Here is a 43,497-nt window from a genome sequence, read left to right on the forward strand (position 1 = left end):
CCCGATCGGCGCGGCGGTGGGCGGCGCCGTTGGCGCCGTCGTAGGCGGGCTGGCCGGCAAGGCCGCGGCCGAGGCCGTCAACCCGACCGCAGAGGAAGCATTCTGGAAAGAGAACTATGCCAGGGAGCCTTACTACGAGTCCGGCCGCAGCTTCGACGACTACGGCCCGGCCTACCGCCTGGGCCTGTCGGGCCGCAGCCGCTACGATGACCCGTGGACCAGCGTCGAGCCGAAGCTGGCCTCCGAGTGGGAGACCACGCGCGGCAGCTCCAGCCTGGGCTGGGACCGCGCCAGCCACGCCTCCAGGGCGGCCTGGCAGCGCGCCGACCAGCAGTACCGCGGCGCGGGCAGCTCCGCCTCCGGCATGGGCGCCGCCGGCATGGTGGGCGCGGCCCAGTCGGCCGGCGACGACAGCGGCAGCAATGCCGACGTGCTCGACGTGCTCAAGGACCTGGCCGAGTGCAGCAAGGACGGCGAGTACGGGTTCCGCGAGTGTGCCGAGCAGGCCAAGCGGCAAGACCTCAAGACCACGTTCCTGCAACGCGCCGACGACTGCCGCTCGGCCGCGCAGGAGCTGAACCAGCTGGTGCGCCAGCACGGCGGCAGCGTGGATGAGGGCGGCAGCGCGATGGGCGCCATGCACCGCGGCTGGGTTTCCATCAAGTCCAAGCTGACCACGTACGACGACAAGGCCGTGCTGGAAGAGTGCGAGCGCGGCGAAGACAACGCCAAGGCCCGCTACAAGAAGGCACTGGAAAAGAACCTGCCGGCGGCCGTCCGCACGGTGGTCGAGCGCCAGTACCAGGGCGTGCAGCGCAACCACGACCAGATCAAGATGCTGCGCGACCAGGCACGGCTAAGCACCTGAAAATCGCTGCGCGATTTTCAGGTGCTTGATCAGTGTGGCCAGGACCGGCAAGGCCGGATCCTCGCCACATGGGAAACCGGGCCGCGCGATGCGGCCCGGTTCTCGTTGAAAGGGCCCAATGAGCGAAAAGACGGCACTGCAGAAATACCGCGACAAGCGCAACTTCGACGCCACGCCGGAGCCGGCCGAGGGCGGCGAAGCGAACGACGCTGCACGCAGCTTCGTGATCCAGAAGCACTGGGCCACCCGGCTGCACTACGACTTTCGCCTCGAACTCGATGGCACGATGAAAAGCTGGGCGGTGCCCAAGGGCCCCAGCTACGACCCGGCGGACAAGCGCATGGCGATGCCGACCGAGGACCACCCAATCGCGTACAACAAGTTCGAAGGCACCATCCCCGCCGGCAACTACGGCGCCGGCAAGGTGATCATCTGGGACAAGGGCACCTGGATCCCGCTGGAAGATCCGCACGAGGGCATGCGCGAGGGCAAGCTCAAATTCGAGCTGCGCGGCCACAAGATGCAGGGCCACTGGACGCTGGTGCGCATGAAGGGCCGTGGCAAGGGCCGCGAGGACCCCTGGCTGCTGATCAAGGAACGAGACGCGCTGGCCCGCCCGGCTACCGAGTTCAGCCTGGTGGACGAACTGCCGGACAGCGTGCAGTCGCTGGACGACCGTCCTCGGTCAACGTCAAACTCGGAATCAAGATCGAAGCAGGCAGCCGCTCCCACCCCCATGGACGGCCCGCCCGCCGGCGCCCGCGCCGCCGCCCTGCCTGCCACGCTGCAGCCGCAGCTGGCCGTGCTGGTGGACGAGCCGCCTCGGGACGTGCAGGACTGGGTGTTCGAGATCAAGTTCGACGGCTACCGGATGCTGGCCCGGGTCGAAGGCGGCGCGATCGCGCTGGTCACGCGCAACGGCAACGAGTGGACGGGCAAGCTGTCTGGCCTGGTCAAGGCGCTGCAGTCCATGGACCTGCCGGACGGCTGGTACGACGGCGAGATCATCATGCCAGGCGCCGACGTGCCGGCCGACTTCCAGGCGCTGCAGGGCGCGTTCGACAGCGCGCGCACCGAGCAGATCGTCTACTACCTGTTCGACGTGCCCTTCTGCGCCGGCCAGGACTTGCGCGACGTGCCTCTGGTCCGCCGCCGCGAGGTGCTGCAACGCATCGTCCAGCGCCAGCCACACCCCAACGTGCGCTTCAGCGAGGTGTTCGACGCGCCGCCGGCGCAGATGCTGCAGTCGGCCTGCCAGCTCGGGCTGGAAGGCGTGATCGCCAAGCGCGCGGATTCGGTCTACATGGGCCGCCGCTCCAGCGACTGGCTCAAGCTCAAGTGCAAGCAACGCCAGGAGTTCGTGATCGGCGGCTGGACCGACCCCAAGGGCAGCCGCACCGGCATCGGTTCCCTGCTGCTGGGCGTGCATGAAGACGACGGCAAGCTGCGCTACGCCGGCAACGTGGGCACCGGCTTCAACGAGCAGTCGCTGCGCGAGCTGCGCAGCCAGTTCGACGCGCTGGCCGCCGAACGCTCGCCGTTCCAGGCCGGTACCGGGCTGCCGCGCGGGGCCCACTGGATCGCCCCGCAGCTGGTGTGCGAAGTCTCGTTCGGCGAGTGGACGCGCGACGGCAAGATCCGCCACTCGGTGTTCCATGGCTTGCGCAGCGACAAGCCGCCGCAGGCGGTCGGCGTCGAGCCGGTGCTGCCGGCGCCCGAGGCCGGCAAGCCCGCGGCCAAGCCCTCCAAGGCGAAGGACAGCGTGACGGGGGCGGTCGCCCTGCCGGCCAGCCTGCACGTGAGCAACCCGGAGCGGGTGATCGATGCGCAAAGCGGCACGACCAAGATCGCGCTGGTGCGCTACTACGCGCTGGTCGGCGCGCTGATGATGGACCACCTGCACGGGCGTCCCATCTCGATGGTGCGCGCACCCGACGGCGTCGAGGGCCAGCTGTTTTTCCAGAAACACCTGGACCGCTACAAGATGGCCGGCATTGCGCAGCTCGACCCGAAGATCTTCCCCGGCCACCCGGCGATGCTGGAGGTGGTCTCGGCGCAGGGGTTGCTGGCCGCCGCGCAGATGAACGTGATCGAGTTCCACACCTGGAACGGCGTCAAGGGCGCCATCGACAAACCCGACCGGATGACTTTCGACATCGACCCGGGTGAAGGCGTAGGCTGGCCGCAGATCCAGGAGGCGGCGAACCTCGTGCGCGCCATGCTCACCGAGCTGGAGTTGCCTTGCTTTCTCAAGACCAGCGGCGGCAAGGGGCTGCACCTGGTCGTGCCCTTGCGCAAGCTGCTGGACTGGGACACGGTCAAGGATTTTTCGCAGGCAGTCGTGCAGCACATGGCGCACACCCTGCCCGGCCGCTTCGTCGCCAAGAGCGGCCCGACCAACCGCGTGGGCCGCATCTTCATCGACTACCTGCGCAATGGCTACGGCGCGACGACGGTCTGCGCCTGGTCGGCCCGGGCCCGTCCGGGGCTGGGGATCTCGGTGCCGGTGCGCTGGGACGAACTGGCGTCGCTGAAGTCCGGCGCGCACTGGACGGTGGGCAGCGTGCACACACGGCTGGACCAGGGCAACGAGCCGTGGGCGGACTATGAAAAGAGCCGCACCGCGCTCGGCACCGCGATGAAGAAGCTGGGCTTCGAGCGGGCTTGAGCCCCGACTGCAGGAAAGACCCTGCGGCACGGACTTCTTCGCGCTTTCCCCTTGGCCAGGGAGGCGGAGCCGGAACGAGCGTTATTCCACCGTGGCGCTTTCGCGCAGTGTCTTGATTCGGGCTTGCAGGGTTTGCCTGGCAAGAGCCTGGATCAACTGGGGCTTGACCTGGGCCATCGCAGGAGCGGTGAAGGGGCGCTGCTCTTCGAGCCGCAGTACCTGCCATCCGGCGCTGGTTTCCACGGGCGCGGCGGCGAGCTGCCCTTTCTCCAGCCCCTGCAGCGCCTTGACCACCGCCAAAGACAGCCTGCCCAAAGGCATCCAGCCGGTCAGCCCCCCCGACTCCCGGGTATTTGCATCGCTGGAAAACTGTGTGACCACCTGCGCGAAGGGGGCGCCGCCCCTGAGCTGCGCATGAACTTCTTTCGCCTGCTTTTCGTCCGCTACCAGCACATGGCGCAGGCGAATTTCCTGCGTGCCCAAGGCCTGAACCTGGCGTTGGTATTCAGCCTGGATGGCGGCATCCGAGTGCTGAACGCCTTGCAGCACCTGCTGCTGCCAGGCTTGCGCGAGGGCATTTTGACGCGCCAGATCAAGCCTGGCCCGAACCTGCGGCTGCTGGTCCAGACCAGCCTTCACCGCCGCCTGCGCCATCAGGGTCTGATTGATCAGCGTCTCACGCAGCACCGATTGAAGTTGCGGCGTGTTGACTGCACCGCGGGCGATCTGTTCCTGGAGGAGAAGCTGGCCAGGCTCGGGCGGCTGTGCCTCGCCATTGACGCTGACCGCGAACGCGGCGGGCGACTGAGCCAGGCCAGGGCTTGCAGTTGTCAGCCCGGCCAGGAGAGCGGCGGACAAAGCGAGCATGGAACGCGAAAAGCAAGCGGGCAAGGGTATCTGCATAAAAAGTTACCAAGGGTTCAGGCTGAAAAACAAAACGGGCTGCCCTGGTTTAGTAGCCCTTCGGCAGGGTCTTGGTTCCGCCAGCCACTTCGACGGCCAGCTGGCTCGGCGCCAGTCCTGTGACCTGACTCACGCGTATCGAACCGGCCTGGGTTGTCAGCTTGCTGATTCCGACGGGTCCGGCGACCGACAGGGTGCCGAGGCTGATGCTGCCAGACCTGGCAAGCACATCCAACAAGCCATTGCTCACATACAAGCCACTGCCCGAAATCGCGTTTCCACCTGTCCAGGAATTTGCGGCATCCAGCTTGATCCCGGTGCCGGCCCAAAGCGTTCCGAACGCCAGGCCACCTGCAGTGGACATCGCGCTGATCATGCCCCCTGACCCGGTCGTCAGGTTGCCCAGCGCGGCATGGCTGCCGCTGGTGATGGTGATGTCACCGCTGGCCTGGCCAGCGCTTAGAAAGGTGCCGCCGCCCGACTCCAGCAAGGCATCGCCCATCGTCACGGTGAAGCTCCGAATGGTCAGCGCCTCGCTGCTGCGGGCGCTGAAGGAGGTCCTGGCGGTGGCGGCGTTGATGGTGACTGCACCGGCCAGCGACTCCACATCGACGCTTGACGTGACGCTGGTCAGCGAGCCGGCAGTCAGCCCGGTGCCTGCAGCCAGGGTCAAACCGGTTTGCGCCCTGAGGATGTTGGCCGTCATCGCCCCATTTGCATCGGCTGCAATGCTGCCGGCCGTGGAGGTCAGAGTGCCAAAAAGCGCGCCGCCTTGGCTTCGCAGGTTCATGGCCCCGCTGGTCGTGCCGGTGCCGGCAACGATCAGGTCGGTGCCAGCCACCAGGCTGGCCGTGGCCGCGCCGAAGGCCTTGACGGTCAGCGCATCGCCGCTGGCGGCGTTGAACGCTGTCTTGGCGATGACGCTGTTCATCAAGAGCGGGCCGCTGCCAGTGGTCACATCCACGCGGGACGTGACGCTGGTCAACGAACCGGCTGTCAACCCGGCGCCTGCCGACAGTTCCAGCCCGGTTTGCGCTCTGAGGGTGTTGGCCGTCATCGAGCCTGCGGCATCGGCTGTGATGCTGCCGGCCGATGACATCAGGGTGGCAAAGACGGCGTAGCCATCGCTGCGCAAGTCCATGGCGCCGCTGGTCGTGCCCGTGCCGGCAACGGTCAGCCCGGTACCCGCCTCCAGCCTGGCCGTGGCGGCGTTGAAGGCCTTGATGGTCAGCGCATCGCCGCTGGTGGCGTTGAACGCTGTCCTGGCGATGACGCTGTTCATCAAGAGCGGGCCGCTGTCCGTGGACACATCCACGCGTGACGTGACGCTGGTCAGCGAGGCGGCGGTCAAGCCGGTGCCTGCCGACAGGTCCAGCCCGGTCTGCGCCCTGAGGGTATTGGCCGTCATCGAGCCTGCGGCATCGGCTGTGATGCTGCCGGTCGTTGAGGTCAGGCTGCCCAATAGCGCGTCTCCAGCGCTTTGCAGGTCCATGGCGCCGGTGGTGGCGGCAGTGCCGGCAACGATCAGGTCGGTGCCCGCCTTCAAGTTCGCCGTGGCGGCATTGAGGGAGCCAACGGACATCGCACCTTGCAGCGCCCGCGCGTCGAACACGGTCTTGGCGATGACCGCACCGGCGCTGAGTGATCCACCTGTGGAAGCCAGATCAATCCGCCCTGCGGTCGATGCCAGCTTGCCGAAATCGGCATTCCCGCCGGCCCGTGCAACCATGTCGCCGGGCAGGGATGCGGAAGAGACAGCCATGTCGCCGCCCGACGTCACCGCCACGTTGCCACGTGCGGTGCTCACCGTGCCCGCGCTCAGGTCGCCGCGAGCGGCAGTCAGGGCAACATCTTCGATCGCGGACACCCTTTGGGCTTCCAGGTTGCCCGCGTCGGTGGCGGCATGCACGGAAGACATGGCGCTGGTCAGCATCGACGCTTGCAGGCCGGTCCCGGCCGTGATCGTCACCGCCCCCCTGGCCGATCCCGCCAGCAGGGACGCTGCTTGGCCGGCGCTCACCGAAAGCAGTCCTGTGCTGCTGCTGGCGTTGGTCAGACCGATGTTACGCACCGCGCTCAGTGCCACGTCGCCCTGCGCGCCGGTGAAGGCTACCGACAGATCGGCGCCGCTGGCCATCGCGACCTTCCCGGCCGATGCCAGCACGCTGGTTGCCTTGATGTCGCCCGCCGCCCGGACATCCATGTTGTTGGCGGCTCTCCAGGTCACGCCCTGCACGCTGCCGCCCAGCGCGGCCAGGTTCAGGTCGCGCCCCGCTGAAGCCGAGGTCAGCTCGATCGAGCCATCTGCAGTGGCTGCAACGTCCCGGTTGGACAGCACGCTGCCCAGGGCGATGTCACCATCGGCGCTCAGGCTGATGCCACCTGTGCCGGCTGTCACGTTGCTGCCGGTGATGTCACCGCCGGCGCCGATCACGACCTGGCCGCCGGCGTTGTACATCACCCCGGTGATGTCACCACCGGCCTCGGCAAAGATGCTTGCACGCGCCCTCACCGCCGCCGTGTTGTGCATGTTGCCTGTCGCGGTGGCGAAAAAGTCGAGTCCGGAATTGACCGCATTCAGGCTGAGATCGAATCCGGCCGCTCCCTGCAGGTACACGGAATACCCCAGGGCGGAAGTGGCATTGACACCGCCGGAACCGACCTTGACCACCATCGGATTTCCGGATTCCCCGACCGATCCACCCAGCGCGGTGAGCGTGAGTGTGCTGGCCTCGATCGAACGAACGGCACGGTCGCCGGCTCCAGGGTAGTTGGTCACCGCACGGGCGTCATGAATGGCACCGGTGGCCGACAGCGTGGCGCTGCCCGGGGTGTAGATGTCGGCGGCGCGCATGTCGCCGATTTCATGGATCCAGATGCCGTCGTTCGCACGCGCCACCAGCGTGCCGGTGGCGTTGTTGGCCAGGGTGATCTGCAGCGGCGTGGCGGCCGAGCCGATGCTGCCCTGGGCCGCTTCCAGCACCGCCTTGCGGGCCTGGATGGCAGACACGCCGGCATTGGCAACGCTCAGGATGGAGTCCGTCACCTTGATGCGAACCTCACCGGGCGCCTTGATCAACTCCAGATTGGCGGTGCCGCCGCTGGTGTAGGTAGCGGTCGTGTCGGCACCGAGATAGACGAAGCCGCTGGACTCCACGTTCAGGCGGTTCGACAGCACGTTGAAGGTGTCTTTTTTGACCACCGTGAGCGTCCAGTCGTCCCGGTTCAGGACCATGTCGTCGCTCTCGGCCGACATGATCGCCAGGCGCTCATCGGCCGTCAATTCGGGTGCCAGCCCCCGGGCGATGCGGTCTTCGCGCCTGAGCGATATCACCACCTGCCCGTCGTCGTGGCCGACCTGTCCGCCGGAGCGCAACACCACGCGATTGCCCACCACGTTGGGCTCTTCGATGCGGGTCTGCGTGTCGGTGCTGCTCTTGCTGAACACGGCGCTCGGCAAGGGGCTGTAGAGCTCGGCGTCGGTCCATGCGGCCAGCGCGCCAACCTCCGACTTGCCGTTGGCCGCGTTGGCCACGTTGATGGCCGTGATGATGCCGTCGTTGTCGGTCTGGTAGCCGGTGTCGCCGAACTGCGCGTGCAGCGCCTTGACTTCGGCCGTGCGCGCCGCCTCGATGTCCGTGATCTGCGTTTCGCTCAGGCCGCCCGTCAGGTACTGCTGGCGTTCCTCATCACCGAACCGGAAGACGAAAGTCGCCGGATCGATCGCATCGGCCTCGTAGCTGCTCACGTTGCCGTTGCCATCGGTCACCACGTTGCGCACGTCGCGCAGGCTCCAGTAGCGGCGGAACTGCGAGCGGGTCGTGGTCAGCGTCAGCTGCCGGCTGTTTTCGGCCGAGCTGCCCTGCAGCGCGGCCTGGTCCCACAGCGCCAGCAACTGGGCTTCGGTGCGCTCGTCGCGCGACTCGTTGCGGTTGTTGTCGATCAGGTCGCCGGCCGTCTCGAGGTACACATCGCCACCGCTCACGAGCTGGTTGACCCACAGGTTGCCGGTTCCCTGCTTGATCGCAATGGCGTTGCGCGCCTGCGCCGTGAGGCCGCCGTTGGGCGCATCCAGGGTCTGGATGTTCAGCGTCGACTTGACACTGCCGTCCGCATTGAATTCACCGATGCCGCCGCGCGGCGCCGACAGGAAGATGCGGTTGCCGCTGACATGGACCTTGCCGGGATCGAGGCCGACGATGCTGCCGTCGCCATCGAGCCAGACATCGCCCTGGGTCGACACCTGGTTGATGCGCAGCGCGCCGCTCATGCCCTTGAAGCTGATCGGACCCGTCTCGGACACGGCGGTGAACGACCCTGCCCCGGTGATCACGTTGACCGGTGCGGCCTCTGCGCCGATCCCGGTCTTCGCGCGAAAGTTCAGGTCCACGCCCTCCACCACCGCGCCGTTGTTGAGCTGGGTGATGGAGCCCTGGGTCGAGGTCAGTGCCACCGTGCCGCTGTCGTTGGTGATGTTGCCACCCAGACGGATGTCACCCACGCTGCTGACGTTGAGCACGCCGTGGTCGTAGCCGATCAGCTCGACCTTGATCGGATGGTCGGCCTTGACGCGCTGCGTGAAAACGTCCTTCATGCCGACCTCGGTTCGGCGGTCCACGTAGTAAGTCTTCTTGATGCACAGGAAACCGCAGGTGCGCCAGGAGCGGTAATAGGTTTGTTTTTCCGCGTCGGTGATGAACCGGTCGGACTGGATGGAGAACGAGCCGCCGCCGACAGGCGTGACGGTGCTCACATAGACATCTTCGACCAGCGCATTGGCGGTCTTGACGTAGGTGTCCACGCTGGTCCAGTTGGTCGAGCCGCCGGGGATGAAGCCAAGCCACGACGATGTCTTCAGGTAGTAGCGTTTTTCCGTCGAGTAGTCGTAGCCCGCCGACCAGGAATAGGTGCTGTTGGCCGCCGGGTTGTAGGTGAAGCGCGCCTTGACGCCATCGATCTGGCCGCCCGGCGAGGAAGCGGTGCTGGAGAGCACCGCAGAGCCGACACCCCGCCCGGCCGTCACGGTGGCGCGGAACACGCCGTCCTCGTCGCGCTGGTAGGTCGTGACCTCGTAGGCGCCATTGCTGTTGGCCACCGGCTTGCTCATGTCGGTGATGCGGATCACGCCGGCCTCCCCGCCGGTGTCCAGACCCAGAAGATCCAGGCCGTAGCCGGTCTGGTTGTCGATGTTGATGCGCGCATAGCCGTCGAGCGCGCGCACCACGCCACCACCGGTGTTGATGACCGAGCCCACCAGCTCGACCAGGCCGCCTTGCACGTTCGTGGCCGCGACCTGCAGCCGGTTGGTCTGTGCGTCGAAATAGACGATGGGTTGCAGCCGCCGCGTCGCCATCGCCTGCAGCATGGTGGTGCGCTGGCTGGCCGAGATCGTGCCGTTGGCGAACTGCTTGTTGACGTCGGCCTCGCTGTCGGTCGGCAGCGCACCGGTCAACTGGACCAGGGACGATTTGCCTTGCGACAGGTAGAGCCCGCCCTTGTTCTTCCATTCGTTGGCCCAGACGGTGATCTTGCTGCCCACCGTGCTGTCGCTGAGCACCACGTTGTAGTCGGCCTGGCCCGACTGCACGGTGCCGTTGATGTTCAGGTAGCGGGCACCGATGAAGATGCCACCGCTCGCATAGACCCCGCCTGCACCATTGACCACGCAGTTGGCGTTGTAGCTGGTGGTGGTGGTGCCCGGGCGCGCCGAGCCGCACGCTGTCACGCCCAGGTTGTCCAGAATCCTTTGCTGGTCGTCGTTGTAGTGCACCGCATACAGCGACTCGGGCGAGCCCCCGACCGACTGGCTGATGGTGGGCGAGGACAGCACGAAGTTCTTGCCCGCCGACACCTGGATTTCCTTGCCGTCCAGGCGCGGGGTGTAGCCCGGGTTCTCGGCAAAGACCGAGATGCTGCCGGCGGTGTTGATCAGGGCTATCGTTCCCAACTTGTTGTAGAGCCAGCCGTTGACGCGCATCTCGGGCGCGCGCATCTGGTCTTCGCGCAGATCAGCCCAGGTGCCGTCGGCCGCGGTGGCGATCACGGCGACATCGGGGTTCCACGCCGCGCCCGGCATGTAGGTGTTCTTGATCGTCAGCTTGGGCAGCTCCTGCGACGCGCCACCGCCGCGCGTGTCGATGCTGTCCACGCCCAGGCCCGTGGTCTTGGCCGTGGTGTTGAGCGCGCCAATGTCGGCCGCGCTCATCAGGTAGGTGCCGTTGTACTTGGCAAAGCCGCCGTTGGCGTCCACCACCATGTCGTGCACCCGCAGGTTCAGCGGACTCTGGTTGTCGATGTAGATCTCGGAGTCGGCGCGCGCCATGAGCGAGGCCGAGCCGGTCACGTTGTCGCCGAACAGCTCGATGTTGCCGCTGCCCGCGCGCAGGTCCAGGATGTTCAGGAAGTTGGCGGCCACGCCGCTGGAGGCCACGATGACCTTGCTGCCGTCTTCCATGGTCATCTCTTCGGCCAGCCCTTCATGCAGCAGCGTGGCGAAATAGAAGCTCAGTTCGGCCTCGACGAAGGCCCTGACCTCGGGCACGTCGCCGTAACGCGCCATCTGCGCGTACAGCCGGTCGATGTAGGCGCCCGCCGACGCCGACAGGTCTTCGTTGGTGATGGTGTAGCGAACGTCGCCTTCGCTCTCCAGAACCTGGCCCCGCAGGCCGATCACCAGCCGCTGCTTGTTGCCGAAGCCGGCCTCGAACGCGCCGTTGAGCACGGCGGTGTTGCCCAGGTTCTTGGTCGAGCTGCCGTAGTCGCTGCTGATGCCCATCAGCTCGCCCAGCTCGCGCGTCCAGTCGCTGACCTTGCCCTTGCCTTCGACCACCAAGGTGCCTTCGACGCCACCCAGCTTGATGGTGCCGCCGGAGCGGACCGCGTCGGCATGAACCGTCAGCGCATTGTTCAGGTTGAGCGTGGCCTCCGCATCGGGGTTGATCGACACCGGTATCGCCGAGTGGTTGAACAGGTCGACGCGAGCCGTGACGAAATGCTTGTTGCGGTTGAAATTGCGGTCCTGCCCGGCCAGCAGGCTGAGGTCTTGGGTGCTGCGCAGTTCGCTGCCGGCGCCCAGCGTGACCCGGTTATTGACGTTGGCCGTCGCGTAGGCATTGCCCTGGGCCGCCGCCGCCAGGCCATAGGTCTTGGACACCGAGTTGGCCTCGATGTCGATGGATGACAGCGCGTTGACCGAGGCCTCGCCGTACACGTTGACCCTGGTGTTCTGCCCGATAGCGGCATCGGCATCCGCGTTGCTGCTGATGCGCGTGTTGACCATGGCAATCGGCACCGCGCCGCCGACGTCCATCTGGGCCCGCGACGAGCCGCGCACTTCGTTGTACGCGCGCAGCTCCAGCAGATCTTCCAGCAGGATGCTGGCGTTGCTGCCGATGCTGGCCGTGGCATTGCCGTTGAGTTCGGTGTGCACGTCGGCGCCGGCGCCGCTGAACACACCGCCGCCGCCACCCACGGCGCTCTGGCCCATGAGGTTGGTGCGGGCCAGGTCGTTGGTGGCCAGCACGCGCAGGCTGCCGCTGTCCAGCGTCGAGCCGTCGAGCAACCGGGCCGTCGCGGAGCCATCGAGCGTGGCCCGCGTGACGGCGCCGGAAGCGCCCACGGCCGCCGCGTTCACGGCGCTGGTCGTGCTGTCGTAGCGCACCTGGCGGCTGGCTTCGACCGTGGTCATGCCACCGACCAGCAGCGCGCTGCCGGCCGTGACGCCCAGGTCGGCGACGACGGACTGGCCGTGGTTGACCGTGGCCTGGGCGCCCGCGCCCGCGACCACACCGCCCGAGCCGGCCACGGCGTCGCTGTCGATGAACCCGCTGCCGCTGGCCTTGACTTGCAGGCTGCCGCCCACCACGCCCCGGATGCCCGCCGCATCGACCTCGACCGAGGTGTCGCTGACCGCACTGGAGAAGGCCATGCCCAGGCCCACGAAGCCGGCGCCGATGCCCACGGCGCTGGATTCAATGCGCATCGAATCGGTGGCCGTGACGCCGGCGTCCCCGGTGCTGACGAGCAGCGTGCCCGGCGCCAGATCCACTCTCGACAGGCCGGTGTTGGTCGCGGTGGCCGCGGCGCCGGTGGCGCCGAGCAGCAGCGCGCCCGCGCCGGCCGAGGCCTGGCTGGTGACAGACGCGTCGCCCGACCCCAGCACCGACGAGACGTTCACCGTGCCGCCCTTGAGCGTCAACGCGCCAAGGCCGGTGACCGACACGTCGGAATCGACATGCGCTTCGCTGATCGAAATGCCCACCGCAGCGCCGCCGGCCACGGCCACGCCGACGGCATCGGCCTGGGCATGCGGATTGGAACGGGCCGAGATGGCCAATGCGCCCTGCCCCGCGTCGAGCGCGGCGCCGCCGGCCAGCGTGACACGCACCGTGCCGCTGTCGCTGGCTGTCGCGCCGGCGCCGCTGCCGGCAAACACCCCGGCCACGCCAGCCACGGCCAGCGCCGACACGCCGCCTTCGCGCGCCGCCGTGATGGCCACGCCGTCGCCGATGACGCTGCCACTCACCTGGGTGGCGACACTGCCGCCCTGCTCGGCCGTGGCCACGACCACGCCCACGCTCGCCACGCCGACCGAGGCGCCGAAGGCTTCGCTCAGCATGGACGCCTGGTCGAGCGCGGTCACGCGCACGGCGCCACCCGCGTTCACCTGGCCCGACAGCGTGGCCGAGTTGGCGGTCCGGTTGCTCGCGATCGAGACCGCCGCGCCCACGCCAACGAAGCCGCCCGCACCGGCGATGGCGCGGCTCGTGATGGCTGGCGAGCCTTGCACCGGGGTGCGGGTGCCCGAGGCGATGGCGATGCCGTCCTGGCTGGTGAGCTGGCTGGCGCTCACGCTGGCGCTGTTGGCACCGCCCAGAATTGTGACGGCGACACCGGCGCTCACGCCGGCGGCACCGCCGCCCGCGACGGCGCCCGCGTTGTTTTCGACCGAGGTGCGGTCCAGGCTGCTGACCGTCACCGCACCGGCCTGGACGCTGGTCGCGCTCAGGTCGGCCGAGGTGGAATGCAGGCCGGCGGCACCACCGAAGGCGCCTGCGGTGTCGTAGCCCGCGCTGGCGTTGAGCCCATCGGCCTCGCCCTGGCGCAGCGAAGAACCGGTGCCCTGCACCTTGTTCGACTCGGTACCGGCGGATACACGGCCCATCGTGCTGCCGCTGCCGCTGTTCAGTTCGGCCGTGGCGTTGCTGTCGGGCGCGCTGCCGAACAGCAGCACACCGACCGCGCCGCTGATGCCGGCGGTCCCGCCGCCGCCCGCGGTGGCCGTGATCATGTCGACCTCGGCTTCGCGCAGGGCCGTCACGGCCAGGTTGCCGCCCACGGTGAGGGCCGATCCGGTGGCACGGGCCGCCACCTGGCTGCGCCCGATCACCACGTTGGCGGCCGAGCCCACGCCGACCACGCCGGCGGCACCGGCGCCGCCGGCGTTGTGGTTGATGTCCACCGTCTCCAGCGCCGCCACCGACAGCGACTCCACGCCCGCGGCCTTGGTGAACAGCGCCCGGCTCGATGGCGAGCCGGCGGCCGGCGCACCGCCGCTGACCCCGGTGTAGACGATGGCGGTCAGCTGACCGTCGCCCAGCGTCGACAGGTCGGCCGAGTAACTGCCGTCGGCGTTGAGCGTCGCGGTGACTTCGCGGGTGCCGTCGAAGACCTTGACCACCGCGCCTTCGCCCAGCGACGCAGGCTCCTGCACCACTTCAAAGCTTCCATCTTCCAGCTGCGTGCTGATCTCCCGCGTGAGCACCAAGCGCGCTGTGCCTTGTTCGTCGGCCGTGATGACGCCGTCGCTCGAGTCCAGCTGCAGCGTCACGCCCGCACCGCCAGCGAAAGCCACGGTTCCGGTGGCCCGGGTGCGCCGCTCGAGGCTGGAGTCGCCGCTCAAGGCGGCTTCGGTGTTGCCTTCGAGCACGGTCACCGCCGCGCCGACGGCCGCGCCGGCAATGCCGCCGCCGCCAACGGTGACGGCCACCGCCAGCTCTTCGGTGACGTTGGTGGCATGGATCTTCACGTCGCCATCGGCCTGCAACTGGCTGTCGTGCACCAGCGCGCGGACATTCGAGCCCGAGACGTTGACGGTGAAACTCAGGCCCGCGCCGGTCACACCACCACCGCCGATGGCACCCGCGATCTGGTTGCTGCGGTTGGCGCCTTCGGCCAGCACGCTCAGGTCCCGCGCGGCGATGCTGGAGCCGCTCACACGCGCCAGCGTGTCACCGCCCAGCAGCACCACGTTGCCGCTGCCGGCCACGCCGGTCGTGACACCGCCGCCGGCACCGGCGGAGATCTGCGCCACGGTCGCGGTCGACACCGCCCGCACGCCGGCGTCGTTCACGGCCCGGACGGTGGCGCCACCCAGTACCTCGGCATGGCTGCTGCGCGTCACGGTCTCGGTGCCGACCGCACCGGCCACGCCGGTGGCCTCGCCGCCGGCCACCGTGGCGACGGTGCTGGCGATCAGCGCATGGTCGACGGCCAGCACCATGACGTCCTGGGCTTGCGACCCGCCCGCCAGCGTGTTGATGCTGGCGCCGTCCACAAAGGCGCGGGTGCTGCCCTCGATGCTGTCCACGTTCACTGCAGCGCCGACACCCACCGTGCCGCCGCTGGTCACCGTCGTGAGTGCCGCGATCTGCTCGATGGAGGTCGCCTGAACGGCAACGCCGCGCCGCATGGCGGTGGCAAACACGGGGCGCGACAAGGCCGCGTCGGTGACGGCCGTGATGTTCATCAGGTCCGGTGCGGACGCGAGCGCCGCCGTGTTGGCGCGCACACCGTCCGCGTTGGCCAGGCCACTGGCGGCAGTGTCGGCCCCGCCGATGCCGGCCGTGGTGTGGCTGGTGATCATGTTGACCAGCACGCCGCCGGCCACGCCGACGCCCGCCGCACCCAATGCGCCGGCCCCGGCCAGGGCCTTGATGCGGGCCTGGCTGTCGGCCGTGACCGCCACGCTGTCCCAGGCTTCCACCTGGGCGCCGCCGTCGATCAGGGCCGAGGTGGTGGCGCCGAGCATGCTGACGGCAACCGAGCCTTGCACGCCCACCGTGCCGGAGGCGCTCATGCCCACGGCGACGGTGTCGATCTCGACGGCGGTCAGCGCAGCGACTTGCACGTCGCCCGTGCGCACATGGCCGGCACCGGTGCCCGAGAGCGCGGCGCTGACCTCGGTGGCCACGCGGTTGACCGCCAGGGCCGCGCCCACCGCCGCCGTGCCGCCGCCGGCAAAGTTGCCGGCCAGCGAATCGATGTCGGCGGCGTCCTGCGCCTGAATCTTCAGCGACCCGGTGTTCGCGCCCTCCAGGCTGCTGCCCGTCCAGGCCGCGCGGACCGTGTCTTCCAGAATGTTGGTGGTGTTGGAGCCGGTCAGCGCGAAGGTGCCAGCGCCGCCCGCCGCGACGCCCATAGCCTGGATGGTCGAATCCGAGCGTGCCAGCACCTTCACCGCGCCCGTGACCTGCAAGTCGCTGTCGCGGACCTCGGCCAGCACGAGCTTGCTGGCCGCCTCGTCGGCCGCCGTGCGGCCCAGGAAGTTGAGCGCGAGGGCCGCGCCGACCGCAGCGGTGCCGCCGCCGGACACGGTGCCGGCGAGCGACCGGATGGTCGAGGTGTCGCCGGCCAGCACATCGAAGGCGCTGGAGGCCAGGTGCTGGGTCACGTCCGTCACACGCGCACGCACGGTGGACGTCAGGCTGTTGGTGGTGTTCGATCCGTTGACCGCCACCGTGCCGGCACCGCTGCCGGCAGCGGCGGTGGACTCGATGGTGCCGGCCATGCCGGCCTCGACCGTCACCGCTCCGCTGGTGCCCAGACTGGAGCTGGCCAGCTGCGCCGACACGGTGCTGGCGATGTCGTTCACGGCGACCGCGCCGCCGATCGCGTTCGTGCCCGCGCCGTTGACCACGCCGGCCAGCGAAGAGATGCTGGCGGTCTGGTTGGCCAGCACGTCCAGCGTGCCGCCCGCGGCCGTCTGCACGAGGTTCGACACCTGCGCCGAAACGACGCCTGCGATCAGGTTGCGGGTCACGCTGCCGTTGATGGCGTTGCTGCCCGAGCCGCCGCCCGCCACCGCCACGCTGTCGATGTCACCGCCCAGCGCCGCATTCACCCGGACCGAGACCGGGGCGGCGAGCCTGGAATTGGTCAGGCCGGCATGGACACCGAACTCGTCCGAGCCGTCGCCCATCAGGTTGACGGCCACCGCCCCGCCAATGGCGCCCGCGGCGCTGCCCGATACCGCACCGGCCAGCGCGTCGATGTCGCCGGACTGGGCCGCATGCACCGTCAGCGAAGTCGCCGTGCCTTGCAAGGTCACGCCATCGACCAGGGCCGTGGTACTGCCGTTGAGCCAGTTGACGCTGGACGACCCGGCCATGGCGTAGTTCGCGCCGGCGGCCGCCAGCGTGGCCGACAGCGTCTCGATGCTGCCTTGCGCATCGGCCCGCACCGACACGGCGTCCGAGGCCGTGATGGTGGAGGACAGGATCTGCGCCGAGCGGCTAGCTTCGATGGTGTTGAAGCCGAACGCCAGCGCGGCCGAGTAACCTTTCGACGCGGTCAGGCCGCCCGCCAGCGAGCGGATGCGCGCGCTGCCCGCGCCGCCGTCTTCGCCGGCCTGCACGTCCACGTTGCCAGCGGTCACCGTGGCACCGCTGATGCGCGCATCGGTCACGTCGCCGATCTCGTTCCAGCTGAACGCCCCGGCAAAGGCCAGGTTGCCGTCGCCGGCCACGCCCGAGGCCGCTGCGGACAGGGTGTCGCTGGTGTTGTTCGCCCGCACCCCGACATCGCCGGTACCCACGTTCACCACGGTGTCATGGACCGTGGCTTCGTTGCCCGCAGCCCGCGTGCTCACTGTGCCGTTCGCGTCGCTGTAGGCCCGGCTGCCGGTCTGGTTGTAGGCCAGGGCCGCGCCGGCGGCCGATCCGCTGCCGCTGCCGACCGCAAAACTCAGGTTGCCGGCCAGGCTGAAGATGTGGCCGGTGGTGCCGGATTCGACCGCCAGGCTGGCCGCGTCGACGCTGCCACCGCTGACCCGGGCCTGCGTCTGCTGGCCGATCAGGTTGACCGATGCCGAGCCCATGCCCGAGAACTTGCCTTTGGTGGCGCCCAGTCCGGCCGAGATGGCGATGATGTCGGCATTGCTCATCGCCTCCACACGCACAGCGCCGGCCGCCGTCACCGTGCCCTCGAGTTCGGCGCGGTAACTGGTCTGGATGGTGTTCTGCACATAGGACAGGCCGACGCTGTTGGCATTGTTGCCCAGCGTGACGCCAAGCGCGCCGGCGACGCCGACGATGCTCTGGCCGCCCACGGACGACTTGAAGTCGTCGGTGTAGCCGTTGCTGCTGCTCTGCATCTCGTAGTCGGTCACGTACGAGGTGCGGACGTCGCCCATCATGGCGTCGAGGCTGGCGTCCGACGGCGCGCCGCCGGCCTGCAGAGCGAGGTCGCCCGACAGGCTGACCCGCGCGCCGCCGGTGATGCCGGCAGACACCTGGTTGCGGATCGCGTTGAACACGAAGGCTCCCATGAGCTGGCCTTTGGAATCCGAGGCGGTCTGGATGCCCGCCACGGCGCCGACCCCCACCACCTTTTGCGAGCTCAGCGCAGCCACGCTCAGGTCGTGCACGTCACTGATCGAGCCGCCGGTGACCTGGGCCGAGGTGCCGCCCTGCAGATCGACCAGCGATATCGTCGCGCCGATGCCGGCCGAGCCCTTGCCCTTGCTGAACGAGAAAGCGCCGCCGCCTGCGCCGACGCGGCTGCGGTCGTAGGCCACCACGCGCGCGTCCAGGTCGCTCGGCACCTGCTCCAGGCCGGACAGGGTCGAGCCCTCGATGCTGGCCGCGGTGTCGTCGCGGACCTGGGTGATCGACGCCGAGCCGACGATGGACAGGTCGCTGGTGCTGCCCGCGGACAGGTTGACCGAAATGCCGGTGGCCACGGCGGTGCGCTCGCCGCTCTTGAGCGCCTCCACCGTGAGGCTTCCCGCCCGGTCGGCCAGCCCGGTGACGGTGCTGCCCACGATGCGTGCCGTGGTGTCGTCGTCGGAATCCTGGATCGCCACCGCGCCGGCAATGGCCGAGCTGAAGGTGGTCGAAGAATTGTTGGCCATGGCCAGCGCGCCGCCGCCGGCCACGCTGACCTGCGTCAGGTCGGACAAGGCCCGAACGCCCACGCCGGTGCTGCCGCCACTCTGGCCGAGCACGACGGCGCGGTCGATCAGCGCCGTGGTGTCGACGTCGCTGAAGTTGGTGACGACGGCACCGGCACCGGCGATGGAGAAGGCCGGCGGCTTGCTCTCGCCTTCGCCTGCCGCTCCACCCCCGCGCTCACCTTCACCGGCTGCGCCCTGGGCAGTGAGCGAGTCCCCCACGCCGCTCAGGGCGGCCGTGCCGGAGCCGTCCAGGCCGGACTGCGCGCCACCGCCGCCACCACCACTGCCGGCCTTGTCGCCCATGCCCGAGGTGCTGCTGCCCCCGGCCATGGCGCCGGCCACGCCCACGGCCACGATCAGGCCGTCGCTGCGCGCGCCCACGTCGAGCCGCCCGGTCCGGATGGAACCGGCGGCGCCCTCGGCGGTGTCCACACCGCCACCGTCGCTGTCGTTGTCGCCGATGGAGGCCCGGGTGGTGCCGGTGATCTGGTTCATGGCCACAGCGATGCCCACGCCGGAGTTTTCGCTCTTGGTCACGGCGCCCGTGACGGCGAGCACGCCCAGCGACAGGTCGGCATTCACATGAACGGACTGGGCGTCCACATGGGCCTCGCGGCTGATCGACGCCAGCGTGGTGTCGTGGAGCTTGTTGTACGACACCATGCCGTTGGCGGCCACGCCTTCGCCGTCGCCCGAGGTCGGCGACAGGGTCAGCAGCCAGTCGGTGGTGTGCGCGGCCACATCGAGCTGGCGCGTCTTGATCACGGCCCGGTCGGCAATTGCGGCAATGGCCGTGTTGTCCCGGGAGACCAGGGAGAAGGTGCCGCCCACGGCGCCGCCATCGGCCCCCGCGGTCGAGCCGTCGCCACCGGCCATGTGCAGTGTCTGCACCAGGTTGCTCGCGCGCACCACGGTCGACGCGTCGAGGCTGCGCGTGAGGTTGATGGCGCCGCCGGCTTCCACGCCGATGTCGTGGACGCTGTAGCTCCAGGGGGCGGCATCGGCCACTGTGGTCTGGATCCGCGCGCCGGTGTCGACCCAGGCGCGGGTGTCGGTCTTCAGGTACGACAGGCTGACCGCGCCCGCCAGCGCCAGCGAGGCGTCCGAGGCGGCACTCGCCCCCACGCGCGTGTTGAAGCCGTCGACCAGCGGATCGGTTCCACCCATCAGGTTTTCGTAGGCCTTGAAGGCGTTGCTCCAGTCCAGGCCCAGCCCGGCCGAATAGAACTCGGGGATGTCGCTGGCAGCGTTGACCGCCACATGGCCGGCCGTGATCTGCGCGTTGGCACCCACCCGCGCCTGCGTGGTGAAGGCCTGGTCCGCGTAGTTGAAGGCGACGCTGAGCGCCACGCCCTGGGCCTGCGATTCGGCCGCCGCCTCGGTCACGCTCTGCAACTGGCCGACCAGGGTCTGGGCGTCGACGACGGCATCGCGCCCGGCCGTGATGTGGGCACCGTCGCCCACGGTGGCGCGCGTGGTGTGCGCGGACTCGGACCAGGTCATCACGCCCGCCATGCGCAGGGCCGGTGGGCTAGCCGCCCCGCCGGACGCTCCGTCGGACCCGGCCGCGAGCTTTTCGGCCATCGCCAGGAAACCCGCGAGCAAGGTATCGCGCGCGCCCTCGACCGCGTCCTCTTTGCTGTATTCGAGCGAAGCGGGCAGCGGCGATGCGGGCTCTTGCTCCGCTGCAATGGCCGAGCTGGCAGAAATGACGTCCTTGGCTACCGCGTTCAGGGCCAGCACGCGCACGTCGCCGCCTGCGTCGACGGTGCCGTCGACCGCCACCGAGGTGTCGGTTTTCTGCAGGGACAAGGCCCCGACCACACCGGCCGCGCCGTCGCCGTACACGGTCACTTCGGCCGCGGTTTCGTAGCTGCCGGCATGAAAGGCCTGCACATGGATGCCGCCACCGCTGGTGAGCACCGCGCCCGCGCCGACCTTCACGGCCGTGGTCACATCGGACTGGGAGCCGGCGAACACCACGGACGCCACGTTGGCCGCACCGGACTGCTGGTCGGTTTCGCCCGCCGCCGCGCTGTTCATCGCGATCGCCGTTTTCGACGCCGCGACCAGCTCGATGTCCTTGCCCGCGTTCAGCTGCGCACCCGACTGGATGTCCACCAGCGTGCTGCCGGTGACGCGTGCAAAGCCCGCGCTGAGGTTCACACTGGAGGTGCCACCGGTCTGCAGCTCGGCGCCCGCCGTGCGCTCGGCCAGCGCGCTGATGGAAATGTCATCCGTCGCGGCCAGCACCGCCGTGCCCCGCAGCCTCACCGTGGCATCGCCCTTGGCCTCGACGTAGGCCATGCTCAAGGACAGCGGCAGGTCCAGCCCCGCCCGGCCCAGCGTCAGGTCGACCAGGGCTTGCTGCACCGCACCCGCATCGCCGCCGAACACGGCCGACGATTCCACCGAGGCTGCCAGTTTGATGTTGCGGCCCTTTAGCATGCCGGCCACATCGATAGCCGCATTGGCATCGGCGAGGCCGACGAGGGTTCGCCCGTTGCTCGTGTTGCGCGCGGTCAGCGTGATGTCGCCGGCGCTGTAGTTGCTGCCGCCCTGGTTGACCACGGAGGCGTCCAGCAGGGCGCCGTTGTCCACCGTGATGTGCTTCGCGGCAATGCGAATGTCGCCGCTGTCGCCCGTGGACGGGTTGCTGTTGTCCGTCTCGTCACCACCGATGGCGTTGCGGGTGTTGATGATGGCGCCGGGCTTCATCGTCCAGGAACCAAGGCCGTCGTACTCGAAATCGGCGCCCCCGGTCCGGTTCACACCCTCGAGCGTTGCATCGGTGGGGTCGACAAACACCCGGCCTGCCCGCCCGGTGTCGCTGCCCGCGTTGAAATTCATGCTGCTCAGGCTCAGCTTGCGCAAGCCCGAATACTCGATGGCGCCACCGGCGCCGGCGCCGTCGCCCCGCGCGCGCAACTCGGCACCTTGTTCGTTGGCGATGTCGCGCTGGGCGAACAGGGTCACCTGGCCGCCGGCCTCACCGGCGCCCGCGGCGCCCGAGGCCGAGACGCGCACGTTCGCGCCGACGTCGATGTCCTTGCCCGCGACCACTCGCACGGCGCCCGCACGGCGCCACAGGGAGCTGTCGGAGATCAGCACGCCATCGAGCCTGATGGAGCCGGGGGTCGTGATGTCAATGACACCATCGAGGTCCTGCAGCGGCGCCAGCGATTTCAGATCGCCCAGGTTCACCGCCGAGCCGGCAGCGCGCCCCTGAACCGTCACCTGCCCGCGGATACTCACCGCACGGCTGGCATCGGCACCGGCACCGGCACCCGCCATGAGGCTGACGCCGTCCAGCGCCGTGACCCGACCCTGGATGTCCACCGCGCCGCTGGCGGAGCGCTCGAACTCACCGGCCAGCAGGCCGTTGACGGTGGCGCCGGACAACACGCCACCGCCGGCCAGCAGGCCGTCGACAAAAGCGGTGGACGGCGCGGCGAACGACAGCCGGCCGAGGTTCACCTGCCCCGTCGGCCCGACCGCGAAGCCGTGGCTGTCGATGAACATGATGTTGCCGCCGATGCTGCCATTGGCCAGGCGGCTCTCCAGCAGCCCGTTCACCCGCACCCGGGCGTCGCGCACGATGTTGACCCACCAGTTCGCACCCGAAGGCACCGCCATCCTGACCGTGTCGCCCTGCCCGACCTGGAACGCCGAGTAGGTGCTGAACGCGTTCCCGTCGCGCAGGCTCTGGGTGGAGACCACCGTCTGTTTGCCCTGGGTACTGACCACCGTCGCCGTCTGCCCCACGCCGGTGAGCGGGGTGATGACGGTTTGCGCATGCACCATCGGCCCGGTCGCGCCCAGCGCAACCGCCGCGGCCAGTGCCAAGGGTCGCACGCGCACCAGCAGGCGCCGGCGGGCAAGGCGGGCCGTCCGGGCGCGGGTACGGGCGCGGGTCGTCAGTGCAGAGAGTTTCATGGCGGTGGTCCTGATGGCCGTCGAGCGCGACAGCGTGGGCAAACGAAAAAAAAGAGAGGAAGACCCGTCAGGCCGTTGACGGCTCGGGCTCGACCGGTGCAGCCGCAATCGCCGGTGCCGCAGGCTCCTGCTGCGCCGCTCGCGCCATCAGCGGACGGAACCGCCGCAGCGACAGCAGGTGCAGGTAGGCCAGCGCCAGCGCGCCCTGGCTGTGCAGTTCGCCGGCCTGCGCTGCGTCCAGCGCATTGAGCTTGGCCTCGTCGACACTGAGGAATCCGGTCAACTCCATCTGGCGCCCACCGGGCAGCACGACCTGCAGCGTGCGCTCGTGCAACAGCCCGGCCGTGTCCAGCGCGGCCACACTGTCCGAGGTGGTGGAGGCCGCCGCGTCCAGCGCGACCAGCTCCTGCAGGACCGCCTGCAGCCAGGGCATTTCCTGTCCCTTCTGGTCGAACAGCGGCTCGCCCTCGCTCAGGCTCAGCGCGGGCTGGTGCACGGCCACCGGCCGGGCATCTTCATCGTCGTACTCGGCCAGCAGCCGAAAGGGCCAGGTGCGCAGGACCGCCGGCAGGTAGTTGCCGGTCCAGCGGCCCGTGGCTTCGTCCACGTACAGGTTGCGCCCGTTCTCCAGACCGGTGATGGCCAGCAGCTTGCCGCCACCGCCGGCCACACGCGTCATGACGCACGGAAATTCGACCGCCGCTGCCGGCATCTCCGCTGCGGCGAGCGCCACGGTGATCGTGCTGCCAACCCAGCGCATGTCGCGCTGGTCGCGCCTGAGCCGCTGCCGGCGGTGGGCCTCGCGGTGCAGGATGGTGAACTCTGGCGCGGCTGCCGTGCCAGGCGCCGGGCTGAAGGCGGGCACGGCTGGATTGGTGTTTTTCTTCATGAAAGGCTTTTCTTGAGTGAAGGATGAAATTGGCAGTGGCGTGGCCGCTACCAGCTGGCGCTGGCCCGCAGCGAAAGACGGGTTCGAGCCCCTTGAAAGCCAGCCATCTGGCAGGCCAGGGCGGCATCGATCGCCAAGTGCCGATTCACCTGAAACTGGACGCCCGCGCCGGCGGAAGCGATGCTGCGAGACGAACCGTTGCCAAAGGCACGAGCCCGGTCGGCAAACACATACGCCTCTGTTGCCTCCAGTCCGATCAGGGCGACGGGTTGGTACAGGGCCAGTTGCAGGGCATAACCGCGCTCGCCGCTGACGGCGCCGCTGTCGAAGCCACGCACCGAATTGCCGCCGCCGGCAAGCCAGGCGTCCGTCACGTCCGGCGTGTTGCGGGCGGCCAGCCGCGCTTGGCCAGCGACCCGCAGCAAGGGTCCGCGGGAAGCGCCCAACCTTGCAGCAAGCAGCCCCGCGACTTCTGCAAAACCGTAGTTGTTCACCGGTCCCCGTGCAGTGGTGATGGAGCCGCGCAGCGAAGCCGGGGGCACTTCGCCTGGCTGCGAGGCCGGCCAATCTGTCGCTGCCGCAAGCGTCAACCGGTCGACGGTCCGCTCGCTGAGCAGGACGCCGCCGATGGTCGACCTGGACTTGATCTGCGTCGCGCTGCCGGACAGCAGCAGCAACTGACGAGCGGAGATGGGCAGATGGCGTCCAAGCTCCACGCCCACCGAACTGGATTCACCCTTGCTCACCAGGTCGGGGATGCCGAGATCCGTCGACTCGACCGTGCTGCGCGAGCGAGAGCTGGTGGCGCTGCCACCCAGCCGCCAGCCCTGCTGCCCGAGCGGCAGGCTGCCAGCCAAGCTGAGGGTGGCGGAGTTCGAACCCACGATCGTCATGACATCGACGCGACCGCCTCGAAGACCCAGCGGGGAGAGGCGATAACCGGCAATCACGCTGGAGCGCCCCGCCGAGGCGGCGTCGGGCATGTCGACCAGGGCCCAGACCTGCCCCTTTGATCTTTCCGGCACCTGGATCAGCAGATCGCTGCGGCCGAATTCCGTGCCGGGAACATAGGCTGCCTGCGCCGAAAAGTCACTGGCCGCATTGAACAGGCCGAGCCGGCGTTCAAGTTCCTCGGGCCGAATGATGGAGCCGGCCGCCAAGTCGAACCATCGCCCGAGCCAGGCTGGATCGATGCGGGACATGCCCTCGACCTTGACCGCGCCCAGCCTGCCCTCGACCAACAGCACCCGCATGATGCCGCTGCGCAAATCCTGCTGCGGCAACACCGGCACTGCAGTTTGGATGCCCTTGCTCAAATACAGCGTCTGGATGGCGCGAAGAAAAGCGTTGAGGTCCGGGCCCGAGACTTCGCGGCCCAGGTAGGGCCGGGCCAATGCATGCAGCTCGGCGTCGTCAAGCAGTTCGCTGGGCGAGAACAACACCTCGTTCAGCAACACCGTGCCAGCGAGCGTTGGCGCCTGGGGGATCTGCAACGGCGCCGCCGGGGCCACGTGCGGCGTCGCGGGCAGCAGCGGGGCGGCGCGGTCGGCGCGCCTGAGCTCGTCCTGCATGCGGGCGGCCGGATCGAGGACGGGAACGTCAGCCGCCACGCACCGGCCGCAGATCAATGCCAGGATGGCAGCGCCCAGCGCTATGCGAGGTTTGAAAAACACATCTAGGGGCATGAATCGGGCAATCCGACAGCGCCATCGGGCCGCTGCCAGTCAAAGAAAAAGCCCGCACAGCAGATGCGGTACGGGCCGAAACATCATTCAGGCGGGAGGTCCCGCCTGAACGAAGATCGCTTAGCGTGTCGCTGCCAGGATGGACGACACCACCGAGTTGCCCACGGCCGTGGCCGTGATCTGGTTGCCGTTGGCATGCACCGTGCTGCCCGACATCGCGCCGGTGATGCCGGCACCGAAGGTGACGCTGGTGACGGAGGCGGTGATCGCGCCGCTGTTGCGCTGGTAGTTGCCCACCGCCGCAGTTGGCGTACCGCTGTTGAGCGCGTTGAGCGTCAACTGGTTGACCGCGCTGTTGCCGTAGGCCTGCGCCGCCACCTGGTTGCCGGTCACGGCCACGCTGCTGCCGACCGCCGCGCCACCAATGACAGAGTTCAAGGCCACCTGGTAGCTCGCACCCGTGCTGGCGGCCGAGACCGACCCGCCGTTGCTCTGGCTGTTCAAGATGCCGGCGTTGGCGTTGACGGCGAAGCCGCCGCCCAAACCGCCGGAATCGACCGCACCACCCGATGCCGGGCCATAGTTGGCGCCAGCCAGCGAGTTCAGCACGTTGCTCGCGCTGTTGCCGCGCGCCAGTGCCGTCGTGCTGTTGCCGCCCAGCGCCACGCTGCTGCTGTTGAGCGCCGTCGAGGCCAGCGGTGGCAGCGTCACACGGGCCGCGCTGGTGGCGGTGGCGGACACAGTGGCACTGCTCTCCTGCATGTTGCGCAATGCCACGCTGGCCGCCTGGCCGGCCGTGCCGGTGACCGCGGCCGTGTTGAGTGCCTGGTTGGCGGTGGCCTCGGCGGCTGTCGTGTTGTCCAGAATGGACTGCGTGCTGCGAACCGCAGCCGCCGTGCCGCTGGCCGAGGCCTCCTGGTTGTTCAGCGTGGTGGTGGCGTTGCTGGTGACAGCGCTGCTGGCCGCCTGCAGGTTGTCCAGCACGTGTTCGGCCCTCAGTGTGTCGCCAAAGGTTCCTCCGACGCTGATGTCAGCGACCTGGCCGGTGCCGACCTGGCTGCCCTTGACGCTCAGACTGTTGGTCGCGTCGTTCATCACGGCCAGCGCGATGTTGCCGTTGTTGGACAACAGCACGCTGGTGTCGGTGACCGCGCCCGGGGCGAACAGGTTCAGGTTGGACGCCGCGTGGACCGCCGCGGTGCTCATCTGGGTGGACTGCAGCGCAGACACCGCCGTCACGCCCGTGCCCTCCAGCATCAGGCTGCTGGTCGCGGCGTTGGCCCTGGCTTCGGCCATCTGGGTGTTGCCCGAGACGCTCAGCGAAGCACCGGTGATCGCCGCGGCCGGCTGGGCACTGATGTAGAAGCTGCCATGGACATTGCTGTCGATGGGCGCGCCGATGACCTGCTGCAGGTTGGCGACCGTGTGATCTGCCACCGTCTCCAGCCCGGGACCCGTGAAGCCCACGTCAACGCTCGCCTTGGCGCTGCTGCTGCCCGAGGCGATCGCGTTGCCCTTGACTTCCGTGCGATTGGACGCCACGTTGCCGCGGGTCAGACCGTAGCTGGTGTTGCCGCTGACCGAGAGCGCGGAGTTGATGACATTGCCGCCCAGGGCCAGGTTCACGCCGCCCGAGTTGGGGGTACCGGCCGTGGCAGGCACGCCGGGCGAGGTAAATCCGTTGAAGGAGAAACTCTGATTGGCGCCGGACGAATACGTCCTGGTGCCCAGCGTGGACACATTGACGTTTTGACCTTGGGGGATCGATGCCGTGTTCGCCAGCGAGTCCACCACGAAGCCCAGGGAAGAGAGGTAACTCTCCAACGCTGCCTTTTCTGCTCCTGCCACGCCAGCTGTGGAGAAGACCACTGCTGCTGTAACGGCGGTCAACACTTCGTTGGTGGAGTTGTAGGAAAAAGTGCCATTCGGGGCTGTGACAGATGCGCCACCCGCGTAGGGACCGGCAGGAACCCCGGAATTTCCAGGCGTCCCGGCCCGTCCGATCACCGCATTCACGCCCGCCGAGGTCACTTGAACGTTCTGCTGCGCGCTGCTGCTGGCCAGACTGCCCGACGCAACCACGGCCAACGCGTTGGAGGCGTTGTTGCTGGTGGCCGCGGCCCTGGCGGTGTTGCCGTCGGCGACCACGCTGGAGCGCGTCACGTTGCCGGTGATGCCGACGCGCACGTCGGACCGCAGCGAAGTGTCGTCCGCGTCCAGCAAGGTGGCGGTCACGCTGCCTTGGCCCGACTGCATGTTTTGCAGGGTGAACGACGCATTGCTGGTCAGTGCGCCCGCCGCGGAGGTGCCAAGCGCGCTGGTCGCCACGGTGTCGATGTTGGTGGCGCTCACGCCCGCCGTGTTGATCGCGCGGCTGGCGCTGGCCTGCGCGTTGATGCGGTTGCCCGAAGCCGAAATGCTGGAGACGGTGCCGACCGAGCCGACGTCGCCGCTGACGCTGGTCAGTGCGACCGCGCCGGTGGCGGCCTGGGCCGTGATGGCGGCGTCGACTGCTTGCAGGCTGGTCAGGTTGGCCACGCTGGAGAAGCCGCCGCTGCCCACGTTGGTGGCGGTTAGCGACAGGCCGCTCTGGCCATAGTTGCCGTAGGCCTCGGTGGACAGGGTGTTGGCATCGTTCAGCGCCGTGCCGTTGTCCAGGGAGCCGGTGACGGCGATGTGGGCTGAAGCGGCGCCGCTGGTGGCGCGGGCGCTCACGTCAGAACGCACCGACTGGTCGTTGAGCACGCCGTAAGCGGCTGCCACAGTGCCCTCCAGCGCTTTGTTGGCGTTGGTGTTCACGGTGACGGTGGATGCTGCCCCCATGGTGCCAGGTGCAGCCACCGTGGTGCCCGAGACCTCCAGGGCGTTGTTGGCCAGGTTGCCATAACCGATGGCTTCCTGCAGGTTGTTGGTCGCGGCCAGCGTGCTGCCCGCGACGCTGCCACCGACGCCGGCTTCGATGAAGGCACGCGCGCCGGTCAGTGTGGCGGAGACAGCAGAAGCGGCAAGCATATCTTCTGCATCGACCCGCTGGACGCTCAGGATGCCAGCGCCACTGCCCACGGTGGTGCCCGACAGCTTGAGCTGGTTCGAGGCGTTGTTGGACAGCGCCACGGCGTCCTGGGTGTTGCGGGTGACCGACAGCGTCGGGCCGGTGACGGCCTGGGCGCGCTGGCCGACCGACGCTGCGGCGTTGCTGGAGGTCACCGCTGCGCCGTCGCTGATCTGCCGGTTGCTGACCGTGGCTGCGCCGGTGGCTTGCAACAGGTTGGCTTGGGTGCTGAGGTTGACGGTCTCACCCAGCGTCAGCGTGGCGGCGTCGAGCGACAGGCTCTGGCCCACCTCGTTGCCGCGTGCGCTGGCGCTGCTGCGGTTGTCGGCAACCGCGACGCTGCTGTTCTGCACGGTGCCTGCCGTCGCTTCGATGGCAGAGCCGGCGTTGATGGCAGTGACGCCGACGTTGCTGCTGTCTTGCTGGTTGGCCAGCGCGGCGCTGCCGGAGAACGAAGCCGCGTTCGTGCCGCTGGCGAGCGCACTGCGGGCCGCGTTGCCGGTGGCGCTGGCGCTGATGCTGTTGGCCGACAGCTCGACCGCACCGTTGACCAGGGATTCGACGGTGGCTTCAACCGCGCCATTGATGGTGCTGCTGCCCATGACCGACCCGGCCACGCTGGTGTTGCGCTGCAGGTTGGAGATCACGAGGTCGGCGTTGACTGCCGTGCCTTCGGCATAGCCGTTGAGGGTGGCGCCCGGGGGAGCGATGCTGCCGCCAGGGCCCGCAAACGACAGGCCATCGGCCAGCAGGATGCGGTTGCCGACCGGCGATGTGCCGCTGCCCAGCGCTTCGTTGCCGATGGTGGCGCTGCTGATGCTGTTGCCCGCGACCGCCAGCGAGCCGCCCAGTTCGCTGGTGCCCGACAGGCCCGTCACGGTGGCGCGTACGCTGCCGTTGCTGTTGATAGCCCAGCCCTGGGCGTTCGTGCCGAGCTGGTTGTTGCTGACCACGGCCGAGCCGGCGAAGGTGGGTGCACCCTCCACTGCCTGGATGTCGATCGTGCTGGCGCTGCTGTTGCCTTTCGTGCTGGCGACGATCTTGTTGCCGGTGACCGCTGCGCCGGCTTCGAGTGCGTCGGCCAGGATGCCGGCCGTCAGGGTCAGTGCGACCGCGTTGTTTGCAGCGACCGCGCTGGAGGCCACGCCGCTGGTTTGCTGCGCCGTGGTCACGACGATGCTGCCCTGGGCGGTGGATACAAGCGGTCCGAACAGCGAGCTGACGCTGGCGGAACCCGTCGTCGCGGAGCTGTAGCCGACCGGCACGGCGCCGGCGATCGACGAGGCGCCCTGGTTGGCGACGGTGCTCGCGGAAATGGTGTTGTCCTTGTTGACCGCGCTGCCACTTCCAAAGCCGGTCAGGACGATGGACAGACCGTTGTCCTCCACCAGGCTGCTCACGGCACCGGTGTTGGTGGAATGCAGCAGCGAAGCCAGGCCCGTATTGCCACCGGCGGTGTCGCTGATCAGGGACAGGTCGATCGACGTGTCGCCAGGCTGGGCCAGGTTACCGATGGCGCTGGCGCCCATCGTGTTGCCCGTGAGGTAAGTCGAGTTGACGGTCTGGCCGCCGTTGGCGCCGATGTTGCCCCGGCCGTTTTGCAGCGTGGCACCGACCACGCCGCTGTTGTTGAGCAGCAGGTTCTGGGTCTGGTGGCCACTGGCATTCACCGCCGCAGGGCTGCCTTCAAAACTGTAGACGGTATCGGCGGCATGGGCGCCGCCGGCGATCAGCGTGGCCAACACGGCCAGGCCAATGCTGCTGAGTGCCGGCTGGCGGCCGATACGGTTGCGGATTTGACTTTTTTTCATGGTATCTCCTCGGGCTGTGAATGCCAGTGACGGCAAAAAATGATTGGGAACGGCGAACGGGAACGGGAGCGGGAGCGGGATGGAACAACGCATGGGATGCGGCGTCAGCCGCCAATGCGCAGCTTGGCGATTTCCTGCAGGCCCGGGCCATCCCGATGGATCGAGCTGTCGGCCGCGTCGGGCCGCCAGACAACGCTGACAGCGGCCGGGGCAATGCCGCGGTTGGCCAGTGCCGAGGTCACCGCGGCAATGCGCTGGTTGCTCAGGTCGTCGCGTTTGCGGCTGTCCCAGCTCTCGGTGTCGCGCGCCACCAGCATCACCTCGGCCGGCCCTGTTTTGGCAGTCGCCGCAATCTGGTCAATCAGCGCCATGGCGCCGCCGCCCAGCGCTGTCGCGCCGAACTCGAAAGGAAGTTGCAGGACGCCACCGGTCAGCGGCGCACCAGTCTGGCTCGCGGCATTGACGGCCGTGCCGCTCAGGCCGGCACGCACCGGCTCACCCGAAACATCCACCAGCGGGTTGGCGACCTTGCGTAACTGAACCGCCGGTGTGGTCTGGATTTTCTCGCCCGCGCCGGGGCGCATCGCCATGCAGGGCCGGTGGTCGACCTGGGTGACGGCGCCAATCAGCCGAACCACGCCCTCTTCGAGCGCGGCGCGCACGCCGAGCTGCACCGGCTCCTGGCCCTTGGCGCCAATGTCGATGTCAAACAGATCGCTGTTGAAAAAGCGGAACACGTTCAACCCGACCTCGTAGCCATTGAACTGCTTGGTCAGGCTGACGGTGCGCACCACCATCAGTGTTTTGGTGTCGACGATGCGCAAATCCACGCCCACCGACTGGCTGAAAGTACGCGCCTTGAGGGCAACCTGGTTGACGCCGATTTCGGCGCCGCCGGAGTTGATGTTGTAGTTCAGCTCGGTGATGCCGCCGACGATGAAGTAGTCAGACTTGTTGATGGTGCCGCCAAAGTAAGGCAGCCACGGCACGTTCTGGCCGGCACTTCCGTTGGCGCCGGCCAGCGCGTGGCTGCGGCCGTCGCCCAACTGGCGGCGGTCGGCGTAGCCCAGCTCACGCTCGGCAATCACCGGGTCAAAACGTTCGGCAATACGCACGGCGCCGCTGAGCTTGCCAAGCGCCGAATACACCATCAACGCGCCGCCTTGTGTAATGGCATTGCCTTCGTTGATGCTGTATTTGCCGGTGTAGTCCTTCACGTCGCCGACCGCCACCACCACCGGGGCGCGCCCGGTAGCGGCCACATGGTCGGCAAAGCAGGCGATCAGCGGTTCCATGGGCGTGACGTTGTCGCGCACCGAGGGACCCAGCACGGTAGGCACTTCCATCGGCGCAAATTTCTGCATCGGTGCAGTCACGCAGCCTGCGAGCAGGGCGGCGGCGGCAACTGCTGACAGCACCCGCAGGCCCGCCGCGGCACTGGTGACGCCCAACAGGTTTGGCTTGACGATCATTTTCTCGGCCCGCCGCTCAATTGAGGACACCAAACGTGCAGCCGGTGCTGCCCGCCAAGCTGGCGTTTTGGCTGCCGCTGTTGTGCTGGTTGTTGTTCAGGGCCTGGGTGGACTTGCCATTCACGTCGGTGGTGGTGTTGCCGTTGACGCTGGAACCCACGCTGCCGCTGTTGCCCTGATCGCTGCTGGACTGGCTGCCGTCAGCGCCGCCGGTGTTGCTGTTGGCGTTGCCGGTGGCGCCGGATGTGGCGCCGCTGTTGGTCGGCGACAGGGCTGCGGCGCCCTGGTTGCTGTCATTGCCGGTGGCGTTGGCCGATTGGTTGCAGTTGATCTGGCGCTCGATGTTGGTGGTGTAAACCGGCGCCGTGTAGTAGCCCATGTTGCGTTTCTGAATCATGTCCTGCACTGCGGCTTGATTGACCTTGTCGGCACTCGTCTGGAACTGCCAGCCGGCGTTTTCGCCAACGCCGTTGGCCAGCGCGGCAGGCCCACCGACGACCGCGAGCACAACGGCCAGCAAGCCTGTGCGGCACGCCGGCAGCAGCTCGGCGCAGCGCGCGCCCGGGCGCGAACGGGCAGGAAAGAATGGGGGATTCATCAAGAAAGGACTCCTGGGTTGGGAAAGGAGCCGCTTTCGCCAAAGCCGCTGGCCTGCGCGGCCCCGGTGGGAAGCAACGCGGCCGTCATGACGACGGCCCTCCAGACGGACGCGTTGATGCTGTGCAAAGTCATTGCTGCCGATTTCTTCCTGCAAGATGGATAACGTTCACTTCAGTAACTAGAATCACACCTGGTTACTTAAGTTGAGTAACTATTCCACAGACAGAAAACGTGCGCTGATGCTATTAGCCTAAACAGCTTAGTTGCGTCCCTTAAGCTGAATGGGCTCCTAGACGAAGCCTGCGCTGGCCGCACCAGGGTTAGGCAATTAGCGTAGGACTGAATACTTGAAATCCGCAGCCCCTTGGAGGAGAGTCGCGCCTGGAGCGGGGTGACCGGCAGCGTGCCGCTCAACACCCACTGCGTGCGGCGCAAGCTGCGAATGGAGACCCTGACACTTTGAGCGAACACACATGGCCCGACGCGGGCCGTCCCGGGCAGGTCGGACCGAACCTCTGCCTGGGCCTGGTTGTTGCACCCGGCACGCAGCCGCCTCCCATCCTCTTGCGCATCCAGGCTGCCGGGCACACCGTTGCGATCGGGGCCAGCATCCAGGACCTTTGCCGCGACCCACGGCCGCTGGACGCCATCATGCTGACGGCATTGGCCTTGCCTGCGGGCGCAACGGGAGCCGATGCGTTGCCGACGGACCCGGATGCACCCGTCTGCCTGGTCTTCATGGGGGAGGCAGCCGCCAGCCACGCACTTGCAAGGCAGCCCGGTATTCACCGCGAGTTCCTGGCGGACCCGCCGTCGGACGTGCAGGTCGACGCCCTGCTGGAGCGGCTGGCCTGGAAACGGCATGCTGCCGCGACGATCGCCGCGCTGGACCTGGAAGCGGGGCAATTGCAGGTCCAGCTGGATGCGCTGCAGGAGGAGTTCGTGTCACTCGGCGGCCGTTTGTCCCACGAGTTGCAGGCTGGCCTGAAGCACATCACCGGCTTCGCGCGACAGTTGCAGCAATCGGCCGGCGCGAGGCTGGATTTCACCGAGTCGCGGCACCTCGATCTGATCCAGCAGACAGCGGCGCGTGGACATTGCGCCACGCGAGATCTTGTCGCGCTGGCGCAGGTCAGGTTCACGCGCGCCGAGTCGTCAGCGATCGACCTGGGCACATTGGTCGGCGAATGCATCGCGCAGCTGGCGCCCAGCGCCGCGAGGGTGGAGTGGAAGGTGGGCGACCTGCCGACCATCGCCGGCGACCGCGCGCTGTTGCGCCTGGCGCTGACACACCTGCTCGCCAATGCCGTGAAGTTCAGCGCCGCGAAGCAGCGCCCCTGTGTCGAGATTCTCGCGGTCGCCAGTCATGCCGGCACCACGATGCAGGTGCTGGACAACGGCGTCGGCTTCGATGAATCGCGAGCGCACCGTCTTTTCCTGCCGTTCGAGCGGCTCCATCCCGCGCGCGACTACGAAGGGAGCGGCCTGGGCCTGGCCATGGTCAGGGCGATCGTCGAGCGCCATGGCGGCAAGGTGGCCGCGCAGGTCCGGCCCACGGGCGGGGCCAGCTTCTCGATCTGGCTTCCCCATGCGGCCGACAGGAACATGGCGCCGGCTTCAACGCCGGTCATCGCGGCGCCGCCGCCCGCAGCGCCCGTCCTGCGGACCCAACGGATCCTGTTGGTTGACGACGACGCGCTGGTGACGGCAATCCTGCGTGAAATGCTCCTGCGCGATGGTCATGAAGTTCTGACCGCAGACAGCGCAGAGGCGGGGCTCGTGCTGTTGCGGGACTCGCCTTCTCCGTTCGACACCGTGATCTCGGACTGGCACCTGCCTGGCCTGGACGGTACGACAGTCATGAGGCAAGCCAAGCTGCAGGATTCCCGCACCACAACAGTTCTCATGTCGGGGAAGCTCGGCAAATTCGGCGCCGGGGCCTCCCCGGCGGGAGACCTTCCTGCAGGCGTGGACCGTCTGCTCGGAAAACCGGTATCGAGAAACGAATTGCGAACACTGCTGACCAGCGCTCAGAGATGACCGCTTCGCAATTGATGGTTCCGCGGCCAAGCACCCCGCGCACCGGCAACAACTTGAAACTGGAACAGATAGGCAATATGGTTCGCAACACAGCGCTCTCGGGCGACATCAGGGTGGCACTCGCCGACGATCACGTCCTCGTGCGTTCCGGCGTCAAGGCTTTGCTGGACTCCGTTCCGGGGGTGACGGTTGTGGCGGAAGCAGGCGACGGGGCGGAGTTGCTGGACCTGCTGGCATCCGAGCCTGTCGACGTGGTGCTGATGGATCTGTCGATGCCGGGCATGGATGGCCTCAGTGCCATCGCCCACGTGCGACGCCAGCACCCCTCCACCCAGATTCTCGTGCTCTCGATGCACGGGTCAGCGGATGTCGTGAAGCGCGCCGCCACTGCCGGCGCTTGCGGCTACATCACGAAAGAAGCGTCGAACCATGAACTGGTGCAGGCGCTGCGGACAGTCAGGGCGACCGGAAGCTACTTCACGTCCGCCGTCTCTCTGCTCCTGCTGCAGCCAGCGCCGCGCGAGGCATCGGACGATTTGACGGAGCGGCAGGTCGAGGTTCTGACCTTGCTGGCGCGGGGCAAAGCCGCCAAGGAGATCGGGTTCGAGCTGGGCTTGAGCGCCAGGACAGTCGATGTGCACCGCGCGCGGATCATGAAGCGGCTGGAAATGAACAACATGGCAGGCCTGACCCGGTATGCATTGCGCAAGGGCTTGATCGAAGCCTGACTGCCGTCAGCTGGGCATCTCATCGGGCTTCAGCCCCGCGCCCGGCTGCCTGCAGCCGGCACGGCCAACGCCTGCCGCAGCTCGGCGGCGGTGCCGATTTCATGGCCATCCCGACCCAGCATCCGCAACCGGCCGCGGCAAGGTCATGGTGATCAGCGTGCCCGCTCCCGGGCGCGCCTGCGCCTGGACGCGGCCGCCGTGCCGCTGCGCGATGCATTTCACCAGAGCCAGCCCCACTCCGTTGCGTTCGAAGGGCGCGAAGAACCGGTGCAAGCAGGCCGGATCGAAGCCATCGCCGTTGTCTGCGACGGCGATGGTGCACTCGTCGATCGTGGAGTCCACGCCCACGCCAATGCGCGGCTGCGCGCTGCCGCGAGTGGACTTGACCGCGTTCGCAAGCAACTGTTCGATGGCGATCCGCAGCAGCATCGGGTCCGCCGTCACCTGCGGCCACGGCGCGGGCGACAGCTCCCACTCCACCGAGCGCTGTTGCAGGCTCGGCAGCAGTTCCTGGATGCACTGCCGCACCAGAGGCCCCATGGCCACGGGGCGCGGCTGGACTTCGGCGCCTGCAACCGTCGAAAGTCTTGCCAGGCCGCGCATGAGGCTGTCGCCGCGCAGCGCACCCGCCCGCACGCGTTCGAGGTCGAGCGCCTGCCGGCCTGTCAGGCTGCCGCGCGTCTGCTCCATCAGGACGCCGGCAAACCCTTCGATGGCCAGGAAGATCGCCTGCAAGTCGTGCGAAAGGCGAGCGCAGGAGACGGAAGACCCGGTGCGGGCCCTGGTCAGCTGCGACTCCAGAACGGCGACCCGGGCGCGCAAGGAGGCGGCTTGCGCGCTGGTGCAACTGGGGCAACTGGGGCAACGATGGTTTTTCATGTCTGGCGCTGGTGTCGCCTGGAACCAAGCGGAGTGCCAGTGCCAGTGCCAGCCACTCTAGATGCCGGCGAAACCTTTTGTAACTAGCGATTTCATTCACGAGCCTACGCAAACGCACTAACCGGCCGGCTGATTGGAGCCTGTCGTGGCCTTGGAAGTGAGCGGCGATCAGCCCGCGATGGTGCCGGGCGAGGCCGGCAGGGAGCCCGAAGACAGCGAGCACGCGGGTGCCACGTCTTCCGCGCTCATCTCGACGCCGCGGCCAGCAGGCTCGCGCCGGACGGTCAGGCCACCTGGGCCGGCGGCATCCAGGGCAGCTGCATGGCCAGCCCCTGCCCTTCGCGCTCCAGCGCCACGCCATCGGCCGCTGCCAACGCATCGAGGTCGGCCCACTCCAGCTTGCGGTACGCCGCCTCCGCCGCGAAACCCTTGTCGCCTTCGCTGGGCCGCACCGCGATCCGCACGATCGCGCCCTGCGCCGCGGCCTGGGCCGTGATCACGAGCGCGGACGACGGCTCCAGGTGGTCGGTGGTGTAGACCAGCGCGCCGGTGAGCAGGCTGCGGATGGCGCTGCGGCGCACCTGCCTGGGCAGCGGCGTCGCTTCGTTGCGCAAGGCATAGCCGCGAAAGCTCAGGCTGGTGGCCAGCAGGCTGGCGCACTCGCGCACCGCTTCCTCCACCGTGGTGCCGACCGTTTCGTCGGGGGCCAGCCAGCCGACGACCTCGATGCTGGAAGCCAGCGCCGCGCGCGCGAAGCCGTTGATCTTGCCCGCGCTGTCGTGCAGGTGGGCCAGGTCGGGTTGCGCGCTGCGCAGCCTGCGCTCCATGACCTCGTAGATCATGCCGATGGGCTGGAGGTTGACCACCAGGTGGTGCCGCATGGAAGGCGCCAGCCGGCGCAGCAGCGCGTAGCGGGCCGCCTCGGCCGCGGCAGAGGGCAGCCCGGGTCGGGGTCCTGGATTCGAAACCGGCATGGGGCCACCTTACCACCCGAGCCGGTGCTGTCAACCGCCGCTGCAGCGTTGAGAATCAGTCCGCCTTGATCTTCGCGCGCTCGACCACGGCCTTCCAGCGCTTTTGCTCGGTGGCGATGAACTGGGCGAACTGCGCCGGCGTGCCGCCCACCGGCTCGGCGCCATCCTGGTGCAGGCGCTCGAGCGCCGCGTTGTTCTTCATCGCCTTCATCGTCTCGGCCGCGAGCTTGTCGATGTTGGCCTGGGGCATGGTGGCCGGCGCCAGGATGCCGTACCACTGCGTCATCTCGAAGCCGGGAAAGCCCTGTTCGGCGACCGTGGCCACGTCGGGCAGCTGCTGCAGGCGTTTCGACGAACCCGTGGCGATGCAGCGCAGCTTGCCCGCCTTGATGTGCGGCAGGATCGCCGAAGCGCCGACCGCCGCCGCCTCCAGCCGTCCCGCCAGCAGGTCGGTCAGCTGCGGGCCGGTGCCGCGGTAAGGCACGTGCAGCAGGAACACGCCGGCCGTCATCTTCAGGTATTCGAAGGCCAGGTGGCCGGCGCTGCCGTTGCCGGCCGAGCCGTAATTGAGCTGGCCTGGCCTGGCCCTGGCCAGCGCCAGGAATTCCTTGAGGTTGCGCGCCGGCACGTCCGGGTGCACCACGTACAGGCTGGGCACCTTGGCCAGCAGGCTGAGCGGTTTGAAGTCGCGATTGGCGTCGTAGGGCAGCTTGTCGAACATGTACGGGTTGACCGCCAGCGTGCCGATGTGGCCCAGGATGATGGTGTGCTGGTCGTCGGCACGCGCCACTTCGCTCATCGCGATGTTGCCCGAGGCGCCCGGCTTGTTCTCGACGAAGACGTTCTGCCCGAGCGACTTGCTCAGCTCGCCGGCCGCCGTGCGCGCGATGATCTCGGAGCTGCCGCCGGGAGCGAACGGCACCACCAAGCGGATCGGCTTGCCGGGCCAGGCCGCCTGGGCCTGGGCCAGGGGCGCGACGCCGCCGGCTGCGAGGGCGCAGGCCGCGCCGAGGAAGCGGCGGCGGGATTCATGCGATGGGTGGGTCATGGGCCGCATCCTGAGGCAGCCGCATCGGCGGACAATACGGGCTTCCCCGCATCCATGGAAAATTCCCTTGGCACCCCGCTCCCCCTGGCCTGACAAGGTCATCGCGCTCCTGCGCGCCGGCAACCCGGCCGCCGCGATCGCCCAGATCAAGGTCGCGCCCAGCGTGCGCGAACTCAAGGCGCTGGAAAAAGCCCTCGCCTCCGCGCAATTCGCCGGCAAGTGGAAAGACGTCGACGTCGCCATCACCGAAAACCTGCAAGCCCTGGCCGCGCCGCGGCTGCACCGGTCGCCATGAGCGAGCCCACGTTCGCCTCCCTGGGTTTGTCGGCTGACCTGCTGCATGCGTGTCTCGACGCCGGCTACCTCACGCCCACCGCGATCCAGCTGGATGCCATTCCGCCGCTGCTGCGCGGCCAGGACTTGCTGGGGCTGGCGCCGACCGGCTCCGGCAAGACCGCCGCCTTCGCGCTGCCGCTGCTGCAGCGGCTGGCCGCCGGCCAGCGCCATGCGCAGCGCCGCGTGCGGGTGCTGGTGCTGGTGCCCACACGCGAGCTGGCCGCGCAGGTCGGCGAGGTGTTCCGGCGCCTGGGCGCGTCGTGCGCGCACCCGCCCAAGGTGGCCGTGCTGTTCGGCGGCGTTTCCGTCAATCCGCAGATGATGGGCCTGCGTGGCGGCGCCGACGTGGTCGTGGCCACGCCCGGCCGGCTGCTCGACCTGCTGGAGCGCAACGCGCTGCGGCTCGACGGCGTCGAGGCCCTGGTGCTGGACGAGGCCGATCGCCTGCTGGACCTGGGCTTCGCAGCGGAACGCGAGCGGGTGCTGGCCGAACTGCCGGCGCAGCGCCAGACGCTGCTGTTCTCCGCCACCTTTCCCCAGGAAGTGCAGGCGCTGGCGGACAGCCTGCTGCGCAACGCGACGCGGGTCGAGGCTGCGGCGCCGGACGGCGCAGCGCCAGCGATCGTGCAGCGGGTGATCTCGGTCGACGCCGGCCGTCGCACCGAGCTGCTGCGCCGCCTGGTGCAGGACGAGAAATGGGACCGCGTGCTGGTGTTCGTCGCCACCCGCCATGCCGCCGAACAGGTGGCGCGCAAGCTGCACGACCGCGGCGTCTATGCCGCGCCGCTGCACGGCGAACTGAGCCAGGGCCAGCGCACCGAGGTGCTGGCGCACTTCAAGGACCGCCGCTACGACGTGCTGGTCACCACCGATCTGGCGGCCCGCGGCATCGACATCCCGGGGCTGGAGGCGGTGGTCAACTACGACCTGCCGCGCTCACCCAACGACTACGTGCACCGCATCGGCCGCACCGCACGCGCCGGCGCAAGCGGCATCGCCGTGAGCTTTGCCAGCGCTGGCACCGAGGCGCACATGCGGCTGATCGAAAAACGCCAGAACCTGGTGCTGCCGCGCGAGCAGGTGGCGGGCTTCGAGCCGGTGGAGCTGGAACCGCCGCCGCAGCCCGAGGCAGGCGTCGGCGGCATCAAGGGCAAGCGCCCGAGCAAGAAGGACAAGCTGCGCGCGGCCGCGGGGCTCACGCCAGGCCCAGCCCCAGATTGACCTTCAGCAGCACCAGCACGCCGAACACCGCGAAGATCGCTGCCGCGACGAAGCGCATCTTCGCCAGCGGCACGATCCTGGCCAGCCGGTCGCCCAGCAGCACTGCCGGCACGTTGGCGGCCATCATGCCCAGCGTGGTGCCCACCACCACCATGGTCAGGCTGGCGTACTTGGCGCCCAGCGCGATGGTGGCGAACTGGGTCTTGTCCCCCATCTCGGCCAGGAAGAACGCCACCAGCGTGGTGGCGAAGGGGCCGTAGCGGCTGGCCTTGCCGCTGTCTTCGAACTTGTCGGGGATCAGCGCCCAGGCCGCGAACCCCAGGAAGGCAACGCCGAGCACCCAGCGCATGACGTCGGCGCTCACGCTCGCGGCGACCCAGTCGCCCAGGGCCGCGGCGACGAAATGGTTGGCGATGGTGGCGCCGAAGATGCCGGCGATGATGGCCCAGTGCCGGCCCGGGAACCTGGCGGCAAGGAAGAACGACAGCAGCTGGGTCTTGTCGCCCATCTCCGCGATGGCGACCATGCCGAACGAGGCGAGAAAAGCTTCCATGGAACGGGGAAATCCAAAGGCCGGAGAGCACATGACTGCGCAGCTTCCCCGGCCAGTGCGGAAAGCTGTGCAGTCAAAGGTCTTGCCAGGCTGGAAGCTGCTTGCACCATGGCCGTGGGGGCCAAGTCTGTTGACGCAAGCCTCTGCGGGATGCAGAGCGGCTACTCCCCAATGACGGGTGAAGGCGGATTATAGGTGGGACGGGGAGCGCTGCGCGGCAAAGCTGCGCGCCCTGCGAGTCCGACGGCTCTGAGGCCGCCACTTCCGCCACCAGCCCCGATGCCACGCCCAGCTCCTCCACCAACGGTCCTGTCTGTGCGGCCGTGCCGACCACCCGAACACGTAATCGTCGGGCCGCACCAGCGCCGCAACCCACCCGTGACGAGAGAACCAGGCTTGCGCCACGCCGTCCGCTGCCCACCGCATCGAGCATGCCTGCGCTCACCGCCTTGCAGCACCCACCGCGGCAACAGGCTGCCGCGCGCCGCAGGCTCCTGCAGCGCGAGCAGCCCGGTTTCCAGCCGCGGCTGGATGTCCTGGCGCCGCGTGTCCTTGACCACGCCGCCGCAGCCGGCCAGCAGCTTGGCGTCGCCTGCGCGCCTTGGCCGGATCGCCTTCGCAGATCAGCGCGCCAGCGCCGCGCCATGGACGAATCACGCAAGGACCAGTGCTTTTCGGGCGTCGGCCACAATCCGGCGCATGAAGTCCGAGCCCGCCGCGCAACTGCTCGTTCCGACCCGGGGAAGTGCGGCACGACCAGCCCGACGACTGCCGCCACTGCGCGCTGGCGGCGGTGCGCGCCCGTGCCATGGACTGGAGCCGGTGGCGCAGGTCGCGGCCCAACCGGGCTAACACGCCGCCGCCTGCTTCAGCCAGCTATTGGACCGCAGCGCCGGCGGCACGTCGTCGGCATACCGCGCGCTGGTGGCGCAAGGGGTGCGTGGCACCGCGGGTTGAGGATCACTCCTTGAGGTTGCCGTGCACCCGCTGCAGCAGCGCGGTCAGCTGCTCGCGCTCGGCCAACGACAGCCCGGCCGCCGCCTGGGCGCCGAGCTTGCGCAGTGACTGCCGCAGCACCCGTGTCAGCGCCTCGCCTTCGTCCGTCAGGCGCAGGCGCAGGTTGCGCCGGTCGGCCGGATCGGCCTGGCCCGCCAGCAAGCCGCGCTCGCGCAAGCCGGTGATCAGGCGCGCCAGCTGCGCCTTGTCGCGCCCGCTGTGCTGGGCCAGGTCGCTCTGGGTGCAGCCGGGATGGCGGCCGAAGAAACGCAGCACCCGCGCCTCCATGGGCGTGAGCGGCACCCCGTCGCGCAAGGCCAGCTGCTGGCGCGCACGCACCTGGTGCATCACCGCATGGACCAGCTCCAGCAGATCGCCGCTGCTGTCGGCCTGGACCCGGCCCGGCCTATCGGTTGACATTGTCATTCATTGGATGCATGATGGATGACATTATCAACCATCCAGGATCCACCATGGCGGACACCGCCCCCGGCCGCCGCGTGCAACGCGTGCGCCACGCAACCAAGCGCCGCGAGCTGACCGTGCTGCGCGTGGACGACCTCTCGCCGCACCTGCGGTCCATCACCTTCGGCGGCGACACGTTGGCCGACTTCACCAGCGACTCGTTCGACGACCACGTCAAGTTCCTGCTGGACCTCGGCGACGGCCAGCCGGTGGGCCGCGACTACACGCCGCGCCGCTTCGACCGCGCCGCGCGCGAGCTGGTGATCGAATTCGCGCTGCACGGCGACGGCCCCGCCTCCCGCTGGGCAGCGCAAGCGGCGCCGGGCCAGCGCGCGACCGTCGGCGGCCCGCGGGGTTCCTTCATCGTGCCGCTGGACTACGAGTGGCATTTGCTGGTGGGCGACACCTCGGCGCTGCCGGCGATCGCCCGCCGGCTGCAAGAACTGCCGGCCGGCAGCCGCGCGCTCGCGATCGTGGAGGCGCCGCTGGAAGACCGGCGCGACCTGGCGACGCAGGCCGAGCTGACCCTCGCCTGGGTCGCCAACGCGGCCGAAGGATTGGCGGCCCTGCGCGCGCTGGCGCTGCCGCCCGGCGAAGGCTATGCCTGGTGCGCCGGCGAAGCCAGGACGGTGGCCGAAGCCAGGCGCATCCTGGTCGAGGACAAAGGCCAGGATCGCCACGCGATCCGCGCGGCGGCGTACTGGAAGCGTGGCGTGGTGGCGCACCACGAGAGCCTGGAGTGAGGCACTGAACAGCACGCCAAGCAGCACGCCCATCCGGGGCCGAACTCCTGCTTGACCGGCCGGCCTCCAGCATCAGGCGCAGCAGCGCCTGCACGCCACTCGGGCAGATCCGCCCCGAGGTGGCGGTCTATTTGTCGTCAAGGCAAACGGTGGGCATGTTCGACTCCGGCTGGACTCGATCGGCTTCCCGGCCGCGGTGGTGGCCGGCAACGTGGGCGCGGCTGCCAAGGGTAGGTGAGACAGCCGCGCGGCAACTTTCGGCGCGCTCAGGCGGGGTTGGCGGCGTCCTCCGCATACCACTGGTTCGCCGACAGCATCACCTCGTGGTGGCTGCGCCCGGACGGGATCATCGGAAAGCAGTTCTCCTGCGCCGCGACCGACACGTCCAGGAAGAACGGGCCGTCGTGGGCCAGGCATTCGTCCAGCCCGGACTGCAAGTCGGCGCGCTGCTCGATGCGGCGCGCGCCCCAGCCGAAGGCCTTGGCCAGCGCCACGAAGTCCGGCAGGGCCTGGTTCCAGCTGTGGCTCAGGCGGTTGCCGTGATTGAGCTGCTGCCACTGGCGCACCATGCCCATGTAGCCGTTGTTGGAGAGCACCACCTTGACCTTGGTGCCGTGCTGCATGGCCGTCGACAGCTCCTGGATGTTCATCAGGATGGAAGCGTCACCGCTGACGCAGACCACCGTCGCGTCGGGATGCGCCACCTGGGCGCCGATGGCGGCCGGCAAGCCGTAGCCCATGGTGCCGGCGCCGCCGGAGGTCAGCCAGCGGCGCGGCGCGTCGAAGCGCAGGTACTGCGCGGCCCACATCTGGTGCTGGCCGACGTCGGTGGAGACGATCGCGTCGCGGCCGGCCAGCGTCTGCTGCAGCGAGGCCATCAGCTGCTGCGGCAGGATCACGTCGCTGCGGTCCGGAAAGGCCAGGCTGTCGCGGCGGCGCCAGCCGGCGATGCGCTCGTGCCATGGCCCCAGCCGCCCGGGCGGCAGCGCCTGCAGTTGCGGCAGCGCCAGCAAGGCGTCGAGCACGGCAGCGCAGTCGCCCACCAGCGGCGCGTCGACCTGCACCACCTTGCCGATGCTGGACGGATCGATGTCGATGTGGATCTTGCGCGCATGCGGACAGAAGGTGGCCAGCGTGCCGGTGACGCGGTCGTCGAAACGGGCGCCGACGCAGACCACCAGGTCGGCATGGTGCATCGCCAGGTTCGCCTCCAGCGTGCCGTGCATGCCCAGCATGCCCAGGAAGCGCGGATCGGAGGCCGGGTAGGCGCCCAGGCCCATCAAGGTGAGCGTGGCCGGCGCATCGAGCAGTTGCGCCAGGCGCGTGAAGGCCGCCGACGCTTCGGGGCCCGAGTTGATCAGGCCGCCGCCGCCGTACAGCACGGGACGGCGCGCCGTCGACAGCAGGTCGGCCGCGCGTTGCAGGCTGCCGGCCGGCGGCAGCCGCGGCGTGCCGCG

General features: G+C 68.7%; 20 protein-coding genes and 1 riboswitch. Of the genes, 7 read left to right on the forward strand and 13 right to left on the reverse strand.

Translation table 11 applies throughout. The annotated features are described in order from the left end of the window. Together JWP65_RS17070 and ligD are read left to right on the forward strand one after the other, a co-directional pair. Positions 1 to 868, forward strand: an 868-nt coding sequence (locus tag JWP65_RS17070; protein WP_299765889.1) for a PA2169 family four-helix-bundle protein, incomplete at its 5' end; no start/stop codon positions are given. A gap of 118 nt (positions 869 to 986) precedes the next feature. Next, entirely contained in the window at positions 987 to 3,536 is a 2,550-nt protein-coding gene (gene ligD / locus JWP65_RS17075) for a DNA ligase D (RefSeq protein ID WP_299765891.1), read from the forward strand. 81 nt (positions 3,537 to 3,617) lie between these two features. Here the strand turns inward: ligD and JWP65_RS17080 are convergent, their stop codons facing one another. The 7 genes from JWP65_RS17080 to JWP65_RS17110 all read right to left on the reverse strand — a co-directional run bounded on the left by JWP65_RS17080 (position 3,618) and on the right by JWP65_RS17110 (position 32,211). Further along, the gene (locus JWP65_RS17080) at positions 3,618 to 4,394 is read right to left on the reverse strand and encodes a peptidylprolyl isomerase (protein ID WP_299765893.1); all 777 of its coding nucleotides are present in this window, start codon (positions 4,392 to 4,394) and stop codon (positions 3,618 to 3,620) included. Between the two features lie 94 nt (positions 4,395 to 4,488). Next, positions 4,489 to 22,548: a leukotoxin LktA family filamentous adhesin gene (locus JWP65_RS17085; RefSeq protein ID WP_299765895.1), complete on the reverse strand. Its 18,060-nt coding sequence runs from the start codon at positions 22,546 to 22,548 to the stop codon at positions 4,489 to 4,491. Between the two features lie 67 nt (positions 22,549 to 22,615). Next, complete coding sequence (locus tag JWP65_RS17090) at positions 22,616 to 23,437, reverse strand: SapC family protein (protein ID WP_299765897.1); 822 nt, start codon at positions 23,435 to 23,437, stop codon at positions 22,616 to 22,618. Between the two features lie 47 nt (positions 23,438 to 23,484). Further along, positions 23,485 to 25,122, reverse strand: coding sequence for a POTRA domain-containing protein (locus tag JWP65_RS17095; protein WP_299765899.1), 1,638 nt, complete (start codon positions 25,120 to 25,122; stop codon positions 23,485 to 23,487). A 120-nt stretch (positions 25,123 to 25,242) separates the two neighbouring features. Continuing rightward, positions 25,243 to 29,985 (reverse strand): S-layer family protein, encoded by a 4,743-nt coding sequence (locus JWP65_RS17100; protein WP_299765901.1) that lies wholly within the window; start codon positions 29,983 to 29,985, stop codon positions 25,243 to 25,245. A gap of 104 nt (positions 29,986 to 30,089) precedes the next feature. After that, on the reverse strand, positions 30,090 to 31,457 hold the full coding sequence (locus tag JWP65_RS17105) for a CsgG/HfaB family protein (RefSeq protein ID WP_299765903.1): 1,368 nt from the start codon (positions 31,455 to 31,457) through the stop codon (positions 30,090 to 30,092). Positions 31,458 to 31,473: 16 nt separating this feature from the next. Next, on the reverse strand, positions 31,474 to 32,211 hold the full coding sequence (locus tag JWP65_RS17110) for a hypothetical protein (protein ID WP_299765905.1): 738 nt from the start codon (positions 32,209 to 32,211) through the stop codon (positions 31,474 to 31,476). 305 nt (positions 32,212 to 32,516) lie between these two features. Between JWP65_RS17110 and JWP65_RS17115 the strand changes: the two genes are divergently transcribed. Both JWP65_RS17115 and JWP65_RS17120 read left to right on the forward strand, forming a co-directional pair. Beyond that, entirely contained in the window at positions 32,517 to 34,097 is a 1,581-nt protein-coding gene (locus JWP65_RS17115; protein WP_299765907.1) for an ATP-binding protein, read from the forward strand. Continuing rightward, positions 34,094 to 34,825 carry a response regulator transcription factor gene (locus tag JWP65_RS17120; protein ID WP_299765908.1) on the forward strand — a complete coding sequence of 244 codons (732 nt, stop codon included), beginning with the start codon at positions 34,094 to 34,096 and terminating at the stop codon, positions 34,823 to 34,825. Before JWP65_RS17115 ends, JWP65_RS17120 begins: the two co-directional genes overlap by 4 nt. Before the next feature lie 99 nt (positions 34,826 to 34,924). On the opposite strand, the gene JWP65_RS17125 is transcribed toward JWP65_RS17120, so the two are convergent. The 3 genes from JWP65_RS17125 to JWP65_RS17135 form a co-directional block, all read right to left on the reverse strand. Continuing rightward, a complete protein-coding gene (locus tag JWP65_RS17125; protein ID WP_299765909.1) occupies positions 34,925 to 35,560 on the reverse strand; it encodes an ATP-binding protein in 636 nt (211 codons plus the stop codon). Between the two features lie 428 nt (positions 35,561 to 35,988). Beyond that, positions 35,989 to 36,678 carry a hypothetical protein gene (locus JWP65_RS17130; protein ID WP_299765910.1) on the reverse strand — a complete coding sequence of 230 codons (690 nt, stop codon included), beginning with the start codon at positions 36,676 to 36,678 and terminating at the stop codon, positions 35,989 to 35,991. Between the two features lie 55 nt (positions 36,679 to 36,733). Beyond that, the gene (locus tag JWP65_RS17135) at positions 36,734 to 37,726 is read right to left on the reverse strand and encodes a tripartite tricarboxylate transporter substrate binding protein (RefSeq protein ID WP_299765911.1); all 993 of its coding nucleotides are present in this window, start codon (positions 37,724 to 37,726) and stop codon (positions 36,734 to 36,736) included. Positions 37,727 to 37,793: 67 nt separating this feature from the next. Here JWP65_RS17135 and JWP65_RS17140 point away from each other — a divergent pair, with 67 nt between their 5' ends. Both JWP65_RS17140 and JWP65_RS17145 read left to right on the forward strand, forming a co-directional pair. Further along, positions 37,794 to 38,021, forward strand: a complete 228-nt coding sequence (locus JWP65_RS17140; protein WP_299765912.1) for a hypothetical protein — start codon at positions 37,794 to 37,796, stop codon at positions 38,019 to 38,021. Continuing rightward, complete coding sequence (locus tag JWP65_RS17145) at positions 38,018 to 39,283, forward strand: DEAD/DEAH box helicase (RefSeq protein ID WP_299765913.1); 1,266 nt, start codon at positions 38,018 to 38,020, stop codon at positions 39,281 to 39,283. The genes JWP65_RS17140 and JWP65_RS17145 overlap by 4 nt, the downstream gene beginning before the upstream one ends. On the opposite strand, the gene JWP65_RS17150 is transcribed toward JWP65_RS17145, so the two are convergent. Together JWP65_RS17150 and JWP65_RS17155 are read right to left on the reverse strand one after the other, a co-directional pair. Beyond that, on the reverse strand, positions 39,258 to 39,836 hold the full coding sequence (locus JWP65_RS17150; protein WP_299765914.1) for a TMEM165/GDT1 family protein: 579 nt from the start codon (positions 39,834 to 39,836) through the stop codon (positions 39,258 to 39,260). The genes JWP65_RS17145 and JWP65_RS17150 overlap by 26 nt on opposite strands. Next, a riboswitch (yybP-ykoY riboswitch) is annotated at positions 39,828 to 40,018 on the reverse strand. (Overlaps the previous gene by 9 nt.) Before the next feature lie 778 nt (positions 40,019 to 40,796). Then, the gene (locus tag JWP65_RS17155; RefSeq protein ID WP_299765915.1) at positions 40,797 to 41,252 is read right to left on the reverse strand and encodes a MarR family transcriptional regulator; all 456 of its coding nucleotides are present in this window, start codon (positions 41,250 to 41,252) and stop codon (positions 40,797 to 40,799) included. Between the two features lie 53 nt (positions 41,253 to 41,305). Here JWP65_RS17155 and JWP65_RS17160 point away from each other — a divergent pair, with 53 nt between their 5' ends. After that, positions 41,306 to 42,040: a siderophore-interacting protein gene (locus JWP65_RS17160; RefSeq protein ID WP_299765916.1), complete on the forward strand. Its 735-nt coding sequence runs from the start codon at positions 41,306 to 41,308 to the stop codon at positions 42,038 to 42,040. Between the two features lie 266 nt (positions 42,041 to 42,306). On the opposite strand, the gene JWP65_RS17165 is transcribed toward JWP65_RS17160, so the two are convergent. Next, a partial coding sequence (locus tag JWP65_RS17165; protein WP_299765918.1) for a thiamine pyrophosphate-dependent enzyme occupies positions 42,307 to 43,497 on the reverse strand: 1,191 nt, incomplete at its 5' end.

The sequence above is a fragment of the Ramlibacter sp. genome (assembly GCF_028292805.1).
GTDB lineage: Bacteria > Pseudomonadota > Gammaproteobacteria > Burkholderiales > Burkholderiaceae_C > Ramlibacter.

Excerpts from the sequence above, each read along its gene's own strand:
- ligD (WP_299765891.1), top strand. The coding sequence starts at position 987 with ATGAGCGAAAAGACGGCACTGCAGAAATACCGCGACAAGCGCAACTTC.
- JWP65_RS17085 (WP_299765895.1), bottom strand. The coding sequence starts at position 22,548 with ATGAAACTCTCTGCACTGACGACCCGCGCCCGTACCCGCGCCCGGACG.
- JWP65_RS17090 (WP_299765897.1), bottom strand. The coding sequence starts at position 23,437 with ATGAAGAAAAACACCAATCCAGCCGTGCCCGCCTTCAGCCCGGCGCCT.
- JWP65_RS17095 (WP_299765899.1), bottom strand. The coding sequence starts at position 25,122 with ATGCCCCTAGATGTGTTTTTCAAACCTCGCATAGCGCTGGGCGCTGCC.
- JWP65_RS17100 (WP_299765901.1), bottom strand. The coding sequence starts at position 29,985 with ATGAAAAAAAGTCAAATCCGCAACCGTATCGGCCGCCAGCCGGCACTC.
- JWP65_RS17105 (WP_299765903.1), bottom strand. The coding sequence starts at position 31,457 with ATGATCGTCAAGCCAAACCTGTTGGGCGTCACCAGTGCCGCGGCGGGC.
- JWP65_RS17120 (WP_299765908.1), top strand. The coding sequence starts at position 34,094 with ATGACCGCTTCGCAATTGATGGTTCCGCGGCCAAGCACCCCGCGCACC.
- JWP65_RS17130 (WP_299765910.1), bottom strand. The coding sequence starts at position 36,678 with ATGCCGGTTTCGAATCCAGGACCCCGACCCGGGCTGCCCTCTGCCGCG.
- JWP65_RS17135 (WP_299765911.1), bottom strand. The coding sequence starts at position 37,726 with ATGACCCACCCATCGCATGAATCCCGCCGCCGCTTCCTCGGCGCGGCC.
- JWP65_RS17145 (WP_299765913.1), top strand. The coding sequence starts at position 38,018 with ATGAGCGAGCCCACGTTCGCCTCCCTGGGTTTGTCGGCTGACCTGCTG.
- JWP65_RS17150 (WP_299765914.1), bottom strand. The coding sequence starts at position 39,836 with ATGGAAGCTTTTCTCGCCTCGTTCGGCATGGTCGCCATCGCGGAGATG.
- JWP65_RS17155 (WP_299765915.1), bottom strand. The coding sequence starts at position 41,252 with ATGTCAACCGATAGGCCGGGCCGGGTCCAGGCCGACAGCAGCGGCGAT.
- JWP65_RS17160 (WP_299765916.1), top strand. The coding sequence starts at position 41,306 with ATGGCGGACACCGCCCCCGGCCGCCGCGTGCAACGCGTGCGCCACGCA.